Source organism: Micromonospora sp. WMMD1274 (genome assembly GCF_049179035.1).
In the GTDB taxonomy this organism is placed as follows: Bacteria; Actinomycetota; Actinomycetes; order Mycobacteriales; family Micromonosporaceae; genus Micromonospora; species Micromonospora tulbaghiae.
On record NZ_JBMHMG010000001.1, the window covers coordinates 3,961,746 to 4,017,543 of the forward strand.

General features: G+C 69.2%; 60 protein-coding genes (2 of these 60 only partly in view). 21 read left to right on the forward strand and 39 right to left on the reverse strand.

Annotated features, from left to right (window positions below; genetic code table 11):
- From ACN27D_RS18820 to ACN27D_RS18895, 16 genes are all read right to left on the reverse strand, one after another.
- On the reverse strand, nt 1–147 hold the beginning of the coding sequence (locus ACN27D_RS18820; protein WP_167796855.1) for a hypothetical protein. The gene continues 195 nt to the left of window position 1, outside the view; 147 of the gene's 342 nt are visible here — the first part of the coding sequence; it begins with the start codon at nt 145–147; its stop codon lies off the left edge, out of view.
- A 75-nt stretch (nt 148–222) separates the two neighbouring features.
- Entirely contained in the window at nt 223–564 is a 342-nt protein-coding gene (locus tag ACN27D_RS18825) for a hypothetical protein (protein WP_135243116.1), read from the reverse strand.
- An 85-nt stretch (nt 565–649) separates the two neighbouring features.
- Nucleotides 650–1,090: a hypothetical protein gene (locus ACN27D_RS18830; protein ID WP_135243117.1), complete on the reverse strand. Its 441-nt coding sequence runs from the start codon at nt 1,088–1,090 to the stop codon at nt 650–652.
- Complete coding sequence (locus tag ACN27D_RS18835; RefSeq protein WP_135243118.1) at nt 1,087–1,524, reverse strand: hypothetical protein; 438 nt, start codon at nt 1,522–1,524, stop codon at nt 1,087–1,089. The genes ACN27D_RS18830 and ACN27D_RS18835 overlap by 4 nt, the downstream gene beginning before the upstream one ends.
- A 71-nt stretch (nt 1,525–1,595) precedes the next feature.
- Nucleotides 1,596–2,585, reverse strand: coding sequence for a DUF932 domain-containing protein (locus ACN27D_RS18840; protein ID WP_421499630.1), 990 nt, complete (start codon nt 2,583–2,585; stop codon nt 1,596–1,598).
- Nucleotides 2,586–2,691: 106 nt separating this feature from the next.
- Nucleotides 2,692–4,170, reverse strand: a complete 1,479-nt coding sequence (locus ACN27D_RS18845) for a MarR family transcriptional regulator (RefSeq protein WP_421499631.1) — start codon at nt 4,168–4,170, stop codon at nt 2,692–2,694.
- A gap of 184 nt (nt 4,171–4,354) precedes the next feature.
- Nucleotides 4,355–4,945, reverse strand: coding sequence for a hypothetical protein (locus ACN27D_RS18850; protein WP_135243120.1), 591 nt, complete (start codon nt 4,943–4,945; stop codon nt 4,355–4,357).
- A gap of 9 nt (nt 4,946–4,954) precedes the next feature.
- Nucleotides 4,955–5,662 carry a hypothetical protein gene (locus ACN27D_RS18855; protein WP_135243121.1) on the reverse strand — a complete coding sequence of 236 codons (708 nt, stop codon included), beginning with the start codon at nt 5,660–5,662 and terminating at the stop codon, nt 4,955–4,957.
- A gap of 83 nt (nt 5,663–5,745) precedes the next feature.
- Nucleotides 5,746–6,456: a hypothetical protein gene (locus ACN27D_RS18860; RefSeq protein WP_135243122.1), complete on the reverse strand. Its 711-nt coding sequence runs from the start codon at nt 6,454–6,456 to the stop codon at nt 5,746–5,748.
- A gap of 313 nt (nt 6,457–6,769) precedes the next feature.
- Nucleotides 6,770–7,627 (reverse strand): replication-relaxation family protein, encoded by an 858-nt coding sequence (locus tag ACN27D_RS18865; RefSeq protein WP_421499632.1) that lies wholly within the window; start codon nt 7,625–7,627, stop codon nt 6,770–6,772.
- A 206-nt stretch (nt 7,628–7,833) separates the two neighbouring features.
- Complete coding sequence (locus tag ACN27D_RS18870; RefSeq protein WP_135243123.1) at nt 7,834–10,299, reverse strand: type IV secretion system DNA-binding domain-containing protein; 2,466 nt, start codon at nt 10,297–10,299, stop codon at nt 7,834–7,836.
- On the reverse strand, nt 10,296–12,047 hold the full coding sequence (locus ACN27D_RS18875; protein ID WP_135243124.1) for a helicase HerA domain-containing protein: 1,752 nt from the start codon (nt 12,045–12,047) through the stop codon (nt 10,296–10,298). Before ACN27D_RS18875 ends, ACN27D_RS18870 begins: the two co-directional genes overlap by 4 nt.
- A complete protein-coding gene (locus tag ACN27D_RS18880; protein WP_135243125.1) occupies nt 12,044–12,937 on the reverse strand; it encodes a PrgI family protein in 894 nt (297 codons plus the stop codon). The genes ACN27D_RS18875 and ACN27D_RS18880 overlap by 4 nt, the downstream gene beginning before the upstream one ends.
- Nucleotides 12,934–13,839 carry a hypothetical protein gene (locus ACN27D_RS18885; protein ID WP_135243126.1) on the reverse strand — a complete coding sequence of 302 codons (906 nt, stop codon included), beginning with the start codon at nt 13,837–13,839 and terminating at the stop codon, nt 12,934–12,936. Before ACN27D_RS18885 ends, ACN27D_RS18880 begins: the two co-directional genes overlap by 4 nt.
- Before the next feature lie 16 nt (nt 13,840–13,855).
- Nucleotides 13,856–14,152 carry a pilin gene (locus ACN27D_RS18890; RefSeq protein ID WP_135243127.1) on the reverse strand — a complete coding sequence of 99 codons (297 nt, stop codon included), beginning with the start codon at nt 14,150–14,152 and terminating at the stop codon, nt 13,856–13,858.
- 391 nt (nt 14,153–14,543) lie between these two features.
- Nucleotides 14,544–15,314 carry a hypothetical protein gene (locus ACN27D_RS18895; RefSeq protein WP_135243128.1) on the reverse strand — a complete coding sequence of 257 codons (771 nt, stop codon included), beginning with the start codon at nt 15,312–15,314 and terminating at the stop codon, nt 14,544–14,546.
- Nucleotides 15,315–15,571: 257 nt separating this feature from the next.
- Here ACN27D_RS18895 and ACN27D_RS18900 point away from each other — a divergent pair, with 257 nt between their 5' ends.
- From ACN27D_RS18900 to ACN27D_RS18955, 12 genes are all read left to right on the forward strand, one after another.
- Nucleotides 15,572–16,141, forward strand: coding sequence for a hypothetical protein (locus ACN27D_RS18900; protein ID WP_421499633.1), 570 nt, complete (start codon nt 15,572–15,574; stop codon nt 16,139–16,141).
- Nucleotides 16,138–16,980 (forward strand): DNA methyltransferase, encoded by an 843-nt coding sequence (locus ACN27D_RS18905; RefSeq protein WP_135243129.1) that lies wholly within the window; start codon nt 16,138–16,140, stop codon nt 16,978–16,980. Before ACN27D_RS18900 ends, ACN27D_RS18905 begins: the two co-directional genes overlap by 4 nt.
- A 463-nt stretch (nt 16,981–17,443) precedes the next feature.
- On the forward strand, nt 17,444–18,085 hold the full coding sequence (locus ACN27D_RS18910; protein WP_135243130.1) for a hypothetical protein: 642 nt from the start codon (nt 17,444–17,446) through the stop codon (nt 18,083–18,085).
- A gap of 312 nt (nt 18,086–18,397) precedes the next feature.
- Nucleotides 18,398–18,859, forward strand: a complete 462-nt coding sequence (locus ACN27D_RS18915; RefSeq protein WP_135243131.1) for a hypothetical protein — start codon at nt 18,398–18,400, stop codon at nt 18,857–18,859.
- 66 nt (nt 18,860–18,925) lie between these two features.
- The gene (locus ACN27D_RS18920) at nt 18,926–19,147 is read left to right on the forward strand and encodes a hypothetical protein (RefSeq protein WP_135243132.1); all 222 of its coding nucleotides are present in this window, start codon (nt 18,926–18,928) and stop codon (nt 19,145–19,147) included.
- 23 nt (nt 19,148–19,170) lie between these two features.
- Nucleotides 19,171–19,965 (forward strand): hypothetical protein, encoded by a 795-nt coding sequence (locus ACN27D_RS18925; RefSeq protein WP_135243133.1) that lies wholly within the window; start codon nt 19,171–19,173, stop codon nt 19,963–19,965.
- Between the two features lie 157 nt (nt 19,966–20,122).
- Nucleotides 20,123–20,743: a sigma-70 family RNA polymerase sigma factor gene (locus ACN27D_RS18930; RefSeq protein ID WP_135243134.1), complete on the forward strand. Its 621-nt coding sequence runs from the start codon at nt 20,123–20,125 to the stop codon at nt 20,741–20,743.
- A 155-nt stretch (nt 20,744–20,898) separates the two neighbouring features.
- Nucleotides 20,899–21,453 (forward strand): hypothetical protein, encoded by a 555-nt coding sequence (locus ACN27D_RS18935; protein WP_135243135.1) that lies wholly within the window; start codon nt 20,899–20,901, stop codon nt 21,451–21,453.
- Nucleotides 21,450–21,869, forward strand: a complete 420-nt coding sequence (locus ACN27D_RS18940) for a hypothetical protein (protein WP_135243136.1) — start codon at nt 21,450–21,452, stop codon at nt 21,867–21,869. Before ACN27D_RS18935 ends, ACN27D_RS18940 begins: the two co-directional genes overlap by 4 nt.
- Complete coding sequence (locus ACN27D_RS18945) at nt 21,862–22,461, forward strand: hypothetical protein (RefSeq protein ID WP_135243137.1); 600 nt, start codon at nt 21,862–21,864, stop codon at nt 22,459–22,461. Before ACN27D_RS18940 ends, ACN27D_RS18945 begins: the two co-directional genes overlap by 8 nt.
- 150 nt (nt 22,462–22,611) lie before the next feature.
- Nucleotides 22,612–23,334: a GGDEF domain-containing protein gene (locus ACN27D_RS18950; protein WP_421499634.1), complete on the forward strand. Its 723-nt coding sequence runs from the start codon at nt 22,612–22,614 to the stop codon at nt 23,332–23,334.
- Nucleotides 23,331–24,623 carry a hypothetical protein gene (locus ACN27D_RS18955; protein WP_135243138.1) on the forward strand — a complete coding sequence of 431 codons (1,293 nt, stop codon included), beginning with the start codon at nt 23,331–23,333 and terminating at the stop codon, nt 24,621–24,623. The genes ACN27D_RS18950 and ACN27D_RS18955 overlap by 4 nt, the downstream gene beginning before the upstream one ends.
- A 161-nt stretch (nt 24,624–24,784) precedes the next feature.
- Here ACN27D_RS18955 and ACN27D_RS18960 read toward each other — a convergent pair whose 3' ends face one another.
- The 22 genes from ACN27D_RS18960 to ACN27D_RS19065 form a co-directional block, all read right to left on the reverse strand.
- Nucleotides 24,785–25,405, reverse strand: coding sequence for a PIG-L family deacetylase (locus ACN27D_RS18960; RefSeq protein ID WP_209310396.1), 621 nt, complete (start codon nt 25,403–25,405; stop codon nt 24,785–24,787).
- Nucleotides 25,399–26,271 (reverse strand): 5'-3' exonuclease H3TH domain-containing protein, encoded by an 873-nt coding sequence (locus tag ACN27D_RS18965; protein WP_135243139.1) that lies wholly within the window; start codon nt 26,269–26,271, stop codon nt 25,399–25,401. The genes ACN27D_RS18960 and ACN27D_RS18965 overlap by 7 nt, the downstream gene beginning before the upstream one ends.
- Nucleotides 26,271–27,368, reverse strand: coding sequence for a glycosyltransferase family 4 protein (locus ACN27D_RS18970; protein ID WP_135243140.1), 1,098 nt, complete (start codon nt 27,366–27,368; stop codon nt 26,271–26,273). Before ACN27D_RS18970 ends, ACN27D_RS18965 begins: the two co-directional genes overlap by 1 nt.
- Nucleotides 27,365–27,952 carry a phosphoribosyltransferase family protein gene (locus ACN27D_RS18975; protein WP_135243141.1) on the reverse strand — a complete coding sequence of 196 codons (588 nt, stop codon included), beginning with the start codon at nt 27,950–27,952 and terminating at the stop codon, nt 27,365–27,367. The genes ACN27D_RS18970 and ACN27D_RS18975 overlap by 4 nt, the downstream gene beginning before the upstream one ends.
- Complete coding sequence (locus ACN27D_RS18980; RefSeq protein WP_421499635.1) at nt 27,949–28,878, reverse strand: radical SAM protein; 930 nt, start codon at nt 28,876–28,878, stop codon at nt 27,949–27,951. The genes ACN27D_RS18975 and ACN27D_RS18980 overlap by 4 nt, the downstream gene beginning before the upstream one ends.
- Nucleotides 28,878–29,912, reverse strand: coding sequence for a glycosyltransferase family 2 protein (locus ACN27D_RS18985; protein WP_421499636.1), 1,035 nt, complete (start codon nt 29,910–29,912; stop codon nt 28,878–28,880). Before ACN27D_RS18985 ends, ACN27D_RS18980 begins: the two co-directional genes overlap by 1 nt.
- Nucleotides 29,913–29,914: 2 nt before the next feature.
- Nucleotides 29,915–30,427, reverse strand: a complete 513-nt coding sequence (locus tag ACN27D_RS18990; protein WP_421499637.1) for a DUF6884 domain-containing protein — start codon at nt 30,425–30,427, stop codon at nt 29,915–29,917.
- Nucleotides 30,424–30,906 carry a formylglycine-generating enzyme family protein gene (locus ACN27D_RS18995; RefSeq protein ID WP_421499638.1) on the reverse strand — a complete coding sequence of 161 codons (483 nt, stop codon included), beginning with the start codon at nt 30,904–30,906 and terminating at the stop codon, nt 30,424–30,426. Before ACN27D_RS18995 ends, ACN27D_RS18990 begins: the two co-directional genes overlap by 4 nt.
- A 118-nt stretch (nt 30,907–31,024) precedes the next feature.
- Entirely contained in the window at nt 31,025–31,906 is an 882-nt protein-coding gene (locus ACN27D_RS19000; RefSeq protein ID WP_421499639.1) for an RNA-directed DNA polymerase (Reverse transcriptase), read from the reverse strand.
- 85 nt (nt 31,907–31,991) lie between these two features.
- Nucleotides 31,992–32,738 carry a 7-carboxy-7-deazaguanine synthase QueE gene (locus ACN27D_RS19005; RefSeq protein ID WP_135243145.1) on the reverse strand — a complete coding sequence of 249 codons (747 nt, stop codon included), beginning with the start codon at nt 32,736–32,738 and terminating at the stop codon, nt 31,992–31,994.
- Nucleotides 32,735–33,115: a 6-carboxytetrahydropterin synthase gene (locus tag ACN27D_RS19010; RefSeq protein WP_135243146.1), complete on the reverse strand. Its 381-nt coding sequence runs from the start codon at nt 33,113–33,115 to the stop codon at nt 32,735–32,737. Before ACN27D_RS19010 ends, ACN27D_RS19005 begins: the two co-directional genes overlap by 4 nt.
- Nucleotides 33,116–33,838, reverse strand: a complete 723-nt coding sequence (queC, locus tag ACN27D_RS19015) for a 7-cyano-7-deazaguanine synthase (protein WP_421499640.1) — start codon at nt 33,836–33,838, stop codon at nt 33,116–33,118.
- On the reverse strand, nt 33,835–34,443 hold the full coding sequence (folE, locus tag ACN27D_RS19020; protein ID WP_135243148.1) for a GTP cyclohydrolase I FolE: 609 nt from the start codon (nt 34,441–34,443) through the stop codon (nt 33,835–33,837). Before folE ends, queC begins: the two co-directional genes overlap by 4 nt.
- A gap of 341 nt (nt 34,444–34,784) precedes the next feature.
- Complete coding sequence (locus tag ACN27D_RS19025; protein ID WP_135243149.1) at nt 34,785–35,579, reverse strand: methyltransferase domain-containing protein; 795 nt, start codon at nt 35,577–35,579, stop codon at nt 34,785–34,787.
- 4 nt (nt 35,580–35,583) lie between these two features.
- Nucleotides 35,584–36,321, reverse strand: coding sequence for a hypothetical protein (locus ACN27D_RS19030; protein WP_421499641.1), 738 nt, complete (start codon nt 36,319–36,321; stop codon nt 35,584–35,586).
- Nucleotides 36,322–36,551: 230 nt separating this feature from the next.
- Nucleotides 36,552–37,682, reverse strand: coding sequence for a class II histone deacetylase (locus tag ACN27D_RS19035; protein WP_135243151.1), 1,131 nt, complete (start codon nt 37,680–37,682; stop codon nt 36,552–36,554).
- Between the two features lie 35 nt (nt 37,683–37,717).
- Nucleotides 37,718–38,923: a histidine decarboxylase gene (locus ACN27D_RS19040; RefSeq protein ID WP_135243152.1), complete on the reverse strand. Its 1,206-nt coding sequence runs from the start codon at nt 38,921–38,923 to the stop codon at nt 37,718–37,720.
- Nucleotides 38,920–39,687: a hypothetical protein gene (locus ACN27D_RS19045; RefSeq protein ID WP_421499642.1), complete on the reverse strand. Its 768-nt coding sequence runs from the start codon at nt 39,685–39,687 to the stop codon at nt 38,920–38,922. Before ACN27D_RS19045 ends, ACN27D_RS19040 begins: the two co-directional genes overlap by 4 nt.
- A 229-nt stretch (nt 39,688–39,916) precedes the next feature.
- Nucleotides 39,917–41,362, reverse strand: coding sequence for an amino acid permease (locus ACN27D_RS19050; protein ID WP_135244161.1), 1,446 nt, complete (start codon nt 41,360–41,362; stop codon nt 39,917–39,919).
- An 11-nt stretch (nt 41,363–41,373) separates the two neighbouring features.
- Nucleotides 41,374–41,634, reverse strand: a complete 261-nt coding sequence (locus tag ACN27D_RS19055; RefSeq protein ID WP_135243154.1) for a hypothetical protein — start codon at nt 41,632–41,634, stop codon at nt 41,374–41,376.
- Between the two features lie 218 nt (nt 41,635–41,852).
- Nucleotides 41,853–42,536, reverse strand: coding sequence for an N-acetyltransferase (locus ACN27D_RS19060; RefSeq protein ID WP_421499643.1), 684 nt, complete (start codon nt 42,534–42,536; stop codon nt 41,853–41,855).
- The gene (locus ACN27D_RS19065) at nt 42,533–43,606 is read right to left on the reverse strand and encodes an FAD-binding oxidoreductase (RefSeq protein WP_421499644.1); all 1,074 of its coding nucleotides are present in this window, start codon (nt 43,604–43,606) and stop codon (nt 42,533–42,535) included. Before ACN27D_RS19065 ends, ACN27D_RS19060 begins: the two co-directional genes overlap by 4 nt.
- 470 nt (nt 43,607–44,076) lie before the next feature.
- Between ACN27D_RS19065 and ACN27D_RS19070 the strand changes: the two genes are divergently transcribed.
- Together ACN27D_RS19070 and ACN27D_RS19075 are read left to right on the forward strand one after the other, a co-directional pair.
- On the forward strand, nt 44,077–44,928 hold the full coding sequence (locus ACN27D_RS19070) for a helix-turn-helix domain-containing protein (RefSeq protein ID WP_421499645.1): 852 nt from the start codon (nt 44,077–44,079) through the stop codon (nt 44,926–44,928).
- Complete coding sequence (locus ACN27D_RS19075; RefSeq protein WP_047891357.1) at nt 44,925–45,128, forward strand: DUF397 domain-containing protein; 204 nt, start codon at nt 44,925–44,927, stop codon at nt 45,126–45,128. The genes ACN27D_RS19070 and ACN27D_RS19075 overlap by 4 nt, the downstream gene beginning before the upstream one ends.
- Before the next feature lie 91 nt (nt 45,129–45,219).
- Here the strand turns inward: ACN27D_RS19075 and ACN27D_RS19080 are convergent, their stop codons facing one another.
- Complete coding sequence (locus tag ACN27D_RS19080; protein ID WP_047891358.1) at nt 45,220–45,420, reverse strand: DUF397 domain-containing protein; 201 nt, start codon at nt 45,418–45,420, stop codon at nt 45,220–45,222.
- Between the two features lie 112 nt (nt 45,421–45,532).
- On the opposite strand from ACN27D_RS19080, the gene ACN27D_RS19085 reads away from it, so the two are divergent.
- The 7 genes from ACN27D_RS19085 to ACN27D_RS19115 all read left to right on the forward strand — a co-directional run.
- On the forward strand, nt 45,533–46,069 hold the full coding sequence (locus ACN27D_RS19085; protein ID WP_135243156.1) for a DUF6879 family protein: 537 nt from the start codon (nt 45,533–45,535) through the stop codon (nt 46,067–46,069).
- An 8-nt stretch (nt 46,070–46,077) separates the two neighbouring features.
- Nucleotides 46,078–46,932: a helix-turn-helix domain-containing protein gene (locus ACN27D_RS19090; RefSeq protein ID WP_421499646.1), complete on the forward strand. Its 855-nt coding sequence runs from the start codon at nt 46,078–46,080 to the stop codon at nt 46,930–46,932.
- A gap of 440 nt (nt 46,933–47,372) precedes the next feature.
- Entirely contained in the window at nt 47,373–48,947 is a 1,575-nt protein-coding gene (locus ACN27D_RS19095; protein ID WP_135243158.1) for an HsdM family class I SAM-dependent methyltransferase, read from the forward strand.
- Entirely contained in the window at nt 48,940–50,166 is a 1,227-nt protein-coding gene (locus ACN27D_RS19100) for a restriction endonuclease subunit S (protein WP_209310397.1), read from the forward strand. The genes ACN27D_RS19095 and ACN27D_RS19100 overlap by 8 nt, the downstream gene beginning before the upstream one ends.
- 13 nt (nt 50,167–50,179) lie before the next feature.
- Nucleotides 50,180–53,221: a type I restriction endonuclease subunit R gene (locus tag ACN27D_RS19105; RefSeq protein ID WP_421501173.1), complete on the forward strand. Its 3,042-nt coding sequence runs from the start codon at nt 50,180–50,182 to the stop codon at nt 53,219–53,221.
- Between the two features lie 236 nt (nt 53,222–53,457).
- Nucleotides 53,458–54,315: an HNH endonuclease gene (locus ACN27D_RS19110; RefSeq protein WP_167796977.1), complete on the forward strand. Its 858-nt coding sequence runs from the start codon at nt 53,458–53,460 to the stop codon at nt 54,313–54,315.
- 238 nt (nt 54,316–54,553) lie between these two features.
- Nucleotides 54,554–55,798, forward strand: partial view of a hypothetical protein gene (locus ACN27D_RS19115; RefSeq protein WP_135243161.1) — the start only. Its footprint extends 1,530 nt past the window's final position; only the first 1,245 of its 2,775 coding nucleotides appear in the window; its start codon is at nt 54,554–54,556; its stop codon lies off the right edge, out of view.

Below are 55,798 nucleotides of genomic sequence, written 5' to 3' on the forward strand. Positions count from 1 at the left end.
CGGGGCGAGCAGGGTCATGGGCTGGCTGGCGCAGGTGGCCAGGCAGTGGCAGCCCGGGTCGGTGTAGTCGGTGCGCAGGTGCCCGTGGTGGACCGGGCATCGGCAGTCGCAGTGCCGCTCGTAGGGGCTGCGGTAGGTGCGGTACATAGCTGTCTCCTCGAGAAGGTGGTGAAACGCAAAAGGGCCGTGGGCCGCCCACGCGGGCGGCCCACCTTGAACCGATCAGCAGTTGGGTCGGGCGATCTGCCGTCGCAGGACGCGGGCGGCCTCGCGGAGTAGGCGCTCGATGTGCACGCTGTCGTCGTAGGTGTCGGCGCGGGTGTCGATCTCGCCGCCGTGCTCCCAGTCCCATTGGCCGTTGGCCATGGCGTTGACGTGCCACAGGTCGCCGTGCTGGTCGAGGAACAGGGCGCAGCCCCACTGCTCCGCGAGGAGGGTCATTGGCTGGGTGTCGCAGGTGATGGTGCAGGCGCAGCCGGGCTGGAAGTAGTCGGTGCGCGGGAAGCCGTGGTGCAGCGGGCAACGGCAGTTGCACAGCTTGCGCCACGGGGCGGTGTAGGACATGTGCTTTCTCCCAAAGGGGTGCGGTGGGTACGCCTCGGTGGCCGCCGGCGGTGCGGCTCACCGAGGCGTACGAGGGGTGAAGGGGTCAGCGCGGCCCGACGCGCCAGGTGCGGCCGGGACCGAGCCACCGGTCCTGTTGCACCTGACGGCTCTCGGCGACGGTGAGCAGGTAGGCGGGCAGCTGCGGCACGCCTTCGCGCCAGGCCCGGTACAGCCGGTGGGTGCCGTCGATTAGCAGCGGCGAGGGCTCCACGCCGTCGATGAGCAGGTGGGCGACGATGACCGGCTCGGCCAGGTCGGTGCTCATGGCGTAGTCGCGGTCGAAGGCGTCCGGCGCCGGGCCGAGCAGCCCGATCGTGTCCGGGTCGGGGTTGTCGATGCGGGTCAGGCCGAACGCCTGCGCCCACGTCGGCACGTCGAGCGACCGGGTGGGTCGGGGTGCGGCGTCGATCAGCGACATCGCGGTGTGCACCGCGAAGACCCAGACGTGGTAGTGGAACCACTGCTGCCTGTGCGGCGTGGTCATCGGCGGTGGCCCTCGCCGGTGAGGCGGCTGTAGATCGTGACGCATCGAAGGATCAGCTGGTGGGCGGGAAGGGTGAGGAGCCGGTCCCGCTTGTCCTGCTTGAGCTGGTCCCAGATCGTGACGGTGACGCTGGCCGACCACAGGTCCACCAGCACGCCGTTGATCTTGGCGTGCTGGCGTTCGGCGACGATCGTGCGCAGCGAGTCGATGAGGGTCGCGTCGCCGATCGGGTGGGTGTAGTCGTCGGGCCGGGCCGCGTCCTCCAGCAGCGCCAGGCAGTCCTCGCACGCGTAGCCCGGACGCGGCGGGTCCTCGGTCTCCCACCGGGTCACGTCGGTGGCGGGTACGCCGCAGACGGCCTGGCGCTCGTCGCGGGGATGGCGGATGTGCGGGACCGTCGGCCGCTGCGGCGGCACGGGAGTGGTCTCGGTCATGGGTCTGTGGTCCGTTCGTGACGGGCCGGGACGGCAGGTGACCGCCGCCCCGGCACAGGGGCGGAATTCGGTCAGACCTTCAGCAGGTCGAAGGCGGTCAACTTGAGGTCACCGGTCTTGCCGGTGATCACCCGGTTGGCGCGGGTCGTGGGGTCCTTGGCGGCCTGGTAGTGGTCGAGGTACTCGGTGATGGCCTGGTATCCGGCCCACCGGCTGCCTTTGATGGCCTTCTGCGTGTCGGCCTCGGTGATCAGGTACTTGAGCGTCCCCAGCCGCTCCTTGGCGTTGGCCTTGGTCTTGTCGGTGGCGTTGTCGGCCACCGGCCACACCTGCGCGACGATCTTCTCGAACTCGCGGGTGGTCATCGCGGTCTGCAGCATCCGCTCGGCGGCCTTCTCGAACTCGCCCATGTAGCGCCACATCAGGCCCAGCGCCTCGCGGGCCTGGCTGATCTGCTCGCCGACCTTGGAGGTGTGACGGAACGTGTAGTGCCCCACGGCGTGGGCGAACGCCGCCCGCTGGGTGTTGGCACAGACGACGCGGATGGGGCTGGCGTCCACGCGCAGCGCGGCAGTGCCGTCGTGGGAGGTCGTACCGATCAGATACAGGTCCATCCGGTCGACTCCGGCGATCTCCATCGCGGTCGGCAGCTTCATCGTGACGAACACCGACTTGCCCCGCCGCAGGCTGCCCGCGGTCTCGAAGTGGGCGCCCCCGGCCTGGTCGACGAGCTGGTCGAGCATGTCGGCGCACTGCTCGTTCTGGATGACCTCGTAGTCGTTGCCGACGATGCCCAGATACTCGGTCTGGCCGGTCACCGGGTTGCGGCGCACGGTCATACGCCGGTCGTCGGCCAGGATCGGGACCTCGATCCCGTCCACGACGTCGATGCCCCTGACGGGGATGGTGCGAACGCCCCAGTTGCCGAGCAGGGCGGCGCCCATGATCTCGTTGGCGCTCATCGTGGCCTGAGTGACGGTGCCCAGCTGGTGCCAGGCCGACACGCGGGCGGAGGCGAAGGCGGTCTGCCCGTTGGCGAACGTCTCCAGTTCGTGTGCCACGGGGTTCTCCTTTCGGAAATGGCAAGAGGCCGAGCCACATGGCTCGGCCCAAGGGATGGGTGGCGGCGCGGCCGGGGCCGGGCGTTGCCCGGCCCCGGCGTTGTCATCAGGACTGCTCGTTGCCCGAGGAGTTCTCGGCCGTGGTGTTGCTGGCCTCGGCGTCGACCGTCTCGGACGTGGCGTCGGCCTGAGCGGTGGCGTTCGAGGTCTCGGCCTCGGCCGTCTCGCCCTCGCCGGCCGGGGCCGGGTAGGCGAAGGTGAGCGGGGCGTCGGAGACCATCTCGATGTCGCCCTTGGCGGCGGCCTTGGTGCAGTTGTTGCGCACCGCCCCGGAGCTGACGTTGCGCCCGCCGAGCTGGGCGCTGATCGTGGTGGCGATCTCCTGCGGCGACATCCAGCGGCCGGGGTTGGCCGCCAGCACGGCCAGGGTCAGCTTCTCCAGCTCGCCCTTGGCGAACGGCTGGCTGCCGTCGCCGTTGACCGTCAGGTCGGTGCGGCGGACCGCCCCGGCCGTCGCGGTGCTCGCCGTGCGCGGCGGCAGCCGCTTGGGCAGCTTCACGACGTGCCCGGTGCCATCCTCGGCGACGACGTGGATCGTGCCGTCGGAGCGGATCAAGGACTGCACCAGGGCGACCGCCTCGGGCGATTCGGTCACGCCCTTGACCACCTGGAAGCAGACCGGGCAGCGGGGCGGCTCCGGGTTCGGGTCGACCTCGCTGGCCTTGGTCGGTCCGGCGATCCACCGGCGCGGGATACCGGGCAGACGGCGCGCGGCGTCGGCCTGCTCCATCGCGGCCAGCAGCCGGGAGGCGGTCGGGTGTCCGATGCCGCTCTCGTTGACGATCTCGTCGAGGGTCGCGCCGTCGTCGCCGTACTCGGCGATGACCGCCTTGATCGTCATGACCTTGCGGTCGCCGGGACGGCTCTGCTGCACGACCGTGACGGCCGCCCGGACGGGCTGGTCCTCCGACCCGTCGTCGTCCTCGTCGTCCGAGTCCTGGTCGTCGTCGTCCTCGTCGTCGTCGTCCTCGTCGGACTCCGTGCCCTCGTGGTCGTCCTCGTCCTCGTGGTCCGAGTCCTGGCTGTCGCTGTCCGCCCCGGCGTCGGCGCTGTCCGGGTTCGCGTCCTCGCCGTTGTTGCTGGCGGCTTGGTCGTCGGCGCCGTCCTGGCCGGTGGAGCCGCCGCCGTCCAGCTCCGTGCCGGGCTCCGGGTCGTCGGCGAGGTTGTCGCCGGCCTCGCCGGCCCCGAGGCCCGGGGTGATGTCGGCCTCGGTGTCGCCGGTGAGGCCGGTGTCGTTGATGTCGTTGCCCTGCCCGAGGTCCGGGTCGGCCTCGTCGGAGGTGACGGCTTCCGTGACGCCCTCGGCCATGGTGTAGCGGGTGGGGACGCCCTCGGCGGCGTCGGTGTCGGTGTCGACCGGGACGATCAGACCGGCGTCGGACAGGGTCTTGATCGCCTTGTCGACGGTCGATCGGGCCTTACCGGACTGGTTGGCCAGCTCGTGGACGTTGCCCTGGCCGAGGTGGTGCAGGGCGTTGAAGACCGCCTGGGTGGCGGGCGTCATGGTGGACAGGTCGTGTTGCATGGTGGTGTCCCCTTTCTGGGACTTGTGGGTTGGCAGCGCGGCACGTCGTTGTGCCGTGCTGTGGTGCGCCGGGTCGCGGGCAGCAGGTATCGCGGCAGGCGCGTGGGGCGGTGCGCTGCCGTGATGGGGTGCTGCGAGGGGCGGCCCGGTGGCCTGGATAGCGGCCGGTGGCCGCCGGGGAGGATCAGTCGCCGGAGGCGGCGGCCTCGGTGGCGGCGGGCTCCAGGACGTAGAAGCCGTGGGCCGGATCGTGGTAGATCCCGGCGTCGGCGTGGGAGAGGCGCAGCTGGCCGGGGCCGACCGCCAGGTCGAGTTCGGCGTCTGCCCGGCCGATCCGCACGCGCGTGCGCCGCCCGGCCAGGTGCTGCTTGCGGCAGGCATCGGTGTGCGGCAGGACGACGAGGGTCGTGTCGCCCGGGTTGACGAAGCGCCGCCGCAGCACCGCGCCGGGGTTGGCGTCGGCGTACGCGGTGCGCTCGTCGTCGCGGAGCAGGGTTTCGGCCCAGTTGCGGGCGTACCGGTACTCGCGGCCGAGCTTCGCGATGGCGTCCAGCGGCCCGGTCAGCGCCGTGATCGACGTGGACAGGTCGTCCTCGTTGATCAGCGCGGTCCGCAGCCGGTCGACGGTGAGCAGCAGCTCCAGCCGGTGACGGCGCATCGTGTCGGCGGCCTTGGGGAGATCGGCGGCGGCCGGTACCGGGTCGGTGGCGTGCTGGTCGAGGGTGCGGCCGGTGAGCCGGGCGATCCAGCGGCCGACCGAGTCGGCGTTGAGCATGGCGGCCTCCTACTCGGCGAGCTGGTCCAGCTCGGTTGGGGTGAGCTGGTCGGGGTTGCGGCTGCGCCAGGCGGCCGAGTGCCGCAGCGCCCACCAGCGCAGCAGCGACCGGCAGGCGGTGGCGAGGTCGTCGCGGACCGGCAGCCGGTAGGCCCTGCCGGAGGCGATCTGGGCCGCGTCGGTGCAGGCGACCGGCTGCCAGATCCCGTCGTCGGTCTCGACGAGCACGCCGACCATCCGGTTCGGGTACGGCACCGCGAACGCCTGCGCGGCCTCGGCGTCGACGGTCACCCGCCACTGGTGGTGGGTGAAGCGCTGCATGGTGGCCACGCCGTGGCCCGGGTCGCCGGAGCACAGCAGCAGGTGGCGCTGCTCGCCGTCGTTGAGCGGGCGGTGCCGCCGCCAGGCCCGGTACAGGTCGAGCAGGCTGCCGGTGATGACGGTGTGCCGCTCCATGGCGACGCGCCGGTCGATCGTGGCGAGCACGTCCTGCATCGCCGCGCCGGTGCCGGCGAGCCGGAGACCGACCGACGGCCGCGGGGCCGGGCTGTCGAGGTCGGCGCTGCTAGTGTTGTAGGCCATGGCGGTCTTGTGCAGGATGCGGGCGAGGTCGCCGAAGGCGTCCTCGGTGCCGGTGTCGTAGCGCCACAGCTGCTCGGGCAGCACGTCGTTGGTGGAGGCGGCGATCAGCCGCAGAGCGGGGTCGGCGAGGAACATGTCGTCTCCTTCGTGGGATGTCGGTGGGCATGGCGAAGGCCGGTCGCAGCTGGGCTGCGACCGGTCCTCGAGCTGGTGAATGGTTAGGCGATGGTGACCGCGCACAGGCGGGCGCTGGGCTTCAGCGTCCGCAGGTACCTGATGGCCTCGTTCAGGAAGCGCAGCCGGTCGGCGATGGTGTCGCTGGACGGCTTGAGGACCTTGCCTTCGGCGGTGATCAGCAGATCCCCGACGATGGCCATGCGCCAGTGCAGCCCGGCGTAGGCGTGCTCTCCGGCCTGGTAGGCGGCCAGCTCGGCGGGGTCGAACTCGTAGTTGCCGGCGCTGGCGAGCATCGCGATGACGCGAGGCTGTGCGTGGAACCGGCGGCGGGCCTCGTTGAGGGTGACCTTGGACGGGTCGGCCTGGTGCTGGGCGAGATAGTCCTCCCACGGTCGGGCGGGCCGAGCGGTGGCCGGGGTGGAGTTCATGTACTGGTTCCAGGCGTGCCAGCGGAGGCGGGCCTGGGTTGCGGCGGCTGCGGCGGCCCCGTTGAGGTCGAGGCGGCTCTTGCGGCCTCCGGCGGCCTTGGTGATGGCGCCGAACCGGCGCGCGGTGTCGAGCAGGTAGTAGTCGAGGAACCGGGTGATCCAGCCGATGAACCGGCGGTGCCGGACGTGGAAGCGTCGGGCGGGGGTGCCGTTGGCGTTGAGGAGGTCGTTGACCTTCTCGGAGGCGGAGAACCAGTCGGCGTCCTCGCCGGGGTGGAACACGACGGTGACGACCTGGTCGGTGAGCGGGGTGTTGGTGGGCATGGCGGGGTGCTCCCTTCGCGAAGGAGTGGGTTGGGGTTTGCTGTGCTGGTGGTGCCACCGGATCGCGACGTCTGGGCCTGGGTGCTGCCGTGAGGGGCGCGGGGCGGGGATCGGAGCCGACCAGAGGGTGGGCTATGCGATCCCGCTGGCGCGGGCGGGTCCAGGAAGGACAGACGGGCGACGGTGCGAGCAAAAAGTGAAGAGAAGAAGCTGCACCGTAGCGAGGCGACCTGTCAGCACAACTCCTGTCAGGAAAGCCGACCATGCCTCTGACGTGCATTGACAGGTTCGGTCCTGGGGCTGCCAGGTTGTGTCAGGTCAGGAAGACGCCGTTCTCGTCGTAGTTCGAGTTGGCGGCGACCACACGGCCGTGGTCGCTGGGCAGCCCGGCCAGGCGCACGCGCTGCGTATCGCCTACGGGAAGCCATACGGCGTCGGCGGGATCGCTGCTGTGGGTCGCCGTGGCGACGAGTACGCCTTCGGGCCGCCGGCCGCGCAGGTACGCGTGGAGGTGTTCTTCACGGTCCTCGCTCGGCAGCCAGAACAGCACCGGATAGCGCGGGCCGCCCTTGCGGGCCAGGGCCGCGTACTTGTCCAGCTTGGCGGCCAGCTTGCCCAGGGGCTCGCTGCCGGTGTCGGCCTCCAGCCAATACCCGACCGTCGTGCCGTCCTCGCTCCACAGGCCGTGCCCGTCGGGGGTGACCGGTGAGAAGCGGGCCGCTGTCTTCGTCTCCGGCCACCACCGCGACAGCTCGGCGGCCGGGTGGCTGCGGGCGTACGCCGACAGCCGGACGCCGAACTCGGTGGCCGTGAGCAGGTGTGTCAGATTCGGATTGGCTGACAGCCGTTGCATCTGCTGGCGGCTGGTGCGAGCGGTGGGCTCGGGCCGGTTGTGGGCTGCGGCCTGAAACCGGTGACCGTTGTGGCCGAGGGTCCAGTGCCAGGGCTGCGAGCCGCCGCCGTCGCGGGCAAACCGGAACCGGTCCAGTAGCCCCAGCCGGTACAGCTCACCGAGGCGGATCTGGCAGGTACGCCGGGCCAGAAAGAACAGGGCGTGGATCTGATCGGTGGTGAGGACCTGGTGGCCGTCGAGCAGCTGGAGCAGCTGGCGGTCACGAGAGGTGATGTGCGGGTAGATGGCCAGCAGGCCATCAGAGCGCGATTGCGGCATAGGTAGATACCCCCGGGGAGAGAGAAACCCTGTAAGGAGTCTGGATAGGTTGATCTTGCTGTCAGGGCTGCGGCAGGCCGGGTTTGGGCAGCTCAGACACCTGACAGGCGCGGGTCGGGGGGCTCGCCTGGGGTCTCGTGTCGCAGACACCCCCAAACGAGCCCCCAGTGCTGCACCCGGCCGAGGACCCAGACGAGCGGGCTTGATCAGCGTTCGCGTTGCTCCATCCGCCGTTTCATGACTGTTTTGGCCAGCCGGTGCATCGGTGGTTCCTCGCCGTCGACGGCGTGGGCGGCGGCATGGGCCTGCCGGATCGCGGTGGCCTCGCCGACGATCGGCGCGGGCGGGTTGCTGACGAAGGTGAACCCCGGAAGCTCCCGATTGCCGACGAGCAGCCGGGCCGCGGCGGTGTAGACGTCGAGATGGGCGAGGTCGTGCTCGTCCAGCTCGGGCTTCGTGTGCCGCGACAGCTCCCGGGCGTCGCCCGGGTCGACGTTGAAGAACAGCTTCGAGCGGGCGTTCGCCGAGATCGCCGACGCCACGTCCTTCGGCAGCTGCGCCAGATCCTGGTGAGCCAGGACCAGGCCGAGCCGGAACCCTCGCGCCTCGGCCAGCATGTCGGCCACGCTGCCCGGCAGTGTCAAAAAGTTTTGACACTCGTCAACGTAAAGACTGGCGTCTTTTCGCTGGTCCTCGGGCACGCTGGCTCGTGCGATGGCGGCCTGCCAGACCCGGGCGACGATCAGCGAACCCAGGATGCGGCTGGTCTCCTCACCGAGGATGCCTTTCGGCAGCCGGCACAGCAGCACACCGCCGTCGAGCACCTTGCCCATGTCGAACGAGCTGTTCGTGTTCCCGATGACCGACTTCACGAAGTCGCGCAGCAGGAACGCCCGCAGGCGCGCCAGGACGGGGGCGATGACCTGGCCCCGGAACTGCTCGTTGATGCCGTCGTACCAGAGCCAGAACCCGCCCAGGCCGTCCGGGTCGTCCAGGCCGTTGGTGAACCTGGCCCGGAAGTCCTTGTCCTGCAACAGCGACGGGACGAGGCTGAGGGTCGGCTTCGCGTGGCGCATCAGCGTCAGGCAGGCCACCCGCATCGTGTCGTCCATACGCGGACCCCACTGCCCCTGGAAGATCTTCGCGAAGATCCCGACCAAGTTATCCACAGCCAGATGCGGGTCGCCCCGGTCGTCGAGCGGGTTGAAGCAGGCCGGGTTCTCCTGGTCGGGGTCGATGATCGCGATCCGGTCGGCGTAGGTCGCGGGGAGGCGGTCGAGGATGTCGGTAATCAAGTCCCCTCGCGGGTCGATGACCACCGTGCCCCGGCCCGCCTTGATGTCGGCCAGGATCATGTTCAGCATCAACGTGGACTTGCCGACGCCGGTCTTGCCGACCACGTGAACGTGCTGACGAGCGTCCATCACGTTCAGGCCGACCGAGTGGTTGCCGATCTGCGAACGCCCGAGCACCTTCACCCCTCGCCCGCCGGAGGGCACGGCCACGGGCGCCGGCACGGCCTTGGCCCGAGCCCGATCGAGGCCCGGGACCGCCACGTCCTGGGGCAGAGCTGCCATGGCGGCGAGCTCCGGCACGGTGGCCAGGAACCCCCGCCGTAGACGCCGTCCGGCGATCGTGGCCACCGGCTGGGGCATCTTCATGCGCCGCAGCCGGTTTGGGCCGGTGTACGCCGCGGCGGCCGAGGCGATCGTGTGCCCGAGCCCGACGAGGCGCTCGCGGATCTGCTTCGTGCGCGCCTTGTCCGGCGGAGTCTTGCCCGCGTCGGCCGCGACGGCGAACCGGATCGCGATCTCAAAGTGCGGCACCCGAATCGCCTTGTCGACAATCGTGCGGGCGTCGGCGTTGGCCACTGGATCACGCTCACCGGCCCGCACGGGCGTACGCGCCGGTGTCCGCCGTGACGGGCCGGGTGTGAACACGTCCAGTGCCCAGATCAGCGGTTCGGTGAGCAGCCGCGCGACCCCGGAAACGGCACGGGCGGCCACATCGGGCCGCCCGTGGGGGTGTGTGCCGGTCGCCGCCGCCGTGCGTCTGGCGGCGCGTAGCCGCCGGGGTGGTGCCGGTCGGGCCAGGATCTGCACGCACGCGTGCTCGCGGTCGCGGACCTCGGCCCCGGCCGACAGCAGCGCCCGCAGTGGGTCGGTGTCGTGCTCGCTGCGCAGGGGCAGCGAGTCGGCCGACTGCGGCCAGTGCGCCCCGCCGACCTGCTCCACCACATTGGCCGGGATCGGCTCTGCGGCATCGGTGACGGTGACAGTGGCGGCGGGCCAGGCCGCCCGGATCGCGGCCTCGACCGCGCCGGGCGGGACCGTGCCGGGCACCCACACCCGGATCGTCAGGGTGCGGCCGGTCCAGGTGTACTCCCAGCCGATGTGCGGCATGCCGTAGATCCGCCGCCGCCACACCGAGGGCGTGAGGACGCCCATGATGGTGATCCAGAACGCCGCCGCCGATTCCGCCGTCACCTCCGGCGGCGCGGCCACCGTCAGCCACCGCGCCCCCGTGGCGTACCGGGAGTGCCGCCAGGCGAGGACCTTGTCCCGGGCGGCGACACCGCCGATGATCAAGACCGGGACGAAGAACGCCAGCCACGGCCGGGCCGTGATCCACGCCCACAGGTCGCCGAGCCGGGTCACGATTTCGGGATTCATGACGCCTCACCGATTCCCGTCACGGCGATCTTGTGTTCGGCCGCCGACCCGACGCTGCGGAACGGAATCCGCGAGCGGCCAGCGATGAGCAGACCCTCCCCGCGTGGCGCCGCCAGGAGGAGCCGGGCTTCCCCGGCGGTCAGCGAGAACGCCTCCTTCACCTTGTCGATGGCCTGGGTCGACTGGTGCATCAGCACTTGGGTCGCGGCGTTGGACACCACGGCCATCCCGAGGTCGGTGCCGAGCACATCGGCCGCGTCCTGGGTGACGACGCACAGCCCGGCCGACCGCTTGCGCGCGGCCTTGGCCATGCGGAACAGGAACCGTGCACCCTCCCCGTCCCTCATCAGCAGCCAGGCTTCGTCCACCACGACGAGGTGCCGCCGCCGGCGTACGCCAGACAACGGAGTGTCGATGCCCGACCAGATCGAGTCCAGGGCCAGGAGCGTGCCGACCGTGCGCAGCTCGTCGGGCAGGTGCCGCAGCGACCAGACGACCAGGTGGCCGTCCGGGGCGGTGGACGTCGGTCCGTCGAACAGGCTGGAGAAGTTGCCCGTGGTCCACGGGGCCAGCCGGGCGGCCAGCTGCTCGCCCGCCGGGTCCTCGTCGGCCGCCAGCACCTCGGCCAGGTCCCGCAGCAGCGGCGCGGGCTTGGTCCAGGTGGCCGGGTCGCCGTTGATCCCGGCCGCCGCGTACGTGGCCGTGATCGCCCGATCGAGGGCAGCGCGCTCGGTCGGTGGTGGCGGTGCGCCGAGCATGACCGCGATCAGCGTGTGCAGGTACAGCCCGCGCCGGGTCAGCGTGTCGGCCCGGTTGTCGTGGGGCAGATCCAGGGGGTTGATGCGTACGCCGGGCAGGCCGAGCTGCACGACGGTCCCCCCGACGTGCTCCGCCAGGGGCGCGTACTCGTCCTCCGGATCGATAATCGAGACCCGGGTGCCCTGGTACAGGTTCCGCAGCACTTCGAGCTTGACGAAGTACGACTTGCCCGCGCCGGACTGGGCGAGGACGACGGAGTTGTGGTTGTCCTGCCGCCACCGGTCCCACAGCAGCACGCCGTTGCTGGTGGTGTTCAGCCCGTAGAGCACGCCGTCCGGCGGGGCCGCGACGCCCGGTGCCGGTGCGGCCAGATCCGCTGAGGCGAGGGGGAAGGCGGCTGCTAGGGCGTTGGTGTCGAGGATGCGGCGCATCCGCAGCGGGTCCACGCCGATCGGCAGCGTCGCGACCCAGCCCTGCTGGTGGCGGAACGTGGTCGGCTGTAGGTCCAGAAGGACCGACGCGGCGGCCGACTTGACGCCCGCGGTGACCGCGCGCAGCTCGTCGAGGTCTCGGGCGTGGATGGTGACGTAGATGCCGACGTCGAACAGCTTGGCCGCACCTCGGGCGACCCGCTCGGCGAGGTCGGCGGCGTCGGCTGCCGCAGCCTCGGTTATCGGGTCGCCGAGCTTGCCCTGGTCGGCGTCCAGACGGCGCGAGGACTCCAGACGGGCGCGCTGGCGCTTGAGCATCGGCGCGGCCAGCTGCGCCGCGACCGGGTCTATGTGCACGGCCACGTCCACGCGGCCCGGGTAGGACAGCAGCGGATCGAGCCAGGCCGGGCCGACCTCGGCCGGGTAGCCGGTGACGGCGAAGGTGGCGGCGTAGCCGTCGCCGACCTGCACGTGCCAGGGGGTGACCGACAGAGCGGCCGGGGAGGGCATGCCCTCCCCGGCCGCGACTGTCTTCTTTCTGGTTTTCCACAGGTTCATTCGTTGCTCCGCAGGGTAATGGGGGCGCCCGGAACGGCTCTCGGGCCGGGCACCGGTGGGTTGAAGGGATCGGCGGCGGTGGCCAGCGCGGCGGACACCGCCGGGCCGTCCAGGGCAGCGGCTTCGACACCGAGCCCGGTCAGGGCGCGTACGGCGGTATCGGCGACCTGCTCGCCGGTGATGACGGCCAGCACCTGACGGCGCAGCGGATCGCGCTCCTCATCGAGGTCGAGAAGGAACTCGGCGTAGTCGTCGGCTGCCGCCGCCAGAGCCGGATGCGGCAGGCGGGGCGCGTGGTCGACGGTGGCCTGCGCGTGCGCGGTCAGGTCGTGGCGCTGGGCGGCCACGACGATCTGCGCGGGACCGGTCAGGCTGTTGAGGAACCGGCCGAACCCGTCCAGCAGCGCGCCCTGCTCGCCGCCGGTACGCAGGTGGATGTTCGTGGTGCCGCAGGCGATCAGCACCCGGGACTTGCCCTCGGAGGTGACGACTCCGCTCGCGCTGACGGCCGTGACCGGCGAGCGCAGCGGCGCCGGGACGCTCGTCTTGCCGGCCACCGCGGCGACCGAGGTCGCCCGAGCGCTGCCGGGGGTGAGCTGGCGCGGGCTGCGCGACAGCGTGATCCCGTGCTTGAGCCACACATCCAGCGGCAGGCCGTCGCGCCGCCCGAGGGCGACGACGATCGCGATGGAGAACACGATCATCCCGGCGACGATCCACACAGGTAGGGGCAGCAGCGGCCCCAAGGTCCGGTAGATGCCGAACCCGCCGAGGCCGACGCCGCCGACGATGGCCAGCTGCCGGAACGTGAGCCCGAACGCGATGCGGTCCGGTGCGTTGACGTCGGCCGTGACCACGGCGCGCGGGGTGGTGTCTTCGTCGTGGGTCATCGCCCACCTCGCATCGTGCGCCCGAACGGGATCTTGCGGGTGATGGACTGGATCAGGACCGCCCGGACCAGCACGCCGCCCATGCTGGGGCCGCCCTTGTGAGTCACGTACCGGCGCATCATGCTCGGGATCTTGAGCGTGACCCACAGCAGCACGGCCGTGATCATCAGGTTGATGATGTCCGAGCCGGGCAGGCCGATCAGCACTGGCAGGCTGCTGTTCGGGTCGATCAGCAGTTGCACGCCCGTGCTGAAGGCGATCGCCTGAAGCGTCGGGGTGGCCAGGCAGCCGATCCCGGTGCGCCACCACAGGTCCGCCGCGCCCTGGGTCCAGGGCGTGGCGTAGCAGGCGAGGGCGACGGGGGCGACTCCGGCCCAGATGATCAGCACCCCGATCCGGACGATCCAGCTGCCGACCAGGGCGAACATCAGCCCGACGATCAGCAGCCCGATGATCAGGGCGACCAGGGCGGTGCCTTCGTCGCTCAGCGCGGCGGTCACGTGGGTGCGGGTCGCGTTGACCGCCTCGGTCGTCGGTGCCGCTGTGCCGACCATGGACACGGTCAGCGCGTTGGCGATCTCGATCAGCGCGGCGCTCAGCGCGACCGCGAAGTTGCTGGCGACCAGTCCGACGATGAGGCGGGGTACCAGATCCTTGATGCTGTAACGCATCTCGACCGAGCCGCCGGCCATCGTGGCGATGCCGACGGCGATGATGGCGAGGATGAAGCAGGCGTTGACGACATACGCGCTCTTGGTCGCGATCGTCTGTACCTGCGGCAGGACGGTGACGTCCGGCGAGAGGAACATCGATGAGCTCAGGTAGGCGAGGAGCCCGCCGAGCAGGTCTTGCAACCGCTCGGCGAGCCAGTCGACCAGCCCATTCATCAGCCAGTTGACCATGATGGGTGTCCTGTCCTCAGCCGCCGAGGATGCCCTGCAGGACGGACAGCACGACCGGTGCGAGCACGGCCAGGGCGTAGCCGATCAGGGCGGACTTGAAGTTGCCCTTGGCCTGCTCGACCTGGCTCGGGTCGCCTCCGGCGGCCATGTAGCGCAGGCCACCCACGACGAGGAACATCGTGGCCACAGCGGCGATGATGCCCATGATCCACGTGCGGATGCCGTCGATGACCTGCGGCAGGGTTTTCGGGGCCGCCAGCGGCTGCGGCGCGGCGGCGAGGATGTCGTTGAGGTAGTGCAGAGTTGTGTGCATTGCGGCGCTCCACAGGATGTGGGGGCCGCCGCGGCGGGGACCGGGCGAAGTCCTGGAGAGGTCCGGTGGGGGCGCTCCTCCCTTGCAAGGGAAGGGATTGCGGTGTCAGTACGCCGCGCCAGCCATGCCGGACCTGTAGGGCCTCGCCCGTGGGTGGTCCCCACCGGGCGGGCATGCCGTGGATGACATGCACCGCCCAGATCCGTGCTGTCAGGGCGATCGAACCGGCCTGCGACCTGTCACGACCTGTCTGCGCCTGACGGCCGCGCCGCGTCGGCGGACCTGACAGGGCTGCCCCGCAACGCAACCTCCGTGCGCAACGCTGAAGAGGCCGCCCCGGGCGATGCCCGGGGCGGCCTTGGTGGTGCGGCGGGATGTGGCGAGTTGCCCGTCAGGCGAGCGCGGGTTCGCCCATCTGGGTACGGACCGGGACGGACAGTTCGCCTCGTACGACGGCCGCGGCTACGGCTCGTTCGGCGCGGCGGCGCCGCATGCGCAGCACGGAGGCGGTCACGCCCTTCTCGGCGGCCAGCGTCTCGATGAGCGCGTCGCCGAAGCGGGTCGCGCTGATGAGCTCGGCGGCCTCCGAGGTGATGACGCCGGCGGCGGCGGCCCGGCCGAGCAGAAGGTCCGGGTGGCCGTACGGGCGCTTGGGCGTACGCGATCCGCTGGACAGCTCGGCGGGAAGCTCCTCGGTGTCGCGGATCTTCTTGATGACCGCTTCGCCGCCTCGGTACGCCGCCCACGTCAGGCGCATCCACAGCCGGGGCCGGTCGAGGTCGGCGGTGCGCAGCGCGTGCAGGAACTCGGCCAGGATCTCCGAGTCGATGTCCTCGGCGTGGCGGGGGTAGCCGCGGCTGAACTTCGCGGCGAAGTGGGTCAGGGCGGGCAGGGCGACGCCGATCGCGCCGACGACCCACGCCGGTCCCCATTCCCGGGCCTGCAGGGCCAGCTGCCGCCACGTCGCGTCGATGGTGTCGGAGTCGTAGCTCTCGAACAGCATCATCTTGCGCAGCGCGTCCAGCGGCATGGTCTTGTCCGGCAGGCCGGGCACCGGGCGGGCGTCGAACACCAGCGGCGCGGGCTCGCAGGTCAGCAGCGCGAACGCCTGCTCGGCCTGGGCCAGGGCGCCGGAGCGGAAGGAGGTGGTGGTGGTTGGCATGTCGTGTCCCCTCGTGGTGGAGCCGAACCGCCGGCTGCGGCGGCCCATGCCTCGATTGGAGACAGGCGACCTGACACCCCAAGGCTCCGTTAGATCGGGACAGGTTCGGACAGGTCGTGCCAGGTTCACGGCTGTCAGCCCGGCCCGCAGGATCGGCCGCTGACTGGTCCTGTCAGGTCGGGGGCGGGTTCGATCGGCCCAACACGGCCGTTCTAGGCACTGTCAGTACGCCCGCCGGTCCGGGGGCCACCGTGCCCATGACCGACAACACCAACCACCACAGCGCCCCGGTCCCGGTCGGGGACGTCGTGCCGGGCGACGTGCCCGTGCCGATCACCGTCTGGCCGGTGCCCGCCCCGCGCAAGGGCGACACCATGTCCAACGCCATGGGCGTGCGGCTCGTTCACAACCTCACCCACCCCGGCGAGCTGATCGTCGATCTGGCTGACGGGCCGCAGCTGGCCCGCGCGGTCATCGCGGCCAGCCGCCGCAGTCACCTTCAGGCGGCCCGGCAGACCGGCTGGGGGCGGGAGCCCGCGCGGCTCATCGTCACCGGCTGGCCGCTCGACGGCCTGGTCCCGGTGGAGTTCTTCATCCGCTGCCGGGACGCTCTGCTGCCCGGCGGCTGCGTGGCCGTGCTTCTCAGCCACGACGTGACCGCACCGGTCGACGTCATCATCGCCGCCAAGACGGCGGGCCTGAGCTACCTGCAGCACATCGTGGCGGCCGACCGGCTGCCCCGGCGTGGGCAGGAGACGCTGCTCGACATCCACACCGACGTGCTGATCATGACGCTCAGCGCGGCCGGGAACGGAGGTGGGCGGTGACCAAGCCGATGCCGGTCACGTCGGTGTGGCTGACCTGCCAGCAGCCCTCCCGGGACCAGCGGCGAGGCCGCTACGTCCCGGAGTCGTCCAGCCATCCGGGCAAGATGCTGCCCAACCTGGCCGCGCACGCCATTCGCGCCTACACCGCGCCGGGAGACCTGGTGTTCGACCCGATGTGCGGGTCGGGCACGACCCTCGTGGAGGCCATGCACCTGGGGCGGGAGGGGATCGGGATCGACATCGAGCCCCGCTTCACCGCTCTGGCCGAAGCGAACGTCGCGCTGGCTGCGTCGCAGGGCGCCGCCGGCACCGGGCGAGTCGTCACCGGCGACGCCACCAGGTTGCTCGATCTGGTCCCGGCGTCCGCGGTCGGGCGAGCGGGACTCGTGCTCACCTCTCCGCCCTACGGCAGGGGGACTCACGGCCTGGTGCGGGCAACGAGTACCGGGGTACGCAAGCGGGACCACCTCTATGGGGACCGGGAGTCGGGCAACCTCGCCTATGCGGGATGGTCCCGCTTGCTCGACGGGTTCGCCGAGATCCTGGCCGCGAGCTACCAGCTGCTGCGTCCCGGCGGGACCGTGGTCATCACCTGCCGACCGGTACGCCGCCAGCGGGACGACTTCGTGGACCTGCCCGGCGAGCTGCTGGCCGTCGCCACGTCGGTCGGCCTGGTCCCGGTGGAGCGGTGCGCGGCGATGCTCGCCGCCGTCCGCGACGGGCAGATCGTGCACCGGGCCAGCATGTTTGGCCTGATGGCGGTCCGTCGCGCCCGCGCCGAAGGCGTCCCCGTGCACCTCGTGGCGCACGAGGACGTCTGGGTGCTCCGGCGCTCATGAAGTTTCACACTGGTGTCGCATAAGGGCAGCTCAAGCCCTGTGACCGTCGCCTATCGCGCCGGTTGACGTGACACCGCCCACCAGGAGGCGGCGGGATCGGGGCAGGTCAGCCCCGCCCCGCCGCTTCCCGTCCCCGCTGACCCGTGCACCTGACCAGCGGCCGTCCACGGTCCCGCTTGCCGCGACCCGAGTCCCGCCTTGGGCTGGGGTGGGGTGCACGACAGTCCCGCCCGCGTCCGATGCGGGCGGGACCCTACGCCGACATCGAGCGGGACCGCCTCGCCGCCCGGCGGGACCAGTCCCGCTCGAGTACCGCTGCGAGCGGCCGGCACCGGGACTCGTCCCGCGCCACCGGCCGGCGCGAGTCCCGCTCGGCGTTCGCCCTTCTACCTCTTCTACCGCCGTTGCGTCCGGCGCCGCCGACTCGGCCGCGCCGGTCCACCTCACACCCTTGGAGGCAAACATGCGGAACTTCCTGACACTGCCCGAGCGCAACACCTACGCCAGCGCCAACGGGCTGGCGCTCCTGGTCGCCGTCATCACGGTCAACGGGCTCGCGGCGGCCGGCGGCAACCTCGCCATCATCGCGGTCCTGGCCGTCACCGCCGGGTTGACGCTGGCCGGATGGTCGCGGCTGCTCTACAGCCTCATCGACGCCGGGAACCGGTCGATCGGCCCGCTGGTCGGGCTGGTCACCGTGGCCGTGCTGCTGGCGGCCTGGGCCGCCGGATGGCCGCTGCTGCTCGGCGTCGCGCTGCTGCTGGTCGTGTGCTGGCTGCCGTTCATGGCCGCCGACGCGGCCGGGCAGGCACTGCGCATACGCGCGTACTGGTCCAACTCCGAGCAGCTGTGGCAGGCGGCGACGGTCGCGCAGATCGTCATCGACGCCATCGCCCTCGGCGCGACCGCCGTGCTCCTGGCCGGGCCCTGGGACGGCCCTGTGCCGCTCGTGCGGCTCGCGGCGACGCTGCTGATGCTCGTGCCGCTGCTGCTGTCGCGGGCCGCCGACCGGTCGGGGCCGATTCCTCGCATCCTGTTCTGGCCCACCCCCGGCGAGCGGGAAGCGCACGTCACGCGGCCTGCTGACGAGCCGCAGCAGCAGTGACCTGACAGGCGGCGACCTGTCAGGTTCGCGGGCTGTCAGGTCGTGACAGGTCGCCGAGCCTGACAGGTCGCCCCGCCCGTGCCCGGGGCGGCCTAGCCTGGAGGTTCTCCTTATACCTATGTGCCCCTTGATCTGACGTCGCACGCGACGGCACCGCGCCCACCGCATCCCGGTCGGCCGCCGCCGCCTGACCCAGACCAGGCACCCACACAACCCACGCCCCTCGCACCCGCGACCGGGGCGCGGTATCCCCATCCCTGCAGGCGGTCACCGAACGGTGGCCGCCACTTTCCGTGTCCCGTGGAGGACGACATGCTCCAGCCCGCCTGGTACCTGACAGACCACGACTGGTTCGCCCGCCTGGCCGACGCACCCCGTCTGCACACTGACGGTCAGGCCGTCCTCGGCCAGGTCGCCGACCTGTTCAGCGACGAGTCCTACTTCAACCCGGCCAAGACCGTGGCCACCGTGCACGTGCTGCTGCTGGCCGCCGAGCACCTCGGCGACACCCTCACCTGGGCCGCCGACCAGCACGACATGGCCGACCTGACCCGGCTGACCGCCGGGCTCAACCTCGTGCAAGCGCACCTGACCCAGATTGTGCAGCGCCTCGCCGAGCACACCCACAACCGTGCCTTCCGACGCTCGGACACGGTGCCCGCCGCGGCGGCAAAGGCACTGACCGACAGCCTCAGCGCCGCCGGCAACAGCGGCGAGGTCTGCGCCGGACACCTCAAGGAGGCCCACCTCACCCTGCACAACTCGACCCGGTAGCCCATCCACCCCGGGCGCGCGTACCGGCGACGGACGCGCGCCTTCTGCATGCCTGGAGGCTGCCCCATGGCCGAGACCGGCGACGGGCTGACCCGCGTGACCTTCGACGCCACCCGCCGCACCAGCGGCAGCATCGACGCGCTCATGGCCGCATCCGGCGACAACGTGACCGACGCCAGCAAGGGCGCGCTACGGCTGGCCGCGACCCTGCTCGCCTACACCCGCCCGGACAGCACCATGCACGTCCTGGCCCCTGACGGCGCGACTCACATCGTGCACCTTCCCTGAACCCACCCGACCGGAGGATCACCATGTCCAAACTCTGGTGGCGGCTGTCCGAGGTCAGCCCCCTGGCCGAACACGCCGTCCACACTCCGACCGTCAATAACCCCGCCTACCTGCTGCGAGCGCCCAGCGCCGTCGCGGCGTTGATCTGGGAGCAGGACGAGACCGGCAGCGAGACGCTGCGCTCCAACGGATCGCCCGGCTGGCACGACGAGACCGGCCAACTCCACCGCGCCCATGCCCTCACCTGGCAGCACCCCGCCTCGGGAACCAGCGGCGTCCACGACCACGCCGACCCCCACCGGAATCTGGTCCTGCTGAAGGTGCGCCGCCGCGACCGCTCGATCCACCCGGTGATCGACACGATCCGGTACGGGGTCAAGCGCAAGCACCACTGGTTCTGGATCGACACCACCAGATGGCCGTATGCGTACGGCACTGCCGATCACCGCGAGGAGATCGTCCCGGCTGAGGCCACCTGGATCAGATCCGAGGTCGAAGCCCCGGCCCTGGAGCGCCTGTCCTACCCGGCGGTGATCGCCGACGGCTACGTCGGCGCGGACGGGGTCCTGCCCCGATTCACCCGCGACACCGTCACCCAGATGATCACCGACCTCGACGAGCTGAACATCCACCCGGCCACCATGCTCGGCGAGTTCCCGACCGTGGCCTTCCACGGCGACATCGCGGTCATCTTCTGGCAGCAGCACAGCCTCTCCGACGAACGCGTCCTGGAGATCGACCGCTGCTACCCCGACGCCGAAGGGCTCTACGCCATCGGCGCCTACCAGTGGACCTGGAGCATCACCCGGCGGCGCTGACACCCGCCCGCCCGCTGACCCCAGCAGCCACCTGACCTGACTGTTCCGCACCGCATCACCACGGCCGTTGCCCGGCCGACCGCGCGAACCCGCGCACCCCGGGCACGGCCGCACGGCCGTGCCCGGAGACCACCAGCGATCCGCATTGGAGGACTCCATGCACCGCCACACGACTGCCGCCGAGCGCCCCCTCCGCCCGGCCGCCCGCCGGCGGCCCGAAGTCGCCCCCCACATCCTCGCCCTGCTGCACCAGGCCCAGCAGGGCGACCGCGACGCCTTCGCCGCCCTCTACCTGACCTACCGCGAACCGGTCACCCGCTACGTCACGGTGCGGCTGCGCGGCCGGGACCCCGACCTGATCGCCGACCTCGTCCAGGAGACGTTCACCAACGCCCTGGCCGACCTCGGCTCCGCCCTGGCCGACGTGCGCGGCTGGCTGATCTGGCAGGCCGCGAAGGCATGCAACCAGCACGACTGGTCGCGCCGCCGCTACCTGCGCGCCGCGTACGCCGTGCGCGAAGACGCCGACCGCAGCCCGGCCGCACCGGTCACCGCCGAGCCCGCCCCGACCCGGCTCGGGCGGCTGCCGTTCGTGCACGCGATGGCCCGGCTCACCCCCGACCAGCGCCGCGCGATCCAGCTGCGCTACCTCGACGGGTACCCGCGCGACGCCGCCGCACGGCTCATGGGCCGCAGCGTCTGGGCCGTGGGCGACCTGGAGCGGCGCGCGCTGCGCCGTATGCAGATCACGCTGACCACCCCGCCGGTGACCGCGTAACCCGGGCAGCCGCCAGGCGCGACCGCCTAACCGCCCGCCACGCGGCACCCGCACCACAGACCCGGCCGATGCCCGGCCGATCGCGCGAACCCGCGCACCCCGGGCACGGCCGCACGGCCGTGCCCGGATTCACCAACCTGAACAGGGAGAATCCGTTGCACCCCAACGACCCGAGCCCCGGCATCCCGCCCCGGCTCCTCCACCGCCCCACCGTGGGCGGACTCGTCGTCCCCTACACCACCCTGCAACTGCCGGACGGCCGGTGGCGCTTCGGCGCGGTCGACGTCGATCGCCAGACCAAGGCGCTCAACGACCGGCTGTGCCAGACCTGCGGCACCGGCCTGGAGCGCCGGATCGTGTTCGCGATGCGCGACATGGACCTGGACGCGATGTCCGCCGACGAGCCGGGCATGCATCCCGAGTGCGCCGCCTACACGGCCGCCGCGTGCCCGATGCTGGCCGGGCGGATGAGCCACCACCACACCCACTCGGTCGAGACGCAGCTGTCCGCGCTCGGCGTCGCCTTCCACGGCGACGTCACCACGCAGGCGCGGCTCGGTCGGCCGGCAGCGGCATGGAGCCTGGCCTGGACAAGCGGCTACGAGGTCTACCTGCACCCGCGCACCGGGCGGCTGGCCGCGCGGATCGCTGCGGTCCAACTGCTGCGAGTCCGGCCGATCGTCACGGCGACGGCGGAGGGCCGGTCATGAGCCTGCACGTCGTCGCGATCTACCACAACACCGAGTCACGGTTCTTCCCGTACGAGGACGGCCACGAGCTGCGACAGGTGATCTCCCACTGGCGGCAGTGGCCCACCGGCACCGACCCGATCGAGATCGTCGACTGGGCCTGGCAGGTGTTCAACGCCGACCTCGACATGCTGGAGGCGCGCCGTGGTACGCCGCAAGGCGAGGCCGACTTCCTCATCGCCGCCGCGTACCGGCTCATGCGCCGCCGCTCGCTATCGGTGGGCGACGTCGTCTCGGTCACCGCCGAAGGCGTCGTCACATGGCTGGCGTGCGAGAACGACGGCTGGCGGCAGATCCCCGCCCCGGCCGCGACCATCGGCGCACCGCTGACCGCTGAGGCCGTCTACGGCTACGTCCGAGGCGGCAGCGATGACTAGCACGCATCCCTGCCTGGCCCACCGGCCCGGCCACCACGACGACACGTGCATGCGCGGGCCGTGCGGCTACTGCGGCACCGACCTGCGCACGACCGCCTCCGGCGAATGCCGCTCGTGCCTGAAGATCGTCTGCGAGCAGTGCGACGCCGGATACGACCCCGACGCCGGGCCGATCTGCGCCCCATGCGCACAACCAGGCGACGGGCCCGGCCCGGCCGACTCGCCACCGGACGGCTGGCAGCTGCACCGCCTCGTGGTGTTCCTGCTGTCGCTGTCCTGCGGGCACCAGGTCAGCCTGTTCGTCAACGGGTGGTACCCGGTCGCCGTCGCCTGCTGCGACCGGCTCGGCGGCACCATCCAGAACGGCGTCTACGTTGCCTACGCATCCGATGTGCACTACGTGCGGGTGATCAGCGAACGGTACGAGCACCGGCCGCCCGGCACACCGCGTGAGCCGTCCGAGCTGCGCGGCCGGTGGCCTCGCACCGACGACCCGTACCGCTCGCCACACCCCGGCACGGGACGCTACCCCGCCCGCGTCGGCGCCGTCTGGAGCTTCGACGGCTCCATCGCGCCGGCCACACCGAGCTAACCCGCCTTCCAGCACGCCGCCGTCACCGGCGGCTGAAACACGAAAAGACGGCCCGCCAGAAGGCGGGCCGTCTTCACACCCAGGACCCGGGACGCACCGCCTGGAAAACGAACGCGTCCCGGGTTCTCCAACTCGCATTGGAGGAGTCCAGTGTTCATCACAATCCTGGTGGCCGCCATCATCTACACGGCAGTCACCATCCTCGCCGGGGCCTGCGTCGGCTTCGGCGTGGGCTACCTGGCCGCCCGACCCGCCATCGCGCAGCTGCGCGACGAGCTGGCCGACGCCGCCTGGCAACTGGCCCACGACCCGCTGACCGGTCTCTATAACCGGCGTGGCCTGCGCACCGCGTACGCGGCCTTCGCGGCCACCTTCCCCGGACAGCCGGTCGTCGCCGTCCTGCTCGACCTCGACGGGTTCAAGGACATCAACGACGACCATGGACACGACGTCGGCGACGAGGTCCTGATCGAGATCGCCGAACGGCTCGCTCACGTCGCCAGCGTGTACGGCGGCGAGATCGCCCGGCACTCGGGCGACGAGTTCGCCGCAGTCTTCCCCGTCCGCGAGCACGGCATCAGCCAGATCGCCGATGCACTGCTGGCCGCCGTCGCCGCGCCGATCGACGTACAGGCCGCCACCGGCCCGGCCGCCGTCGCACTGTCCGCCAGCATCGGCCTCGCCGTGGTCGACAGCAACGACCCGCTGGAGGACGTGGCCCTGCACCGCGCGGACATCGCCATGTACCACGCCAAGCGCGGCGGCCGGAACCAGCACGTGCTCTACACCCCGGGCATGACCATGCCGCCCAGCGAGGCCCGCCGCGGGCTGCGCCTGCGCGACCTCCACCAGCAGCGGGGGGTGAGCGCGTGACCGGCCCTCGTGAGGAAATGGCGTGCGCCACCTGCCTGACTCCGCTCAACACCCTCGATGACCAGTACATCCACCCCCGGTTCCGCGACAATGACGGGCACCCGCCGGTACCCGTTCCGACCAGCCAGCTCGACATGGTCAACCGGACCTGTGACTTCTGCGGCGACCAGTACCCGATGTGGACATTGATCGGCGGCAACGTCAGAGTACTGGCGACCAGCAGCCAAGCCGGCCTGATGCAGGACATGGGTGAGACCTGGGCTGCCTGCGTACCGTGCATGGCAGACCTCGACGCCGGACGCGCGATGAAGGTGGTCGACCGCGCGGTACGACGCATGCGCGTGCACGACATCCCTTTCGCCCACGCCGAGACCAGCAAGCTCCACCAGGCATTCCTGCGCCAGCGGCGACCAGGCCGCGTCCTGCTCACCACGACCGCGTGGCCAGACCTCGACCTGCGTCCCCGCGACCTCCCGAAAGTCCGTGACCGGCTAGCGTCGTTCTACCGCGGCCCCCATGAGCTACCGTCAACTCTTCGCATCAGCCACATGCGAACCCATCTGGCAGAATGTCTCGACCGCGCCCGGCTCTACTGGATCGACGAGAGTTTCACCGAGCTGGCCGAGCACGCCGCCTCGCAGCTGCCGGCGGTCACCACCAGCAAAGACCTCGCACCCTGCGACGACGGGCTACTCTTCTGGGCTCGCCCGGCGACAACACATCGGATCACCGCCGTCTCCTGGTCAACAGGCGACAACGTGATCGAGGCTGTCGTCTACCGCGCCATCGGTAGTGGTCTCGAGGACCAACCACTACAACACCTGCGCGAAGAGGTGGGCTGGCTGGTACCCGTGCGAACCTTCCAGTTACGGCACAATCAGTCCGCCGACAGCCCGCCGGACGGCCGGTCCGCGATACTGTTGGCCACCTGGCTACTCATCGCCCAGAGGGCGGCCGAGGACGTACCGGCAGAGATCGACAAGACGATACGCAAGAAGTACGCCCGCGCCCAGCGACCGTTGCCCGACGTACGGATCGTGCGCATCCGTACCTACAGCCAACGAGACGACGAGGCCAAGATCACTGGAACCGGCGGCAGCCGGACCTACACCAGCCGCGTCTGGGTTACCGGGCACTGGCGAAACCAGGCATACGGGCCAGGCCGAACCCTACGCCGCCCGGTCTACATCCATCCGTTCCTACGCGGCCCTGAGGACGCGCCGATCAAGCTGAGCACCACAGTGCGTATCCTGAATCAGCGCCACGGCAACAAGACCCAAGGCAACTGACGATGTCCCTGCGTGTGGTGGCGGCATTCCGCCGCCACCACACGCAGGCGATCGCCCTTTTCGTGCTTGACGAACTCTCTGAGCCCTCATTCCGACGCTCTACGAAATCGCATCGAGCGCTGGTGCTGCCGGTCTGCCTGCGTCGGCAAGATAGGCACTAGTCAAAGGTGGGTTGCTGCTGGTAGCCGGCCGAGGATCGGCATCGGGCGGAATGCTTCCGCGTACGCAGAGTTAATCCGGCGGCCGTGGAGCCTTCCGAGGGCCTCGGCCATCGGGCCGAAGTGATCGAGGATCGGCTGGGATGTGTGTGCGCGAAGGGCGTCAATCTTGGTGGGCCAGTGGGCGCTGACCTCGATGACGGTGGGCAGGTCGAGTGAGCGGCCATTCTGATCGAGGTTGTTGTAGCCATCACTGTGGTAGGCCCGTTGCGGGTGGCCGGTGCCGATGACGACATCGGGTAGGGCGCGGAGGACCGTTTCGGCGCATTGGCGGTGTTCGGGGTGGATGTCGCTGGGCGGGTGGGTGATCAGCACATCGGGACGGACTTCCAAGAGCACAGTGGCGGCGGTTGAGACGGAGATCTGGTCCATGAAATAGAGATCGGCCCCGAGGAGGCGTGCGCCGGCTGTGGCCTCAGCGTCGCGGACTGCGTCGTGGTGTGGGACGGCGATGACGGCCGTGCCTCCGTCGCTGACGTGGCGTGCGATGGTGCCGCCTGCCCAGAGCTCGGCGTCGTCTGGGTGTGCCATGACGGTGAGCAGGACGGGAGCTGGCGTCACCACAGGCCGAGTTTCTCAACGACGTCGGCCGGTGGCGGCAGGAGTTGGCTCTGCTGGCAGGTGGGGGCGATAGGGACGTCGAGGTGGCGGTTGAGGCGGATCATGTCTCGCCATTTGCGGGCGAGGTCGAGTTGCTCACGGACGGTGCGGCCCCGTCCGGTGTCGAGCCGTCCGGTGTTGGGCAGGTCGTCAAGTGTGATGCCGTCGGCGAGGAGGGTGGCGGCGGTTTTGGCACCGATGCCGTGGATGCCGGGGATGTTGTCGGCGGGGTCGCCGGTGAGTGCGCGGAAATCGACCCATTGTGCGGGTGTGACGTGATGGCGGGCGAAGACGTCGGCGGGGCCGATGTAGCGCTTGCCGGGGCGCATTTTGGTGTTGAGGACGCGGACGCGGTCGGTGATGAGTTGGTAGTAGTCGCGGTCGCGGGACATGATCACGATTGGGCGGGGCGGCGGGGTGGTGCGGACGAGCGTGGCGATGACGTCGTCGGCCTCGGCGTGGTCGAGTTCAGTCCAGGCGATGCGGTGCTGGTCGAGGCCGCGCTTGACGTCCGGGAGGAATTGGATCGGGGTCAGTGCGGCTTCGTCGGTGGGCCGTTGGGCCTTGTAGGTGGGGTCAAGTTCTTTGCGGTCGCTGCCGCCGTACTGGCCGTCGAAGACGACGATGACCTCGGGTTGGTCGGTGAAATCCTCGCGGATGGCCACGCGGAGTAGGGCGAAGAACGCGAAGACGCCGGTGAGTAGGCGGGTCTTGTCGCGGGAGCGGATTTCGGCGGGGAAGCCGAAGGTGGCGCCCCAGAGCAGGTTGTGTCCGTCGACGAGCAGGAGCGGGCAGGGTTGGGGTGCGGATGGCAGGACGGAGCCGCCCATCAGCTCACCACCTTCAAGAGTTGGTTAGCGACAAGGGCGGGCCAATAGTCCCGCGAGCGGTAGTACGCGGCCCGTGATGCTGCGGCGTAGCCTACCGGGTCGGTCAGCAGGTGCCGGGCGGCGCGCCACAGGCCGTCGGGGCCGGACCGGTAGGGCGCAATGATGCCGCCCTCGCCGATCAGGTGAGGCAGGTTCCCGACGTCGTAGGCGACTACCGGGGTACTTGCGGCCAGGGCTTCCAGTGCGACGAGGCCGAATGTCTCGGCCCGCGACGGCACGATCACGACGCTTGCCCCGGCGAGCCAGGCCGAGACCTCGTGCCAGGCGAGGCCGGGCAGGAGGGTGACGCCCGGTGTTGTGGCGGCGAGGGCTCGGCACCTACGACGTATTTGTTCTTGGCTGCCGGCGGCAAGCTCGAAGGGCGCGTTGGCGACCGCGACCTCGATGGGACGGTCTAGTACAGGGATGGGGTCGAGTAGTTCAGCGACGCCTTTCTCCGGTCCCAGGCGGGCGAGGACGCGAACGGGACCTCTTGCCCAGAGCCGGTGACGGTCGCTGCGGGATTGAGGTTCCGGCGCGGTGAGCAGGGTGTTCGGCACGACGCTCCAGCTGGTGCTGTCGTAGCCGCGGGCTGCTGCCTCGCTCATCACGGTGGCTGACGGGGCGATGACGGCGTCAGGATTGCGGGCCAGCGCCGGTTGCAGGTCCGCGTCGTGGCCGACGACGTGCGCGGCGAGGATGTTGCGGATGCGGGGGCGGGTCGGCATGATCCGGCCGAGGCCCCACAGGGCGTCGACGTAGACGACGGCACGTACCTGGTGCCGCCGAAAGAGCCGTTCCAGTTCCGCGCAGATCGGCGCGGCAGACGCGTCGATGGCTGCGCGGAGGGTGGCGTCGTCGCAGGGAAATTGCACGTCGAGGCTGTGTAGCCGTTCGATGGGCACGTTGTGGTAGGTCGATGGCGCGGCCGGGTCGGCGGTCACGATCACGGACCTGGCTTGGATCTGTTGGAGGCCGGCGGCGTGCGCGATGACCGCGCGTTCCATGCCGGCTGGGACGTTAGGTCGCCAGGAGGCGAGGACGAAGGCGATGGTCATGGGGTCTGGACCTGGCTCGGGATGGGCAGGTCCTCGATCGGCGCGTCGGCGGCGGGTGGCTGTTCCCAGGGGAACGAGACCCAGTCGTCGACGGTCCAGATCCACAGGTCCGGGTCGAGCGCGCCTCCGCCGTTGCGGCACAAGGCGACAGTGCGCAGGGCGACTTCTGGGCCGAGGTATGCGGTGAGTTCGGGTAGCAGGGTGGTGAAGGTGGCGCCCGTGCCGCAGATGTCGTCAACGACCAGGACTGTGCCGTCGAGGCGGTGCGCGGCCAGTCGGCTGGTGAGGGGGTCGAGGTCGTAAGTGACGACGCCGGTTGCTTCGCTGTAAGTGGCATCGGTGGGGTTGTGCTTGGCGTTGACCCGGTAGGTCGGGACGTGCAGAAGTTCACTGACGCCTTGCGCTGGGGCGAGGCCGCCGTTGGCGATACCGATGGTGGCGGTGATTGGCGAGTACCGCCGTCGGGCTTCGCCGGCCAGTACCTCGATCGCTCGATAGTAGGTGTCGAGTTGGATGCGGAGGATGCGTTGGCGACGGAACTGGCGCGGCTGAACTGGTGAGTGTCGAGGTACTTGGCTGTTCATGCGGTGCCGTCCCGGGTGGTGAGGGCGAGGTCGGCGGCGCTGCGTAGGGGGTGCAGGCCGCCGATGTTCAGGGCTGTGCTGTCGTTGCGCCAGACGCGGCCGTCTGCGCGGATGACGGTGAAGTTGCCGGCGACGTCGCGGGTGCGCAGCCGCATGTGGAGCCGCTCGGGAACGTCCAGCGCGGCGAACAGCCTCATCGCCTCATCGTCGCCAAGCAGTTCGTCGGGCAGGGCGGTGCCGGCGCCGATGGGTAGCATCTGCAGGGCGCTGAACCCGCAGGCTCCGAGATTGGCGGCAAGGTTGACCATCTCTTGCAGGTAGCCCGCGGTGCGGCGCATGAGCACGGTCTGGATCTGCACGGGGATGCGCAGCGCGACGGCGGCTTGGATACCTCTCACGGCTCTGTCGAAACTGAGCGGTCCCCGGATGGCGTCGTGGCGGCCAGGGTCGGGGCCGTCGAGGCTTACCCGGATGGCGTCGGTGTGCTCGGCCAACTCGGCCGCTCGGCGGGCCAGGTGCCAGCCGTTGGTGGTGATGGACACAGCGCTGCGGCCTCCGCTGCGGACGGTGTCCAGCAGCTCGGGTAGGTCTCGCAGCAGCAGCGGCTCACCGCCGGAGATGTCAACCCCGAGGACATCGGTGTCGGCGAGGATGTGGGCGACGCGCCGCCGTTGAGAGAGGTTGGCCTCGCGCACGGTCGTGTCATCGAGGCACTGCGGGCAGTGCAGGTTGCAGCGAACGATCGGTGACCAACAGACACTGTCCGGGATGGGGCGGTCGAGGTCGCTGGGTGCGACGACTGGCCAGGCCGTCACGGTGGTCTGGGCGAGGGTAATCCGGCCGCTGCCGATGGGGGTGGGTGCGCGGTGGGTCATCCCGGATGCGGGGTCGTGGACGAGGTCGCTGTGGGCGGCGAAGGTTCGCATCATCGCAGGGTCACTGCCTTCCGCAAGAGCTTGTCGGCGCGCTCGGCCAGATCCGCGGCGCGGCCGGTGGGTGCGGGCTGCTCGCAGAGCTGCCGGTGCAGGGCGATGCGGGGTGCGGCGCCGGTGAGTTTTGTCTTCCACGCGGCGGCGGGATCGGGTGGGTCGATGTGCCAGCCTCGGACTTGCCGCAGTGGGATGATGAGGTAACCGTGACTGATGAGGGCGGCTCCCAGGTTGGTGTCTTCGGCGCCCCAGCCCATCGCGCCGAAACCGGGGTGAAAGCCGCCCACGTCAAGGACCGCATGGCGAGGCGCGGCAACGAGGGCGGTGACGACCATGCGGGGCAGGTCCCAGTCGTAGTACGTGCGGCCGTGGCCAAGGTCGATGAACTCGCGGGTGTCCTGCAGGGGCCTTCCGACGAACGCCTTCGGGTAGACCTGGCCGGTGTAGAACATCGGTACGCCTGCCGGTGGGGTCCATCGCACCCGGTGATCCGCGTCGAGGTCGGGCTCGCCGGGAGGCACGACCGGGTGGCCGTCGGGGTGGGGCAGGTACGGGATGTTGTGGCGGAACCCGACGAGGACGGTGTCGTGCCGAGCGCGGGCGGCGATGTCGGCCAGGACGTGATCGCGTACGACCATGTCGGCGTCGAGGAACACGATCGTGTCGCCAGTGGCAAGGTGAACGCCGACGTTGCGGGCCGCTCCCGCCCCCGAGCGGGAGTGCAGGCGGACGGCCCGGTCGACGCGCGGATGCGCGGCGAGCAGTTCGGTGGTGGCGTCGGTGGACGCGTCGTCGACCGCGATCACCTCGACGGTCGCCGCGGTGCGTTGCTCGCTGAGCGCATCGAGGACCGGCGGAAGGCTGTAGGCGGTGTCGCAGGCGGGGATGATCACGCTGAGGCGGGCTCTGTCGCCGAGCTGCGGCGGCGTCAGGGCGTGCCAGTCCAGGCCGGTTCGCTCGGTGAAGGCCGTGGTGACATGGCGGTGGTCGTTGGCGGTGGCGGCGAGCGCCTCGTTCAGGGTGGCGGGCACGCTCACCACCCCCACTCGTCGAGGATCGCGGCGGCCTGCGGCCAGCCGTCCGCGTGGTCGGCGATCCAGTGAATCCGAGGCCGATGGGGGTCGGCGAGGAGGTCGGCGAGCAGCACCAGGTAAAGGGGTTCGGCGACCACGAGGAGGTCGTCGGGGATGTGGTCGCTGTGCAGGTCGGCTTGCAACTGTGCCCAGACTCGCGGCCGTAGCTCGGTGGCGCGGGCGGGGTCGAGGGGACGGTCGTAGGTGCGCAGGTGGGTATCAGCGGTGACGAGACCATGCTCGGCGGACAGGAACCGGACCCGGCTGCGCTGGTGCGGCAGATGACCGACCCGGGCGCGCAGGTGCGGCACACAACCACCGTCGTAGAGGTCGAGGGCAGGCAGCGGCGTGAGCGTGGGCGTCTTCTCCGCCGAGCAGCCGACGATGACCAGCTCTGCCCGGCTGTGCGCGCCCGGAACCATGTGGGCGATGGCATTGGCGGGGTTCGCCGGGTGCGGGTGTCGAAGGTTCATGGGGTACGCACCGGCCTCACGGAGATGCCAGGGCTGCGCCGTTCCATCGGGGCCGCGTTGAGAAAGGTGGTGTGGGCATACAGCGGCGGGGAGGCGTACGAGCCACCCCGGATGATCTTTCCCTGGCCCATGGCGGTGCTGCTGGTCCATTCCCAGACGTTGCCCGCCAGATCCAGCACACCCTGCGGTGTGGCACCTGCCGGGTGCCGCCCGACCGGCTGTGGGGCACGTGGCGACTGGCCGGCACCGGTGAGCAGGGCACGGCCAGGGGTCCACGGTTCGTCGCCCCACGGGTACAGGCGGCGACTCGATCCGGCGGCGATCCATTCCCACTCCACCGACGTGGGCAGGCGTCCGTCTGCTTCGGCGGCGAGCCGGACGGCGTCGTCGTAGCTGATGCCGGTGACCGGCAGGTCGGTGCCGCCGACACCGCACTGCGCGTCGGTGAGCGGCGTCTGCGCGACGAGGAGAGCGGGCACAGGACGGGGTTTGCGGGCGTCGCCGTAGAGGCAGGTACCGGCAGGGACGTGTACCCAGCGCACAGTGCGAACGGCTGCGGGCGGCCCTGCGTGCGTGATGGTCATCGGAGGTTTCCCTTCATCCGTCGATGAGGAAGAGGTCTTCGGTGTTGGCCTGGTGTGGTGGCCGGACGCGACTCTTGCGTGGATGTGGCTGCATCTGCACCGTGGCGAGGGCGGCAGTGAGGGCGTCGAACGCCGCGACAGCGCCGGGCTCGTCCGCCGCGAAGATCAGGTAGTTGTCGGCGAACCGCACGACCGGCCAGTCAGCGAGCAGGGCGTCAACCCGGGACAGGCGCAGGTGAAACAGCACCGGCCACAGGCCGCTTCCCGGCACGAGCGGCGTCGGCAACGCCTCCACGGCGCGGCGGAACAGCCGCAGAAACGAGCCGTCAGCAACGTGAACCGCGAGCCAGTCCACGAACTGTTCGCTGCTGCCACCCGCCGAGGCACCCGCCACATCGACATCGGCGACCCACTGCCGCCCGGCCGCCAAGTGCTGCTCGGCTTGCCGCAGGGCGGTGATCCGGTTGCGGCGCGGCCGGTACGCCGACACCCAGTCCGCCAAGACGTGGCGCTCGAGGATCGGCTCCACCGCCCGGCGCATCGCCCGGTGCACGATGCGGTCCTCCACCGTCGGGATCACCGCCGGGAACACCTTGCCGGTGTACGAGGTGATCTCGACATGCCGCAACGGGCCCGGCTCCCACGTGCCTGCCCGCAGCCGGTTGGACAACTCACCGAGACGCGCTCGTAGCCCGTTGCGGTAGCCGGCCCAGGTGAGGCCGTCCGCGCCCGGTGCGGCGGCACGCCGCATACCGAGCCGAGCCGCCGCGACCAGATGCGGCAGGTCCACCAGGAAGGGCATGAGGGAGTGCGCTCGGGGCTGCGCAGGTCGGGCTCGTTGCGCTATCGTGGGGCTCGCTTGGACGGCAGGAACGATCCCGCCGCCGACGATCACAGGGCCGCTGCCCCACACGCGCGGCGTGTCGCGGCGGGAACGACGGCCCCGTCCAAGCCCATCTGACCGGCGTGAGCCCGGTGATTCAGCGGCCACGGGTGTCCTCCCACAGCAACACGTGCAGGCGGCTGCTCAGGTGCCAACCCCTAGCCAGAACCGCGTCCGCGAGGTCCCGCATCCCGGTCAGGACCGCATCGCTGGTGGTGCCCTCCGGCATCACCCATAGCGGGTCCAGCCCGAACCGGGCCTGGAGCTGGACGATCTCGTCCAGCTCCGCCGTGCAGGTGACGGCGAACTTGAACACGGCCCGCCCGGAGGCCGCCAGCGCCGACAGGGCGGCCGGGTTGAGTCGCCGAAGACCGTCCCGCGGCCCGGCGAAGCTGCTCAGCTTCGGAGACACGTTGAACGCGGCTGTCGTTGCCAGCAGATCCGGCAGGGGAACAACTGTGCCGTTGGTCTCGATCTCCACCCGTCGCCCCGCCTCGGTGACCCCCTTCACCACGGCCAGCAGCCGGTCCTGCTGCAACAGTGGCTCGCCGCCGGTGATCACGAGTAGCCGCGTAGGCTGCGTCAACACCCACCTGACGACCTCCTCGGCCGTGCGCCGGCTGGTGTGCGCGCGCAGATCGAACCGCGAGGTATCCCAGGTGTAGGGGGTGTCGCAGCGTGGACAGGACAGGTTGCAGCGCGACAGCCGCAAGAACAGCGCCTGCTGGCCGCTGCTTGGCCCTTCACCCTGCAACGTCGGGCCGAATGTCTCCGCGACGAACAACGGCAGCGTCGGCGGACCGGTCGGGGTCGGGGGTACGGCGGGCGTGGTCGGCGCGGTCATGGCAGGACCGGCCCGTACTCAGCGAAGGTGGATGCGGTTTCGGATACCCGGACTTTCTCGACCCGCACCGATTCAGGTAGCCGCAGGTGGTCGCAGCACCAGTGGTAGAAGTAGGCGGCGAGGTGTTCGCTCGTCGGCGGCGCGTCCAGGACGGTGTTGAGGTCGCGGTGGTCGAAGTGGTCGCGGACGTGCGCGCCGAACGGGGCGAGTTCGGCGAAGTCTACGACGAAGCCGGGCCGGTGCAGCTCTCCGTCGGAGACGAGATGCACCTCGACGGTGTAGCTGTGCCCGTGGACACGGGAACACTGGTGGCCCTCGGGCAGGTCGGGCAGCGAGTGCGCAGCCTCGAAGCGGAACTGTTTGCCGATGCGGTGCACCTAGCTCACCTCCGAAGCGGTGGCGTAGTCGGTCGGGTCCGTCACGCCGGCCACGTCGAACGCCTCGCGCCGCTCAACGCAGGTGCCGCACGTGCCGCAGTGCTGCTGCCCGCCCTTGTAACAGGACCAGGTGGTCGCGAAGGGCACACCGACGACGTCACCGAGCCGGGCAATGTCGGCCTTCGACCAGTCGATGAACGGCGCGACGACACGAAACCCTGCTGGCAGGAATCCTTCGTTCGCTATCCGCGCCGTCGACTCAAACGAGGCGAGGAAGGCCGGACGGCAGTCGGGGTAGATCGGATGGTCACCGGCGTGAGCACCGAAGGCCACCGCGTCCGCACCGGCGGACACGGCGAGCGCCACGGCCACGTCGAGCATGATTGCGTTGCGGTTCGGCACCACCGTGGCGCGCATTGACACATCGGTGTAATGCCCATCCGGCACATCGACGCTGGCATCAGTGAGCGCCGAGCCCGACAGCACTGCCCCGATGCCGGTCAAGTCGACCATAAGGTGTGGCGCGCGCAGGGCCTCGGCGGTTCGCACAGCGAAGTCCAGCTCGCGGCGGTGCCGCTGCCCGTAGTCGTACGACAGCAACGTTACCCGCGACCCGGCGCGCTGCAGGGCATAGGCCAGAACCGTGCTGTCCATGCCACCGGAGACGATGACGACGACGCGCGAGGGCACCGGAGTGACCAGCGGCAGCGCGAGGGCGCTCACGGCCGCCACCTCCGCCCGGCCAGGTTGAGAAACTCGGAACGCAATGTGGCGTCACGCTCCAGCCCGCCCAGCCAGGTCGAGGTCACCGTTGAGGCCCCCCGGGCCTTCGCGCCCCGCAGGGTCATGCACAGGTGCTCGGCTTCGACAATCACCCCGATGCCACCGTGGTCCGGGACGACCCGTTGCAGGCCGTCGGCGATCTGCTGAGTGACGTTCTCCTGGACCTGCAACCCGCGAGTGGCGCGTTCGACCAGCCGCGCCAACTTCGACAGCCCCAACAGCCGCGCGCCCGGAAGATATCCGACAGTCGCCGACCCGACGAATGGCAGCAGGTGATGGGCGCAGATCGCAGCGAACGCCACATCCTGCACGATGACAAACCCCTGATGCTTTGCATCGTTGACGAAGTCTGTCGCCTCGAACGGCGCCGGCGTCAGGACCTCGCCATATGACAGCACCATTCGTTCCGCCGTTCGCCGCAGGTGCTCTGCCTGGATGTCAACGCCGAGCGAAACCAGCATCTGCTCGGCGGCGGCAATTGCGGCGGCCACATCCCGGTCCTGCAACCGGTGGGGCTCAGGCGCTCGTGTTGCGATCACCGTCATGTGCCAACTCCTTTGTGAAGGTCCGAGCGCTCCAGCGCTGCGGAGTCCAAACATGGGTTCACATTCGAGGCGTGCCGCGCCGCAGCGAGCACGACGCTGCTGAGGTCGCCTGGACGCTGCAAGCGGTACGGCCGTGTCCGACCGATTGAGGGGCTGGCGGCAGCGGGACGGGGGATGCCCGCTGCCGCCAGCCGTGGGACGAAGCCGCCGCGCCTAACCAAGAACGGCGACCGGCCCCGGGCAGCCACCTTCGGGTAGCGGCTACCGGTGCGGGCTGAAGAGAGGTGACAGCCTCTCCACGGCCCGGGTCTCTGTGCGCTTGCCACCGACCCGCTTGCGGGTCAGGCCGCCTTGCGGGCGTGGATCGCCCTGCGTTCGTAGGAGCTGAGGACCACGGCCGGGTCGGCCATGAGTTTGATGAATCGGTCGAGATCGGCGTGGCTGAGTTCGGGTTTGACCAGATGGGGCCGGAGGTGTTCCGCCGCATCGGCGAGGACGCGGCAGCCGGGGCCGCCGCCCGTCCAGGTTTCGACGCTTCGGTGGATGCACACGGGGTTCACGCCATTGGCGACAAGCAACGCGGTGACGTCGTGCGGCCAGGTGGCGCGCCCATTGCCGTTAATGAGGCTGTAGATCCTCGCCACGAGATGCTGCACCAGGTCGGCGTCCCGGCCGTCTGGTTGAAGCATCGCCGCAGCGTCCTCGCAGCGTGGGCGGAACACCCGGGCGGGGGTGAACGGGAGGTCGGCCAGGATCAGCCAGCCGCCAGGCCGCAGCCGACCAATCATCTGCCCGATCACCCCCTCCGGATCGGCCAGCGGGCCGTGAAGCCACCGTGCAATGACGACATCGATGGTGTCGAGCTCGCCGGGCAAGGCGTCACCGTCGAGGTCGCGTTGATAGACGTCGATGATTGCGGTCGGCGCGAGGTAGCTGGTGTCCTCGTCTACTGTGATTACTCTCCCGTTAGGACCGACGAGGCGAGCTAGATGGGCGGTCAGCTCGCCGGTGCCGGCACCGATCTCCAGCACGCGTTGGCCGGGCTGGATCGGGATGCGGTCCAGGTCGTGGCGGATGGCCGGGTCGAGCAGTTCCTGTAGGGGCGCGGACGACCGCGCCGCTTGTGTCCGTGTCATTGCTTCACTCCAGGTCGGTGCGGTCGGTGAGGCAGGGCGGGTTTTGGTGGATCAGCCACACGCGCGCATGGCGCGGATGCACCTGCCGTTGCGCAGGGGCGGCGTTGGCGCTCGCGGCGGGTTCCCACCAGCGGCGGGAGGCGTGGGTGCGGGTGAGCAGGAGGGCGTATACCTGCGAACGCCATCCGCTCGGAGTGAGCGTCGCGGTTTCGTAGGCGAGGATCTGTCCGGTGCTGGGGTCCAGGATCAGTAGGTGCCGGGTTCGGCCTTGCCTGCTGGTCGCGACGAGAGCGACACCGACGCGTCCGGCCCGGTCGAGCGCCGGGTGCGCGGTCAGGCCGCTGGCGTCGGCGAGGACCCGCAGCGCGAGGCCCCGCTGCTGCCGGTCAGGGCTGTACCAGAGTGCCAGCGCCGCGAGGCCATCCAGCAGGGCCGGGGTGTCGTCTCCCCATCCGTTGAGCTGAGCATCGCTGATCAGCCAGGCGCTCGTCGTGTAGGCGTTGGTCAGGTTGCGAATCCGGAGGTCACCCGGTCGCCACCAGTCGTGGGCCACCTGCCGGCTCGGTGACCGTGTGGCCAACTCCGCACCGGAGTCGTCGGCGGCGTACCAGCGCACCGCCTGGGCTTCCTTCACGCCGCCACTGGCGTTGTAGGTCCATCGGTGGTGGTGCACCACGTTGAACCGGCCGGGTGTGGCATCGCAGGCAGTGGCGGTGATCCGCGCGGCCAGGTCCAGCAGCACCGGACGGGCCGGGCCGCCGGGACGCAGCCGCACCCCCGCCGACGACGCCGACGAGCCGGAATGTGGTGCCGGGTTTGGGACGGCGCAGCCGGCCCCGGCGTCCGGGTCAGCCACGAGCGTAGACGTGGATGAGGGTTGAATAGTCAGCCCAGCCACCGCGATGAGCAGGGTCGCGGTGGTGGCGGCGACAGCCTTCGTGCTCGCGATCATCACGGGGATGTGGTCGTTTCTCAGGCGGACGGGACGGCGGTCTGGATGCGGGGCAGGAGTTGCGCGGCCTCGCTGATGACGGCTTGTTGTTGGGGGGTGAGGGGTTCGGCGGCGTAGCCGGCGACGACGGCCGCGAGGGGGTCGGTGACGTGGGTGGTGGTGCCGGCGAGTTCTTCGAGGAACGCGAGAGCGCAGTACGGGGTGTAGAAGGGGCTGTAGCCGCCTTCGTGGGCGGCGATGAGCCGGCCGTGGCAGAGCCGGTCGGCGGAGCCGACGAGCAGGCGGGTCATCTCCCGGTACGAGGCGGCGGTGAGCATCTGCCGGGCGAGGGGGTCGAACACGCCCGCGTCGAAGCCGTTGGCGAGCAGGATCAGATCGGGGGCGAAGCGGTCCAGCGCCGGCAGCACCACCTGGTGCATGGCCAGGAGGTAGGCGGCGTGGCCGCTGCCCGGTGGCAGGGGCACGTTGAGGGCGTAGCCGGTGCCGTCGCCGGTGCCGTTCTCGTGGGTCCACCCAGAGTCGGGTGGGAAACAACCGGCCTGGTGCAGGCTGATGGTGAGCACGCTCGGGTCGTCGTAGAAAATGGCCTGGGTGCCGTTGCCGTGGTGGGCGTCCCAGTCCACGACCGCGACCCGGGCGAGCCCGAGTTCGGCCTGGGCGTGGCGGGCGGCCACGGCGAGCGAATTGAACAGGCAGAAACCCATCCCCTGGCCGGCGGTGGCGTGGTGACCGGGCGGGCGGACCAGGGCGTAGCCGTTGGTGATGTCCCCGTGAACAGCGGCGGTGACGAGCTCGATCAGCCCACCAGCGGCGAGGCGAGCGATGTCGTAGCTACCGTGACCGACCGGAGAGAACCCGTCTCCGGCGTCACCGCCGCCGCGTAGATCGCTCTGGGTCTTGATGTGCTGGACGTAGGCGGCGGTGTGCACGCGCGTCAGTTCCGCGACGGTGGCCCGTCGAGGCTCGATGATCATCAACTCGCCCAGCAGCCCGCAGGCGTGGATCAGCTCGTGGACGCGGCGCTTCGCCTCGGGGTTCTCGACGTGCACGGCGGGTTGGACACCGGCGGTCGGGTCGGCGGGCAGCAGGCCGGCGCTGGTGCCGGTGTCGTGCCACAGGTATTCGGGGTGGAAGACGTAGCCAGTGGGCATGACGAGTGCCTCCATCGGCGGTGTTGAGCTCGTGGTCAGAGCGGGTAGACGTGGGCGTGCGGTTCGCTGGCGGGACGGGGGCGTGGGACCGGCCTTGGTGGTGCGATGTCGGCGATGTCGGCTACGAAGGCGTCGATCTGGCCGCGGGTGACGCCGGGCATGCAGATGAGGTGGCTGGTGTCGCCGTCGGAGGCGAGGAGCCATTTCTTGCGCACGGGTTCGGGTGGGGTGGGCAGGACGACGGTGAAGGCGTGGGGGTGCCGCCAGGCGGGCCAGCCGGCGGCGGTGAGCTGGTCGACGGTGTAGGCGGCGAGGCGTCGGGCTTGGAGGGCGCGCCAGCGGTGGCCTTCGCGGCCGTGAATGGCGATGGCGTGCCACAGCAGCGCGGCGGCCAGGCCGCAACGGGAGCCGGTGATCGTGGTGTCTGCGGTGGCGGTATAGGCGACCCGGCCACCGTGGGTGCGGACGCTGTCGCGGACGAGCACGACCCCGCACGGCACCGGCAAGCCGAAGAACTTGTGACCGGAGATCGCGATGCTGCCGATGCCAAGGGCGTCATCCAGGTGGAGTCGCCCGTCGAGGGCGAGGGGGATGCCGGACAGCGCCGCGTCGACGTGCACGTGCCCGCCAATGCCGTGCTCGTCGAGGACGGCGCGGATACGGCCGGTGTCGTCCACCGCTTCGGTCATGGTGGTGCCGACGGTGGCGACCACGATGGCGGGCCACCGTCTGCGTCGTTGGACCTGCTCGGCGAGATGCTGGTAGTCCATTTCCCCGTCCGGGTGGGCCTTGATGAGCACCCCGGGCGCGCCGAGGATCCGTGCGATCTTGGGGATGGAGTAGTGGGCAGCTGCGGAGTAGAAGATGCGGGCGGTGGGGTGGTGGCGCAGCGCGGCGTGCAGGGCGGACAGGTTGCCTTCGGTGCCGCCGGTGGTGACGTAGCCCCACCGGTCCTGGGCCGGCATGGCCAGGGTGTCGGCAACCCAGGCGATGACCGCCTGCTCCAGCACTCGCGTGTGGGCGACACCGCTGGTGTCGGCGGGGTCGCCGATGTTGTTCCACAGCCGGGTGCCCAGCCGGGCCATGACGTCGCTCTGGTCGAGGTCGACGGCGCCGGGGAACCCGATGCTCGTCGCCGCGGCGGCGTCGGCCTCGCGGACCAGGTGTTCCAGCACGGCGGTGGCGTCGAGCGGTGCGCGGCTCAGATCCGCGGCGTCGGCCAGGCTCAGAGTGTGGGTCACGCGGGCCGCCTGGTGAGCAGGTGGGCGGTGAGGGTGTGGTGCAGCGCGCCGAGCCGCCGCCACACCTCGCGGGTGGCATCGTCGCCCTGTTCGGTCAGGTTGGCGTGGGGGTTGTAGTAGCGGACCCGGTCGGGATCCAGGGTTTTGGTGCAGCGGATCCCGTCGACGCCGAGGCGGGCGTGAGGATCTCGGTCGATGTGCAGGGCGGTGCCGTCGGTCAGCAGCGCGTAGCACTGGCCCTTGAGGTCGAAGGCCGACAGGTAGCGACCACCCGAACCATCCCGCAGCGTGCGGGCGACCTGGTGCCAGCGCCCCTGGTCGGAATCGAGGGTGCTCACGCCGACGCCGACGTAGGTGGCGTGCGCGGGCAGGCTCATGTCTCCGCCGTTGACCATCGATCCGTCCGGGCCGAGCGGATGCCACCGACGCCCGGCGGAGGCGGCGCGGGCGATGTTGTCGCGGACCACCTCGCCCAGCTCGGTCAAGAGCTGGGGCAGGTCGTCGGATTCCGGGGAGGCCAGCCACAGCCGGTAGGCGGTGTACAGCAGATAGCCGTGCGGCTCGGTCGGTGCGTCGGAGGCGAAGAACAGGGCCACGGCGTGCGGGCCGAGGGCCTCGCGGGTGGCGTAGCGCTGGTCGGCCTCGACCGTGTGGCCGGCGTTGATCCGCTTGCACCGGTAGGCAACCTGCCGACGCAGATCCGCCCACCGCCGTGCCTCCGCCGACACCTCCTCCCCGTCCTGCCATGGCTGGTGCGCAGGCATGTGCGGGGGCGGGGCTATGGTGGGGGGAACTGGGGCCTCTGGCGGTCGCTGGTAGTCACCGTGCACCGGGCGGTAGCCAGGCGGCGGGTAATCCGCTGGGATGTGCGGGCCGGGGCCGGGTGGTGCCGCTGGAGGGTGTTCCGGCCGCCAGCCGGGGTGTAGGGGGTCGACGCCGTAGCGTCCGCCAGGTGGGGTCATCGCCGCGTCAGTTCGCATCGTCCGCAGCCCCTTAGATGGAGACGCTGATGGCGTCGGGAACGGCGTGGGTGCTCGGAGTGCCACGGCCGATGCCGGCGTAGACCTCCGGGCGTGACCGCCGCATGTGGGCGGCCCACGCGCCGCCGGCCAGGGCGGTGGCGGCGAGGATCGCGGGCAGCAGGAACGGTTCCAGCGACTCGGGCGGGGCACCGAGCAGGGAGCCAACGTTGCCGACCATCAGGGCCAGCACCACTGTCCCGCCCGCCGTTGCGAGACCGGGTGCGAGCCGCCACTCCCACAGCCCGACCTTCTGGCCGCGCACGCTGGCCGGAGCCATCATCGCGGCCACAGAGGCGGCCAGCAGCAGGCACAGCAGGCCCATCGCGCCCAGGGTCGACAGCCAGGTGAACATCACCGCGACCGGGTTCGCGCCGGCCAGCGCGAACCCTCCCACCACCACGGCGGCGACGCCGGTCTGGGTCAGGGAACCGCCGCGAGGCGCGCTGACCCGCGTCGCGGTGCCGGTACGGGCGAGGCTGGCGGGCAGGACACCTTCGCGGGCCATCGCGAACACGTACCGGGCGATGACGCTGTGGAAGGCGAGCATCGAGGTGACGATCGCGAAGACCAGCACTACCTGCGCGAGGGGAACCCACGCGCCGCCGATGCCCTCAAGGACCGAGAACGGCAGCCCTCCTGCGGGGTCGGCGGCGGCATCAGCGGCGGCCTCGGGGCCGGTCGCCACGCCCATCGCCCACGCCGCCGCCGCGTACACACCGCCCAGGACGAGCACCGCAGCGATGGTGGCCCGGCCGACCGACCGGCGGTCGATGGCCTCCTCCATGAACGAGCCCGGCGCGTCGACGCCCATGAACGCCGCCACGCAGAAGGCGACCGCCCCACCGATGCCGCTGACCGCCAGGCCCGAGGCGTCGAAGCCCTCCCAGGACAGCCCGCCATTCGCAGGCTGCCCGAGACCCGCAAGGGTGAACGCGGCGACGATGAGCAGGGACACCGCCAGCACGGCGGCCAGCACGCGGGTCGACAGCACGATCGCCCGCACACCCACCACCGCGACCACGGCCACGGCAATGCCCGCCCACACCCACCACGCGCCGCCGAGCTGGGCGGCCAGTGTCGCGCCGAACAACCCGAACAGGCTCGTCTGGATCGCGTTGTACGCGATCAAGGCGACCAGACCAGCGGCCACACCCCAACCCCGGCCCAGGCCGTGCGCGAGGATTCCGTAGTATGCCGCCGCGTGCCCCACCTGGCGAGCCAACGCCGTGTACCCGACCGCGAGCAGCGCCACCACACCGGCCACCACCACGAACACCAGCGGCAGCGCCGACACCCTGGTCGTCGCATAGGTGGCGACGATGCCTCCGGCCAGCACCACCATCGGCGCCGACGCCGCCGCCCCGAACACCCACAACCCGAACGGAGTCACCGTCCGCCGCGCCAGCGCCACCTGCACATGCGTCGACCTCACCACTGCCCCCGATCGGTCGAATCCGGGCAGCACGAGCGGCGGCAGCCGTCCACCGGGTGCCGCCGCACCTCGGCACCGTTGGCCGGCACGACATACACCGCAGCGGGCCGTACCGGGCCGCTCCGCCAGAAACGCCGGTCCCGGTCCAGCCGTCGCCGGGCGGTCGCCGCGTCCGGGGTGAACCCGAACAGGTCGTGGGCCCCGTTCGGCCACTGCCGCCGGATCGCGTAGCCCCACGTGAACTCGTCCGACGTCACGTCTCCCGCCTCCGTGACGGCGGTGCTGGCGCAGGCGGGGGTCGAGCCTGCCGGCCACCGGCTGGCGTTGCCACGTCGGAGTGGAGCCAATGCCCGTAAACGGGTGATAGCGGACAGCATGACGGGTGCCTCCTTCGAATTCGGGGTGCAACGAGGTAGCCCGCTAGGCGCGAGGTCGCCGCCTGCAGGTCATCAACTTCCGGATCGGGACTGAACGATCAGGGAGAGCGGGGCGCCGGGATCACCCGTCCGTGAAATGGGGTCGCGGCGCGGTACAGCCGTGCTCGGCGCGGCAGAGCGCTGAGCCGTTCGTCCGGTGCCGGTCGCCACATCCGCCACAGCACCGGCCCGCCCGGCTCCAGCAGGATCGGTGAGCGCGGCTCGTACCCGAGCCCCGCGAACACACTCTCGCGGGGGTTGTCGCTGGCCACCTCCGCGTACGCCGGCAACCCCTCCTCGTCTGCCGCCCGGTGATAACTGGCCAGCAACGCGCGTGCCGCCGCCTCCTGCCCAGGGCGGACCGCGAGGTGAGCGAGGTAGTGATGCGGCGTATGCGGGAGCACTGCGTCGACGTAGGCGTGCAGCAAGGCGAACCGCGCCGCATCCGCGCCGAGGATCCGCTGCAGGTAATACATCCACTTGGCACCCGGCGCAGGCGGCTCACGCCGCGAGTACCAGACCGCCACTGCCGCGTGGTCGGCGGTCGTATCAACCCGGCCGTGCCGCACACCGTGCGTCAGCATCAGATGCGCGTAGCGCCGCAAGACCCCCGGACGCTCCGTCGCAGCAGGCACTAGCCACGCCCCCAAGGGCCGACTTACCAACCCCTGTGCCACAACCTCGGACAGCCCGCTGAGCTCCGCATCGGTGGCGCTGCGAACTGCCAAATCCATCAGCTTCATGCCGAACCCCTCCGCTCGATGCCGCCGGCCGCCATGTCCAGACCAGACGGGCTCGCGACGCGCGACGAGCGTTGGCGCGACACCCACAGCGTCGAATCCATGGCGCGCCGGAACGTGGTGGCCAGGTGCAGCCTGCCGGCAGGGATCCCGGCAGTCGGCAGACGAACGCGCGCCGCCTCCATCAGCTTCGGGGGGCCGCACACGTAGAACGCCTGCCCTTGCCGGTAGTGGTACAACGCCACGGTCAGCAGATCGCCCTGCGCCGCCGGTTCCACATCCCCGTCGTCGGAGAACGCCAACTCCACCGTCAGCCAGTCCCGATGCGCCTGCGCCAGCTTGTCCAACGCCACCGCGTCATATAGATCCAGCAGCGTCCGCGCCCCCACCACCAACGTCACCCGCCGCTTGACCGGCGACGCGGCCACCTGCTCCACCAACGCGCGCAGCGGCGCGAGACCCGTACCACCGGCCGCCAACAGCAAATCGGCCTCGCCCGCGGCCTCCAGCGACAATCCGACATCGACCGCGGGACCCAGCCACAGCAGCTCACCCGGCGCCACGCGCTCAACCAGCACGGGCGACACCATGCCCTCGCCGACCGCGCGGACGTGGAACTCCACCGTCCCGTCCCGGCGAGGAGCATTCGCCAGCGAATACCACCGCCACAGCCCCGGCAGCCGAGGCGTACACACTGGCATCGCCTGACCAGGCAGGAAACAAAGACGACGCATCGGCCGAACAGTCAAGACCGCGACTCCATCAGGCGCAGCGTCGGACGCCACGACCTCGCCGCCCGTGACATGAGGGCCGTCGCCCATCGCCGTCGCTGCCCGCTCCGCCACCCGCAGAACCCGACGGCATCCCCGCTCCCAGTAGCCGGCCAGCTCGGGCTCCCAGCTCGCGCCCGTGAACCGCCGCACCGTCTCCACCATCGCCGCCGCAATGACAGTGCCGTGGTACGGATACAGCTCGAAGCGCCGGTACATGCGGCTTAACACCGCGAACCCGGCCCGCCGAGCCGCCGGGTCGCCCTGACCAGCGATCATCTGGCTCAGCGTCGAGAAGAACATCGGCGCACACCCCTGTGGGAGAAACCGCACGCTACGGTCCGCCATAAACGACCAAAAGTGATCAGCAGCGCGCTCATGCGCGGCAAGGTTGACCGTCAGCGAGGACCCGAGATCAGCCATCGCGTTTGCCCGTTCCCCGAGAACCAGCCATCCACGGTGCCGGCAACCTCAAGCTGAAGCGCCCGACAGACCGATACGCCACATGGGGAGTCGGTTGATCAAAATCGGCGACCGCATCGATACCCCGTTGCCGACGGAGCTTGACCAGCTCGGAACCGGGAGGCAGTGCGGCGGGTCTTGTGGCTGGTCCTGCTAAGCCCACGTGTCCTCCCAGTGTGGCGATCACTCATCGGACGGATCTCGACGCCCGCCTAGTCTTAGGCGTGCGCCTAGTCTTACAGCTAAGACTAGATCCAGACAAGTTGTCTGAGTCAATTTCTGCACTTGCTCGGCTGTGTCATGCTGTCTCGGTGCCAAACTGGCCTACCTTGAGACGCAGACGGCTCGCCCGTGAGCTGGCCAACTTGCGTGAGTCCATCGGCATGACGATCGAGGAAGCTGCGGGACATGCAGGAATTTCCCCCTCTCACCTCTCCCGCGTAGAGCGCGCGCTGGTCGGGGTGCGTGTGCCGGTAGTGCGAGCGTTGCTTGCTACGTACGGCGCGAGCCCCACCGTGACAGCCAACCTGGTGGAGGTAGCTCAGACGGCGACGCAACGTGGCTGGTGGCATCGATACGCGGGCAGCATCCCCGACGAGTACGCGACCTATATCGGGTTCGAGGCAGACGCCGCGCGGATCTGGAACTTCGAGCTGATCTCGATTCCGGGCCTGATGCAGACCGAGGGTTATACCCGATCGGTCCTACAAGGCGGCGTTGCCCGTCTCAGCGAGGAGGAGATCGAGCGCCGCCTTGAGGTTCGCATACGCCGGCAAGCCCTGCTGCATCGTGAGGACCCACCGGCTCTATGGGTAGTCCTCGATGAGAGCGCCATACGGCGGCAGGTAGGTGGCCCTGAGACGATGGCTGAGCAGCTCAACCACTTGGTGGCTATCGCGAATCTGCCGCACGTGGATGTGCAGGTACTGCCGTTCGCGGCTGGCGCACATCCCGGCACCCCGGGTTCATTCGTCGTCCTTGGCTTTGCCGATCCCACTGATCGGGAGGTCGTTTACATCGAGACTATGGCTGGCGATCTCTACCCTGAGGGTGACGCGGACGTGCAGGGAGCCGTTCAGGCGTTTGATCGATTGAGAGCGATGGCACTCGCCCCAGACGAATCCGTGTCGATGATCCGTAACGTTGCAAAGGAGCTCGCGTGAACGACTTCAGTCGCGCGAAGTGGCGGAAGAGCACCAAGACCCAGCAGAGTGGCCAATGTGTCGAAGTGGCGAGGGTGGGCGAGGTCGTCGGGGTGCGAGATTCCAAGGACCCAACCGGACCCGTACTGCTGTTCACGACCGGCGAGTTTGCCGCCTTCCTCGACGGCGCGGCCAAGGGTGAGTTCGACGATCTCCTTTAGTCAGGGCTAGCGCAGATTCGTAGATGCCCGGCTTGGTGCCACCGAGCCGGGCATCTAGGCTTCGCTCGCGGCCCAAACCGGCGCCCCATGATCACAGGTCGTTGAACTCGCCCTGGTTCGCGCCGCGCAGGAACGCCCGCCACTCTGAGCGCGAGAACGTGAGCTTCGCGCCTTCGGGGTTCTTCGAGTCCCGGACGGCCACGCCGTCGGGCAGCGACGCTACCTCCACACAGTCGCCGTTGAGGCTCTCTGAGCTCTTCCGCCAGGTCAGGCCCGCGAACGCGTCCGACATGTTGACTCCCTTCACTGCGTTAGGATCGAGACTGCCACAAGGCTGCCAGGAGGACTAGTCTTCGGGCGCGACTAAACTTGATCGGCAGGTGGCCACAGAACGGGACAATCCGATGCAGATGGACGAGTTGCAGCGCATGCTGCGAGGGGTGGAGCGATCGGTGTTCCGCCTGGAGACACTGGATTGCTACACGGCACCGGGTGAGGCAGACCTGCTGCGCGACTTCCACGCGGGGCGCGCTCTCCCACCACGCAGCCCGGACCATGATCCCTGGTTGCGGATGGTGGCGGACAGCGTGAACGCCGGCAGGCGCTGGAGCAGAGTCCACGTCCTGAACCGCCCGCTGTCGGATTACCTCCGCTTCGAACTCCTCGGCTATCAGGGGAACTTGCTTGCGGGCGAGGACGTTCGCATCGCTGATCGGGCGGTGGCTCCAGACGAGCTAGGCGAGCTGACATCTGACTTTTGGCTGCTCGATGACGTGCTTGCCGTGAAGATTGAGTATGACCGAAAAGGTCGGCGCTTGGCCATGGAGCCGACCAGCCACGTAGCGCCCTACATCGAACAACGCGACCTCGCAATGAAGTGCGCCGTACCACTTCGGGCATATATGCCGTTGGTGCAGCATGAGTTGCGTAGATCCTGGTGACACCAGCGGTGGATGACCGATCTGCCCTTGCGGCCCGGCTGCGGGAACTCCGCGAGGAGGCCGGCCTGTCGACCACGCGACTCGCTGCGGCATTGGGCTGGTCGCAGTCAAAGGTTTCCAAGATCGAGAACCGACGCACGAAACCGTCGGTCGCCGATGTCCAAGCCTGGACAGTCGCGACCCGCGCACCGAGCGATGTGGCGGCCGAACTCGTGGATGCTGCCGAATCTATTCAAGTGGCGTCAATCATTTGGGACAGGACGCTCAGCGGCGGGCGCGCTGAACATCAACGGACCATTGGTCGATTGCTTCATGACGCCAAGCAGGTGCAGGTATTCCAGCATGCAGTTGTACCCGGATTGCTTCAAACCGCTGAGTACGCGCGCAACGTACTTACTCTTTCGGACGTCTTCGGTGTCGGCGATACGTCCCGGGCAACGGCGGCGCGCATCGAGCGACAGGTAGTGCTCTACGAACAGGATAGAACGTTCGATTTCCTCATCTCCGAAACCGCACTGCGGTTTCGCGCGGCACCGCCTGGGGCGCTCGCTGCGCAGTACGAAAAGATTCTGTCTGTCTCCACGCTACCCGCCGTTAGCATCGCCATCCTGCCAGTCGACCTCCGGCCGTCAATGGTCCATGCCCACCCGTTCGTCTTATATACCCTGCCCGACAATGCACGCCTCGTCACGATCGAAACCTACACCCGTGAAATGACGCTGACTGATCCCGAAGAAGTGGACGTCTACTCGCGGGTGTATCGGTCGCTACTGGCAGATGCACTAACGGGAGAATCGGCACGTCGTTTCTTGACTGAGCTTCGTTCCGAGGCGTTGCGTTTGGTGGTGCCGCGGCACCACTAGTGCCTCTTCACGCAGCCTTGAACGGTCACCAAGGATTTGCCTCCGTCTTTCATTAAGCCCTTGATTCATCGGTCCGCGCTGCCTGCCGCGTTGACTCTTCTGACCGCTCACTCGGTGCTCGGCCGGCTTGACCAGGCCCGTCGACCACCCCAACACCACCTGATGAGGCGCTCAAGCGATCACGTTCAGTAATCGATGCATGCTCGCATCTGTCCGCGCGGATCTGTCGGTGGTCGCCGCTAGGGTTGGGTTCCAACACGCCCGGCGTGTCGTTCGCGACGCGCGGGGTGGCGGCGAGGGGGAATGAAGTGCCCCGCGTATGTTCACCCGGCAGGACACGCCCGGCGTGTACATGCCGGGCACGCCCAAAATAGGGTGACCAGCCGGAACGCTGCGGCCTTCGAGTCGCCACCCTTTGACGAGCGAGGACACCCCGACTGATGGCAGTGACGCAGCAGGAGATCGAGAACCGGTTGTGGGACGCCGCCGACGAACTGCGCGTGGCGATGCCCGAAGCGCAATACTCGTCGGTGGTCTTCCCGCTGATGTTCTGGAAGTATCTGTCGGATACCTGGGAGCACCACCACCAGGAGTTCCTGGCCGACAACGAGGGCCTGGACGACCTCTCTGCCGAGGAAGCCCACGAGATCGAGTACCGCGACTACCAATCGTTCGAGATCCCGTTCATCCACCCCGGCACCGTCCAGCAGCGTCGTGCCTCCTGGTCGTCCATCCTCGCCACCATCACCCAGCCCGGCCTCGGCCAGCGCGTCCGCGCCTCCCTGCAAGCCATCGAGACGGCCAACCCTGACAAGTTCTCCCGCCTGTTCGGGTCCATGACCTGGACCTCGGAAGAGGCGCTGCCGGGTGAGGTGTTGGCGGCGGTCATGCAGGCGATGGACCGCACCCCGAAGATGCACGAGGGCAACATGTCCCACGACGTGCTCGGTGGGGCGTACGAGTACCTGCTGAAGCGGTTCTCCGACGGGTCCGGCACCCGCGCCGGCCAGTTCTTCACCCCACGTGAGGTCGTCGAGCTGATCGTCGAGGTCCTGGCCCCGAAGGGCTTCGAGTCGGTGTATGACCCGACCTGCGGGTCGGGCGGCATGCTCATCGCCTCCGCGAACCTCCTAAAGGCCCACGGCGGGCGCGGATACACGCTCAAGCTGTACGGGCAGGAGGCCGTACCGGACACCGCCGGTGTGGCACGCATGAACCTCTTCATGCACAACCTCACCCAGTTCCAGGTCGAGGTCGGCGACACCCTAAAGGACCCCCGCTTCAAGAAGCCGGACGGGTCCATCGCACAGTTCGATGTGATCCTCGCTAATCCGCCCTACAGCCTGAAGTGGAAACCCTGGACCAAGGACCCGCGCGCCATCGGCGGTGTCGCCCCGCAGTCGTCGGCGGACTGGGCGTTCGTGCAGCACATGATCGCGTCGATGGACTCGAAGAAGGGGCGCGCTGGCGTCGTCTTGCCCCACGGCGTCCTCTTCCGAGGCGGCCAGGAAGCATCCATACGCCAACGCGTCCTGGATGACGATCTCCTGGAAGCCGTGATCGGCCTACCGGCAAACCTCTTCTATTCGACGTCCATTCCGACCTGTATCCTCGTGTTCCGCGCACCCGGCACCAAGACCGACGAACGCAAGAACGGGGTGCTGTTCATCGATGCCTCCAAGCGGTTCACCAAGGCCAAGAACCGCAATGTCCTCACCGGCGCAGACATCGCCGACGTTGTGACCGCCTACCACTCGACCTTGGATTTTGACGGCAGCCCGGTCGACCCTGACGGCGACGGTGGACTCGCGGCGCGATTCGTCCCCGCCACGGAGATCGTGGCGAACGGGTACGACCTCAACATCGGGCGGTACATCAAGCAGGCTGCCGCCGAACAGGAAGACCTCGGCGCTCTCATCGATGCATATAACATCGCCCGAGCCGAGCGCCAGAAGACCGAGCAGCGCATGCTTTCCATTCTCGCTGCCGCCGGGATTGAGGGATTCGATGAGTGACGGCTATCCACTTCGTCCGCTCGGCGAAGTGATGCGCCTTGACATCCAGCGCACGCCGATGACGCCTGCTACTACCTACCGTTTGGCCGGGGTCCTAAACGCAGGACAGGGGCTAATCGCTAAAGGCGAGTTCGACGGCGGGGACACGGAGTACGCGGCGATGAACGTGCTGCGCGTCGACCAGGTAGTGATGCGAAAACTGACAGCGTGGGAAGGACCTATCACTGTAGTACCTGCCGACTTCGACGGATTCGTCGTCAGCAACGAGTTCCCGACATTCACACTCGGTCCGGAGCTGGTACCCGACTGGATGAGGCACGTCTGCCGCTCACCGCAACTGTGGGCCGAGATGAAGAACCGAGTGAGGGGGACTGTTCAACGGCGCAAACGCCTCAACCCAGAGCAACTCTTGCAGATTAAACTCCCGATCCCACCTCGCGACGTACAGGCGGGGATCGTTGAGATGCTGGACGCAGTTGACGACCAGATAATCGCACTCGACAGAGAAGCCGAGGCGCTGGAACGCATGTCGATGATCGTTGCCGAAGATTTGCTCGCCAACGAACCAATCGTGGCGCTCGGAACGATGCTCGATGACATTCAAGGGGGCAGGAGTCCTCAGGCAAACACGAGGCCCCCGGGCGCTGACGAGAACGGCGTCTTGAAGGTCAGCGCGGTCACGCCCTTCCGGTTTCTTCCGGAAGAGTCTAAGGCCCTTCTGCCTGGCACGTCCATGCCAAAGTTCGCGCTTGTTCAGCCCGGCGACGTACTCATTACGCGAGCGAACACACCTTTGCGAGTCGGGGCCGTCGCGCGTGTCCCCGCTGATGTTCGGAGCGGTCTATACCTGGCCGACAAGACTCTTCGACTCGTGCCATCGTCAAAACTGGACCCGGATTTCCTCGTGGCAGCGATGGCGCTGAAGTCGGCCCGGACGCACCTCACTAGTTCGGCTACAGGCACCAGCGCCTCAATGTTTAACGTCAGCCAGGATCGTATTCGTGAGACACCGATCCCACTGCCTGACCTGGACCGGCAGCAGGAGGTTTCATCCGCCGTGCTGTCCGTTCGTGCGAATGCCGATGCGGCACGTGCTGAGGTCGCCAGTCTCCGTCAGATTCGGGCTGGCCTGCTGTCCGGGCTGCTGGACCGCACCATCAACATCAAGTCCGCCGATCTTGGAGGTCTGACTCGTGGCGAAGGGCATTCGGGAGCGTGAGTTCCAGAACCTCATGATCCAGTGGTCCCTCCCGATGGGCTGGGGCTTCACCGCGGGCAGGTCGCTGCCGCGTGCGACAACGCAGACGGTGCTTACAGGCCAAGTGCGAGACGCTCTCGTTCGGCTCAACCCTGGGGTGGTCGACGGGTTCGACGTGGATGCGGTGGTCGAGGAGATCGTCGCTACGGTGAACGCCGTTGAGGGCGGGCTGGTGCGGGCCAACGAGCAGGTGCTGCGCCTGCTGCGGGGGCATAAGGAGTTCCGGGACGCCGATGGCGTGTGGCATGCCCTGAAGGTCATCGACGTCGAGCACCCGACCGCTAACACGTTGGTCGTGTCGGACGAGGTGACCATCACTGTCCCCGGGAAGACTCCCCGCCGGTTCGACCTCGTGTATTGGGTCAACGGGCTGCCGCTGGTCGTGGTGGAGGTGAAGTCGCCGACCGCGAAGTCTGGGTGGGCTAAGGCTGCCCGCGAGATCAACGATGTGTACGCCGCCGAGTACCCGTGGTTCTTCACCCCGAACGTTTTCGCCGTCGCCTCCGACGGGCTGAAGCTGCGATTCGGTGCCGTTGGCGCGCCCCTGAACCTGTGGCAGCCGTTCCGGTCCACCGCCGACGACGAGAACCTGTCCGGCCAGGCCGACGTGCAGCGCTCCGTCGAGCTGCTGCTCAACCCGGCCACCGTCCTGGACATGCTCGCCAACTTCGCCCTGTTCGACACCTCTGGAGGCGGGGTGGACAAGAAGTACCTGCCCCGCTACCCGCAGATGGAAGCCGCCCACCTGATCCACGAGCGAGTCGTAGCCGGCGGCCAGAAGGGCCTGATCTGGCACCACCAAGGTAGCGGGAAGACGCTGCTGATGGTGTTCGCCGCCTCGCTGCTGCTGGCCGACACCCGTACCGAGTCGCCCACGATCATCCTGCTCTCGGACCGGACCCAGCTCGTCCGGCAGACGTCCGGGGTGTTCACCTCCGCGATGGGCGACGCCTACTTCCACCAGCCCGCAACCAGCGCCGAGCTGCGGGCGCTGCTGGCCGACGACGTCCGCGGCGTCATCTCCACGACCGTCCACAAGTTTGCCGACGCCGGCAAGAACCTGGCGACCCGGGACAACATCATCGTGCTGGTCGACGAGGCACACCGCACCCAGTCCGACAAGTCGAAATCCCTGGCCGGGCAAATGCGTGCGGCATTGCCGTACGCGAAGGTCTTCGGCATGACCGGCACCCCTCTCCGCAACCTCGCCACCGACACCTTCGCCCTCTTCGGCGAGGAGACCGACCCGGGCAGGGTGCTGCACCGGTACTCGGTGTCCCGGTCGCTGCGGGACGAGGCGACTGTCCCGGTCATGCTGGACCCGCACCCGGTCTCCTTCGACATGAACGGCCAGGAGCTGCAGGCTGAGTTCGACCAGTTCGCCGACGACTTCGATCTTGACGACCCCGACCGTGAGGCCCTGTCCCGCAAGTTCGGACGCCTCACTTCGGTGTTCGCCAACCCCGACCGTATCCACACGGTCTGCCAGGACATCGTGGACCACTACCTGGCCGGCGCCTACCGCAACGGCCTCAAGGCCCAGGTCGTCGCCTACAACCGTGAGCTGGCCGTGGCGTACACGGACAAGATCAACGAGCTGCTGGCCGGCTTCGAGGCGTCACAGGCGCTCGCCGAAGTGGGGAAGCATGACCGGATCACTGCCGAGGTGAACATCTCCGTCTCGGATTCCAAGGACGAAGACCCCGCCATGCGGCCGTACCGCCTCTCCGAGGCCGAGGAAGAGGAACAGAAGCGGCGGTTCCTCACCCCGGACGACCCGCTGTGCTTCCTGGTGGTGACCGCGAAGCTGATGACTGGGTTCGACGCCCCCAACGAGGGCGTCCTCTACCTGGACAAGCCACTGAAGGCCCACACCCTGTTCCAGACGATCACCCGCCCAAACCGCACCTGGGTGTCCCCAACCGGATTCGTGAAGACCTCCGGCGTGGTCGTCGACTACATCGGCCTGGCCGAAGAGGTCCAGCGGGCCGTCGTCGACCCCACCTCAGAAGGGGCAGGCAAGAAGGGCGGCGGGTTCGTCACCAACCCGTCCGAGCTGGTCGCCGAGTTCCGCACCACCTTCGCCCGCATCGAAGACCTCCTCGCGGACGTGGACGACCTGGACCTCACGGTCCACGGATACGAATCCGTGCGGGCCATCAACGTCTTCCTGGACGCCAACGCCGGCGCCGCCGAGGTGTTCTCCAAGGACTACCGGCTGCTGGCCCGCCTGTACCCGCTCATCAACACCGACAAGCGGGTCGCCAAGTACCGGGACGGCTTCGGGCTGTTCGGGTCCGTGTACACGACCCTGTTCAAGAAGTCCTCCGACGAAGAGAGGAAGGAACGGCTGGGCGAGCTGGGGCCGATGGTCCTGGAGATCATCAACGCCCACGTCCACTCCTTCACCGTCGTCGCCTCCCAGGAAGAGCCCCTCGTCCTGGACGCCCAGGGCATCGCCATCCTCAAAGAGCTGATGGCCCTCGTCCGCCCCAAGCCCGACAAGGACGACGGCGAGGACAAGACGCCACCGTCCGCGGCGGAGATCCTCGACCGCATCAAGGCCGCCCTCGAAAAGGGCGTCGACCCAGGGTCCGCGAAGTACACCGCCCTCGCGGAGCGGATCAGGCTGCTGCGCGATCAGATCATCCAGAACGCCCAGGACGCCCTTGACTTCCTGTCCGAGGCACTCCGGATCGCTCGCGCCATCGTGAACGCCGAGAAGCACCCCGACGAAGCCGTCGTCGTGCTGGACGACGACCACGTAGGGGTCCTGTCGCGGATCATCCACGACCACGCACCGCCCGGCCTCACCGTCACCGAGCGGAACCTGGCCGAGGAGATCGACCAGGTCGTCACCCGAACCCTCGCCCAAACATGGGACAACGCAGACGCTCGCAACCGAGGCGTCCGCCGCGCCACCGCCGCCGTCTTCCGCCGGTACATGTTGAAGCCGGTGGGGGAGCCGTATGACTCCACCGTCGCCTACATCGAAGCCCACTACCTCGTTGACTGACGAATGCACGGAGTCCCGGCAACCTGGGGCGGTCGCCGACAAGCACGAAAGGTGCCGACGCACGCCCGAGTGCAGAGGCAGATACGGCTGGACCTGCAAGCCGTGCATTGAACCGTCCGGGTTCTTGTAGAGATGCCATGCCGAGAAGTGAGTCGAGTACGCCGACAAGGTGTTGCAGGAGCCCCGACCAGTCCGCCTTCCGTCCAGGGAGGAGATGGCCGGGTAGCCTGTCCGTCGTGACCCGACGCGCCCCCGAGTCGATGTCGATCGCCCTGCCGACCGGTCGTGCGATCGACGCCGCAATCCGCCCGGACGATCCGGGCGAGTCGGCGGAGGTAACCCTGATCGAACCGATCCGCCCGCGGGTGTTCGAGAGTTGCCCGATCTGCGGTGATCCGGCCACTTCGAAGGAGCACATTCCACCCGATCGAATAGGCGGGAAGGTCATGACGAGGACGTGCCTTCCTTGCAATAACAGGCTCGGCAGCAACGTGGAGACCGATCTCCTTGACTGGGTCGAGGGGGCGCTTTCTCGTCCTTCTCTTCGGTCGGCGGCCGTCCAAGGGCCGCGCCGAGAGAAGCGGGTGTTGGTGCGGAATACCCCAGAGGGCGAGTTCGTCCTAGTGATCGACGGCCGAGCTCATCCGGACCTCAAGGCGATGTTGGAGTCCGGCGAGGTAGACCTTGACGCCGTACTGCCGAACTGGGGACGTTGCTGTCTCGCGCTGCTCAAACACGCGTACCTCGCGGCCTGTCTGACTCACGGGGTGCTCGAAGGTGACGTGGCTGACGAGGTCCGCCGCGACCTCATCGCCGCCCGCGACGCCGAGAACAAGCAGAGCGTGCCAACGAGCCAACTGGCGCTGGGCTTGACGATCCTCCGGACGTACGAGCCGACAACGGATGAGCCTGCAATCAGAGCAGTCCTGCATGATCCGGCAGGCCCTGTCGAGGGGGTGCTTCTAGCGGGTCGCATCTTTGTCTCCTGGTCATCGGTCATTCCCAAGGACGTGCCGGAAGCACACGGACGCTTGAACCGCACACTCCGGGTGAGGGCTCCGGTCCGGGGAACGGTGACATCAGTCGAGTCCTGACCGCGGTCAGGTGGCAACGGGAAGGCTGACGGTCTGGAACCGTTCGGCTGAATCCGCTTGCGAACGTTGAGCGTGTCGACAACTCATGCCAGCGGCAGCACGACGTGGCGGCCCACGCCGAACTGGTGCAGTACGTCTGACCCGCCGAAGCCCGGTACTGGGTACTGGTCGCTGGCGGAGCACCGACTCGGTGCGTGCCGGGGGACGGGAGAGAGCCGTGGACCGGGAGAATGGGGCCGTGACCAAGCGTTCCGCCGTATCGGACAAACCGATCGAGCACCGTGTGCCCACGCCCGGCACCGTGCGGCAGCTCTACGGCACTGCGCTCGCGTGCGCGAAGCCTGGGTGCCGTGCCGAGCTGTACACAGTGAACCCGGACACCGGTCAACACGTTCTCAACAGCCACGTCGCCCATATCCACGCGCGCAGCGAAGGCGGCCCTCGCTGGGACCCAGCCATGAGCGAAGCCGACAACCGCGACGTCGGCAACCTCCTCCTGCTGTGCTTTCCCCACGCGTGGGAGATCGATCAGGTCCCAGACGAGTACCCCGCCGAGATGCTTCGGGCCTGGAAGCAGGATCAGCTGGCCGACTCTGAACGCGCGCACCGTAGCTGGCAGATCAGCGACGAAGAGGCCCGCGAGGCGGTCACACCCTTCGACCTCGACGCCGTCATCGAAAAGATCAGCGCAGTCGTGCCGTTCAACCCGCGGATGCGCAGCCGGATCGAGACGTGGCAACTGGCTATCCGGCGAGGCCACGCCATGCGAGTCTCCCGGTTGACACCGCTCGTGCCGGCGGAGCGGCGGCCGGCGGTACTCGCATGGATGGCGGCGCGCCAGGAACCGCTCGTTGAGGTCCCAGTGGGGCAGGTCCGCGTTCTAGTGGGCCGGCTTGGGGCCGGCAAGTCGGAACACGCACTGCGCTGGTGGGGGCAGGCTGTCCAGGTGGCGGCCAACGACCCGGACACCGAGATTCCGCTGCTTCTTCCCGCTCGGCACATCACTGCCAGCTTGGAATTGGCGATTGCCAACGAGCTTGGCGGCGACCCCTCCGGCCGCTGCCAGGTGGTCATCGATGACCTAGACAGTGTCCCGTTGCGGGAAGCCGCCCGTCTCCTCGCCGAGGCCCGCCAACTCGTCCACACGTGGCCTCGGGTCAGCGTGCTGGCGACCGCGCGGCCGGGGATCCCCGTGCCCGACGAGGAGAAGATCCTCATCGAGCCGTGGCCGGCCCAGCGTGGCGCTGAGCTGGCGAAGTTGGCTCTCGGTGACGACATCCCCTGGCACCTGTGGAACACCGAAACGGCTGACCTGCTCACCAGTCCGCTGACCGCTCTTGGCCTGGCGGCCCGAGTACACGCTGGCCGCGACGTCAAGGTATCCCGGGCTCAACTCCTGGCTGATCTCGCGACGATGGTCATCGACTCGCAGAGCCACGAGGTTGCTGATGGCACGTGGCAGGACCTGGCTCGGTTGGCCGTT

Bases quoted from the DNA above. Each gene is read 5' to 3' on its own strand.
- ACN27D_RS18830 (WP_135243117.1), bottom strand. From the start codon at position 1,090: ATGACCACGCCGCACAGGCAGCAGTGGTTCCACTACCACGTCTGGGTC.
- ACN27D_RS18875 (WP_135243124.1), bottom strand. From the start codon at position 12,047: ATGAACCTGTGGAAAACCAGAAAGAAGACAGTCGCGGCCGGGGAGGGC.
- ACN27D_RS19025 (WP_135243149.1), bottom strand. From the start codon at position 35,579: ATGACACGGACACAAGCGGCGCGGTCGTCCGCGCCCCTACAGGAACTG.
- ACN27D_RS18920 (WP_135243132.1), top strand. From the start codon at position 18,926: ATGGCCGAGACCGGCGACGGGCTGACCCGCGTGACCTTCGACGCCACC.
- ACN27D_RS18990 (WP_421499637.1), bottom strand. From the start codon at position 30,427: ATGAACCTTCGACACCCGCACCCGGCGAACCCCGCCAATGCCATCGCC.
- ACN27D_RS19085 (WP_135243156.1), top strand. From the start codon at position 45,533: ATGCAGATGGACGAGTTGCAGCGCATGCTGCGAGGGGTGGAGCGATCG.
- ACN27D_RS18900 (WP_421499633.1), top strand. From the start codon at position 15,572: ATGACCGACAACACCAACCACCACAGCGCCCCGGTCCCGGTCGGGGAC.
- ACN27D_RS18885 (WP_135243126.1), bottom strand. From the start codon at position 13,839: ATGGTCAACTGGCTGATGAATGGGCTGGTCGACTGGCTCGCCGAGCGG.
- ACN27D_RS19080 (WP_047891358.1), bottom strand. From the start codon at position 45,420: ATGTCGGACGCGTTCGCGGGCCTGACCTGGCGGAAGAGCTCAGAGAGC.
- ACN27D_RS19065 (WP_421499644.1), bottom strand. From the start codon at position 43,606: ATGTTCTTCTCGACGCTGAGCCAGATGATCGCTGGTCAGGGCGACCCG.
- folE (WP_135243148.1), bottom strand. From the start codon at position 34,443: ATGACGGTGATCGCAACACGAGCGCCTGAGCCCCACCGGTTGCAGGAC.
- ACN27D_RS18970 (WP_135243140.1), bottom strand. From the start codon at position 27,368: ATGACCATCGCCTTCGTCCTCGCCTCCTGGCGACCTAACGTCCCAGCC.
- ACN27D_RS18860 (WP_135243122.1), bottom strand. From the start codon at position 6,456: ATGCCCACCAACACCCCGCTCACCGACCAGGTCGTCACCGTCGTGTTC.
- ACN27D_RS18940 (WP_135243136.1), top strand. From the start codon at position 21,450: ATGAGCCTGCACGTCGTCGCGATCTACCACAACACCGAGTCACGGTTC.
- ACN27D_RS19005 (WP_135243145.1), bottom strand. From the start codon at position 32,738: ATGACCGCGCCGACCACGCCCGCCGTACCCCCGACCCCGACCGGTCCG.
- ACN27D_RS18980 (WP_421499635.1), bottom strand. From the start codon at position 28,878: ATGCGAACCTTCGCCGCCCACAGCGACCTCGTCCACGACCCCGCATCC.
- ACN27D_RS18865 (WP_421499632.1), bottom strand. From the start codon at position 7,627: ATGCCGCAATCGCGCTCTGATGGCCTGCTGGCCATCTACCCGCACATC.
- ACN27D_RS18895 (WP_135243128.1), bottom strand. From the start codon at position 15,314: ATGCCAACCACCACCACCTCCTTCCGCTCCGGCGCCCTGGCCCAGGCC.
- ACN27D_RS18890 (WP_135243127.1), bottom strand. From the start codon at position 14,152: ATGCACACAACTCTGCACTACCTCAACGACATCCTCGCCGCCGCGCCG.
- ACN27D_RS19035 (WP_135243151.1), bottom strand. From the start codon at position 37,682: ATGCCCACTGGCTACGTCTTCCACCCCGAATACCTGTGGCACGACACC.
- ACN27D_RS18835 (WP_135243118.1), bottom strand. From the start codon at position 1,524: ATGACCGAGACCACTCCCGTGCCGCCGCAGCGGCCGACGGTCCCGCAC.
- ACN27D_RS18870 (WP_135243123.1), bottom strand. From the start codon at position 10,299: ATGAATCCCGAAATCGTGACCCGGCTCGGCGACCTGTGGGCGTGGATC.
- ACN27D_RS18945 (WP_135243137.1), top strand. From the start codon at position 21,862: ATGACTAGCACGCATCCCTGCCTGGCCCACCGGCCCGGCCACCACGAC.
- ACN27D_RS18850 (WP_135243120.1), bottom strand. From the start codon at position 4,945: ATGCTCAACGCCGACTCGGTCGGCCGCTGGATCGCCCGGCTCACCGGC.
- ACN27D_RS18825 (WP_135243116.1), bottom strand. From the start codon at position 564: ATGTCCTACACCGCCCCGTGGCGCAAGCTGTGCAACTGCCGTTGCCCG.
- ACN27D_RS19100 (WP_209310397.1), top strand. From the start codon at position 48,940: ATGAGTGACGGCTATCCACTTCGTCCGCTCGGCGAAGTGATGCGCCTT.
- ACN27D_RS18855 (WP_135243121.1), bottom strand. From the start codon at position 5,662: ATGTTCCTCGCCGACCCCGCTCTGCGGCTGATCGCCGCCTCCACCAAC.
- ACN27D_RS18880 (WP_135243125.1), bottom strand. From the start codon at position 12,937: ATGACCCACGACGAAGACACCACCCCGCGCGCCGTGGTCACGGCCGAC.
- ACN27D_RS19105 (WP_421501173.1), top strand. From the start codon at position 50,180: ATGATCCAGTGGTCCCTCCCGATGGGCTGGGGCTTCACCGCGGGCAGG.
- ACN27D_RS18910 (WP_135243130.1), top strand. From the start codon at position 17,444: ATGCGGAACTTCCTGACACTGCCCGAGCGCAACACCTACGCCAGCGCC.
- ACN27D_RS18915 (WP_135243131.1), top strand. From the start codon at position 18,398: ATGCTCCAGCCCGCCTGGTACCTGACAGACCACGACTGGTTCGCCCGC.
- ACN27D_RS19095 (WP_135243158.1), top strand. From the start codon at position 47,373: ATGGCAGTGACGCAGCAGGAGATCGAGAACCGGTTGTGGGACGCCGCC.
- ACN27D_RS18965 (WP_135243139.1), bottom strand. From the start codon at position 26,271: ATGGGCGGCTCCGTCCTGCCATCCGCACCCCAACCCTGCCCGCTCCTG.
- ACN27D_RS18930 (WP_135243134.1), top strand. From the start codon at position 20,123: ATGCACCGCCACACGACTGCCGCCGAGCGCCCCCTCCGCCCGGCCGCC.
- ACN27D_RS18845 (WP_421499631.1), bottom strand. From the start codon at position 4,170: ATGCAACACGACCTGTCCACCATGACGCCCGCCACCCAGGCGGTCTTC.
- ACN27D_RS19060 (WP_421499643.1), bottom strand. From the start codon at position 42,536: ATGAAGCTGATGGATTTGGCAGTTCGCAGCGCCACCGATGCGGAGCTC.
- ACN27D_RS18925 (WP_135243133.1), top strand. From the start codon at position 19,171: ATGTCCAAACTCTGGTGGCGGCTGTCCGAGGTCAGCCCCCTGGCCGAA.
- ACN27D_RS18975 (WP_135243141.1), bottom strand. From the start codon at position 27,952: ATGAACAGCCAAGTACCTCGACACTCACCAGTTCAGCCGCGCCAGTTC.
- ACN27D_RS19045 (WP_421499642.1), bottom strand. From the start codon at position 39,687: ATGCCTGCGCACCAGCCATGGCAGGACGGGGAGGAGGTGTCGGCGGAG.